General features: G+C 70.2%; 42 protein-coding genes, 1 tRNA gene and 2 pseudogenes (1 of these 45 running past the window's edge). 26 read left to right on the top strand and 19 right to left on the bottom strand.

The window, feature by feature from the left end; genetic code table 11:
- A protein-coding gene (locus QCN29_RS23440) for an EamA family transporter (protein WP_279930591.1) crosses the window boundary here: on the bottom strand, positions 1 to 135 show its 5' end (the start). It extends 825 nt beyond the left edge of the window; 135 of the gene's 960 nt are visible here — the first part of the coding sequence; its start codon is at positions 133 to 135; its stop codon lies off the left edge, out of view.
- A 117-nt stretch (positions 136 to 252) separates the two neighbouring features.
- On the opposite strand from QCN29_RS23440, the gene QCN29_RS23435 reads away from it, so the two are divergent.
- From QCN29_RS23435 to QCN29_RS23425, 3 genes are all read left to right on the top strand, one after another.
- A complete protein-coding gene (locus tag QCN29_RS23435; protein WP_279930590.1) occupies positions 253 to 1,164 on the top strand; it encodes a LysR family transcriptional regulator in 912 nt (303 codons plus the stop codon).
- Positions 1,165 to 1,335: 171 nt separating this feature from the next.
- A complete protein-coding gene (locus QCN29_RS23430) occupies positions 1,336 to 3,162 on the top strand; it encodes a glycoside hydrolase family 3 protein (protein ID WP_279930588.1) in 1,827 nt (608 codons plus the stop codon).
- A gap of 337 nt (positions 3,163 to 3,499) precedes the next feature.
- Positions 3,500 to 4,159 (top strand): hypothetical protein, encoded by a 660-nt coding sequence (locus QCN29_RS23425; protein WP_398859775.1) that lies wholly within the window; start codon positions 3,500 to 3,502, stop codon positions 4,157 to 4,159.
- Positions 4,160 to 4,207: 48 nt separating this feature from the next.
- Here QCN29_RS23425 and QCN29_RS23420 read toward each other — a convergent pair whose 3' ends face one another.
- The 5 genes from QCN29_RS23420 to speB all read right to left on the bottom strand — a co-directional run bounded on the left by QCN29_RS23420 (position 4,208) and on the right by speB (position 13,538).
- Positions 4,208 to 5,707, bottom strand: a complete 1,500-nt coding sequence (locus QCN29_RS23420; protein ID WP_279930585.1) for a S28 family serine protease — start codon at positions 5,705 to 5,707, stop codon at positions 4,208 to 4,210.
- Between the two features lie 77 nt (positions 5,708 to 5,784).
- A complete protein-coding gene (locus QCN29_RS23415; RefSeq protein WP_240135631.1) occupies positions 5,785 to 6,138 on the bottom strand; it encodes a hypothetical protein in 354 nt (117 codons plus the stop codon).
- 432 nt (positions 6,139 to 6,570) lie between these two features.
- Positions 6,571 to 10,275 carry an ABC transporter ATP-binding protein gene (locus QCN29_RS23410; protein ID WP_279930583.1) on the bottom strand — a complete coding sequence of 1,235 codons (3,705 nt, stop codon included), beginning with the start codon at positions 10,273 to 10,275 and terminating at the stop codon, positions 6,571 to 6,573.
- A gap of 564 nt (positions 10,276 to 10,839) precedes the next feature.
- Positions 10,840 to 12,573 (bottom strand): thiamine pyrophosphate-binding protein, encoded by a 1,734-nt coding sequence (locus tag QCN29_RS23405; protein WP_279930582.1) that lies wholly within the window; start codon positions 12,571 to 12,573, stop codon positions 10,840 to 10,842.
- On the bottom strand, positions 12,570 to 13,538 hold the full coding sequence (gene speB / locus QCN29_RS23400) for an agmatinase (protein ID WP_279930581.1): 969 nt from the start codon (positions 13,536 to 13,538) through the stop codon (positions 12,570 to 12,572). The genes QCN29_RS23405 and speB overlap by 4 nt, the downstream gene beginning before the upstream one ends.
- A 164-nt stretch (positions 13,539 to 13,702) precedes the next feature.
- Here speB and QCN29_RS23395 point away from each other — a divergent pair, with 164 nt between their 5' ends.
- Positions 13,703 to 15,379, top strand: a complete 1,677-nt coding sequence (locus tag QCN29_RS23395) for a PucR family transcriptional regulator (RefSeq protein ID WP_279930580.1) — start codon at positions 13,703 to 13,705, stop codon at positions 15,377 to 15,379.
- Positions 15,380 to 15,440: 61 nt separating this feature from the next.
- On the opposite strand, the gene QCN29_RS23390 is transcribed toward QCN29_RS23395, so the two are convergent.
- From QCN29_RS23390 to QCN29_RS23375, 4 genes are all read right to left on the bottom strand, one after another.
- Positions 15,441 to 16,859, bottom strand: a complete 1,419-nt coding sequence (locus QCN29_RS23390; protein ID WP_279930579.1) for a GH1 family beta-glucosidase — start codon at positions 16,857 to 16,859, stop codon at positions 15,441 to 15,443.
- A gap of 54 nt (positions 16,860 to 16,913) precedes the next feature.
- On the bottom strand, positions 16,914 to 17,819 hold the full coding sequence (locus QCN29_RS23385; protein WP_279930578.1) for a carbohydrate ABC transporter permease: 906 nt from the start codon (positions 17,817 to 17,819) through the stop codon (positions 16,914 to 16,916).
- Entirely contained in the window at positions 17,816 to 18,763 is a 948-nt protein-coding gene (locus QCN29_RS23380; RefSeq protein ID WP_279930576.1) for a carbohydrate ABC transporter permease, read from the bottom strand. Before QCN29_RS23380 ends, QCN29_RS23385 begins: the two co-directional genes overlap by 4 nt.
- 100 nt (positions 18,764 to 18,863) lie before the next feature.
- Entirely contained in the window at positions 18,864 to 20,165 is a 1,302-nt protein-coding gene (locus QCN29_RS23375; RefSeq protein ID WP_279930574.1) for an ABC transporter substrate-binding protein, read from the bottom strand.
- A gap of 372 nt (positions 20,166 to 20,537) precedes the next feature.
- Here QCN29_RS23375 and QCN29_RS23370 point away from each other — a divergent pair, with 372 nt between their 5' ends.
- A complete protein-coding gene (locus tag QCN29_RS23370; protein WP_279930573.1) occupies positions 20,538 to 23,306 on the top strand; it encodes a glycosyl hydrolase in 2,769 nt (922 codons plus the stop codon).
- 81 nt (positions 23,307 to 23,387) lie between these two features.
- On the opposite strand, the gene QCN29_RS23365 is transcribed toward QCN29_RS23370, so the two are convergent.
- Positions 23,388 to 24,416, bottom strand: a complete 1,029-nt coding sequence (locus QCN29_RS23365) for a LacI family DNA-binding transcriptional regulator (RefSeq protein ID WP_240135538.1) — start codon at positions 24,414 to 24,416, stop codon at positions 23,388 to 23,390.
- 295 nt (positions 24,417 to 24,711) lie between these two features.
- Here QCN29_RS23365 and QCN29_RS23360 point away from each other — a divergent pair, with 295 nt between their 5' ends.
- Together QCN29_RS23360 and tesB are read left to right on the top strand one after the other, a co-directional pair.
- Entirely contained in the window at positions 24,712 to 25,869 is a 1,158-nt protein-coding gene (locus tag QCN29_RS23360; RefSeq protein ID WP_279930571.1) for an acyl-CoA dehydrogenase family protein, read from the top strand.
- A gap of 6 nt (positions 25,870 to 25,875) precedes the next feature.
- Entirely contained in the window at positions 25,876 to 26,751 is an 876-nt protein-coding gene (gene tesB, locus QCN29_RS23355) for an acyl-CoA thioesterase II (RefSeq protein WP_279930570.1), read from the top strand.
- Positions 26,752 to 26,794: 43 nt separating this feature from the next.
- On the opposite strand, the gene QCN29_RS23350 is transcribed toward tesB, so the two are convergent.
- Together QCN29_RS23350 and QCN29_RS23345 are read right to left on the bottom strand one after the other, a co-directional pair.
- On the bottom strand, positions 26,795 to 27,574 hold the full coding sequence (locus QCN29_RS23350) for a phosphatase (RefSeq protein ID WP_279930568.1): 780 nt from the start codon (positions 27,572 to 27,574) through the stop codon (positions 26,795 to 26,797).
- A gap of 16 nt (positions 27,575 to 27,590) precedes the next feature.
- Positions 27,591 to 28,268, bottom strand: a complete 678-nt coding sequence (locus tag QCN29_RS23345) for an SACE_7040 family transcriptional regulator (protein ID WP_279930566.1) — start codon at positions 28,266 to 28,268, stop codon at positions 27,591 to 27,593.
- 101 nt (positions 28,269 to 28,369) lie between these two features.
- Between QCN29_RS23345 and QCN29_RS23340 the strand changes: the two genes are divergently transcribed.
- From QCN29_RS23340 to QCN29_RS23320, 5 genes are all read left to right on the top strand, one after another.
- Positions 28,370 to 29,986: a carboxyl transferase domain-containing protein gene (locus QCN29_RS23340; protein ID WP_279930565.1), complete on the top strand. Its 1,617-nt coding sequence runs from the start codon at positions 28,370 to 28,372 to the stop codon at positions 29,984 to 29,986.
- Positions 29,987 to 30,004: 18 nt separating this feature from the next.
- Positions 30,005 to 32,179 (top strand): ATP-binding protein, encoded by a 2,175-nt coding sequence (locus tag QCN29_RS23335; RefSeq protein ID WP_279930618.1) that lies wholly within the window; start codon positions 30,005 to 30,007, stop codon positions 32,177 to 32,179.
- A complete protein-coding gene (locus QCN29_RS23330) occupies positions 32,179 to 33,111 on the top strand; it encodes a hydroxymethylglutaryl-CoA lyase (protein WP_279930563.1) in 933 nt (310 codons plus the stop codon). The genes QCN29_RS23335 and QCN29_RS23330 overlap by 1 nt, the downstream gene beginning before the upstream one ends.
- A gap of 8 nt (positions 33,112 to 33,119) precedes the next feature.
- Entirely contained in the window at positions 33,120 to 34,283 is a 1,164-nt protein-coding gene (locus QCN29_RS23325) for an acyl-CoA dehydrogenase family protein (RefSeq protein ID WP_279930562.1), read from the top strand.
- A gap of 154 nt (positions 34,284 to 34,437) precedes the next feature.
- A complete protein-coding gene (locus QCN29_RS23320) occupies positions 34,438 to 35,454 on the top strand; it encodes an ABC transporter substrate-binding protein (RefSeq protein ID WP_279930561.1) in 1,017 nt (338 codons plus the stop codon).
- Between the two features lie 112 nt (positions 35,455 to 35,566).
- Here the strand turns inward: QCN29_RS23320 and QCN29_RS23315 are convergent, their stop codons facing one another.
- Entirely contained in the window at positions 35,567 to 37,210 is a 1,644-nt protein-coding gene (locus tag QCN29_RS23315; RefSeq protein ID WP_279930560.1) for a beta-N-acetylhexosaminidase, read from the bottom strand.
- A gap of 131 nt (positions 37,211 to 37,341) precedes the next feature.
- Here QCN29_RS23315 and QCN29_RS23310 point away from each other — a divergent pair, with 131 nt between their 5' ends.
- The 3 genes from QCN29_RS23310 (at position 37,342) to glmS (ending at position 40,504) form a co-directional block, all read left to right on the top strand.
- Positions 37,342 to 38,268: a DUF4429 domain-containing protein gene (locus QCN29_RS23310; protein ID WP_279930559.1), complete on the top strand. Its 927-nt coding sequence runs from the start codon at positions 37,342 to 37,344 to the stop codon at positions 38,266 to 38,268.
- Between the two features lie 77 nt (positions 38,269 to 38,345).
- Entirely contained in the window at positions 38,346 to 38,624 is a 279-nt protein-coding gene (locus QCN29_RS23305; RefSeq protein WP_279930558.1) for a hypothetical protein, read from the top strand.
- 62 nt (positions 38,625 to 38,686) lie between these two features.
- Positions 38,687 to 40,504 carry a glutamine--fructose-6-phosphate transaminase (isomerizing) gene (gene glmS, locus QCN29_RS23300; RefSeq protein ID WP_279930556.1) on the top strand — a complete coding sequence of 606 codons (1,818 nt, stop codon included), beginning with the start codon at positions 38,687 to 38,689 and terminating at the stop codon, positions 40,502 to 40,504.
- A gap of 112 nt (positions 40,505 to 40,616) precedes the next feature.
- On the opposite strand, the gene QCN29_RS23295 is transcribed toward glmS, so the two are convergent.
- Together QCN29_RS23295 and QCN29_RS23290 are read right to left on the bottom strand one after the other, a co-directional pair.
- On the bottom strand, positions 40,617 to 41,186 hold the full coding sequence (locus QCN29_RS23295; protein WP_279930555.1) for a GPR1/FUN34/YaaH family transporter: 570 nt from the start codon (positions 41,184 to 41,186) through the stop codon (positions 40,617 to 40,619).
- A gap of 384 nt (positions 41,187 to 41,570) precedes the next feature.
- Positions 41,571 to 42,092, bottom strand: a complete 522-nt coding sequence (locus tag QCN29_RS23290) for a universal stress protein (RefSeq protein WP_240135553.1) — start codon at positions 42,090 to 42,092, stop codon at positions 41,571 to 41,573.
- 1,237 nt (positions 42,093 to 43,329) lie between these two features.
- Between QCN29_RS23290 and QCN29_RS23285 the strand changes: the two genes are divergently transcribed.
- The 5 genes from QCN29_RS23285 to QCN29_RS23265 all read left to right on the top strand — a co-directional run bounded on the left by QCN29_RS23285 (position 43,330) and on the right by QCN29_RS23265 (position 47,585).
- Entirely contained in the window at positions 43,330 to 44,538 is a 1,209-nt protein-coding gene (locus QCN29_RS23285; RefSeq protein WP_279930553.1) for a helix-turn-helix domain-containing protein, read from the top strand.
- Between the two features lie 10 nt (positions 44,539 to 44,548).
- Positions 44,549 to 45,160, top strand: a complete 612-nt coding sequence (gene orn, locus QCN29_RS23280) for an oligoribonuclease (protein WP_279930551.1) — start codon at positions 44,549 to 44,551, stop codon at positions 45,158 to 45,160.
- Positions 45,161 to 45,265: 105 nt separating this feature from the next.
- A tRNA-His gene (locus tag QCN29_RS23275) sits at positions 45,266 to 45,338 on the top strand.
- Between the two features lie 602 nt (positions 45,339 to 45,940).
- Positions 45,941 to 46,516, top strand: a complete 576-nt coding sequence (locus tag QCN29_RS23270; RefSeq protein WP_279930550.1) for a DUF4352 domain-containing protein — start codon at positions 45,941 to 45,943, stop codon at positions 46,514 to 46,516.
- A 439-nt stretch (positions 46,517 to 46,955) separates the two neighbouring features.
- Positions 46,956 to 47,585, top strand: coding sequence for a class I SAM-dependent methyltransferase (locus tag QCN29_RS23265; protein WP_240135556.1), 630 nt, complete (start codon positions 46,956 to 46,958; stop codon positions 47,583 to 47,585).
- 240 nt (positions 47,586 to 47,825) lie between these two features.
- On the opposite strand, the pseudogene QCN29_RS23260 reads toward QCN29_RS23265, so the two are convergent.
- Positions 47,826 to 48,038 (bottom strand): annotated as a pseudogene (locus QCN29_RS23260) (transferase); the annotation flags it as partial.
- A 223-nt stretch (positions 48,039 to 48,261) separates the two neighbouring features.
- On the opposite strand from QCN29_RS23260, the gene QCN29_RS23255 reads away from it, so the two are divergent.
- From QCN29_RS23255 to QCN29_RS23245, 3 genes are all read left to right on the top strand, one after another.
- Positions 48,262 to 48,831, top strand: a complete 570-nt coding sequence (locus QCN29_RS23255) for a hypothetical protein (RefSeq protein ID WP_279930549.1) — start codon at positions 48,262 to 48,264, stop codon at positions 48,829 to 48,831.
- A gap of 190 nt (positions 48,832 to 49,021) precedes the next feature.
- Positions 49,022 to 49,420, top strand: a complete 399-nt coding sequence (locus QCN29_RS23250; protein WP_279930548.1) for a hypothetical protein — start codon at positions 49,022 to 49,024, stop codon at positions 49,418 to 49,420.
- Between the two features lie 140 nt (positions 49,421 to 49,560).
- Positions 49,561 to 53,886 (top strand): golvesin C-terminal-like domain-containing protein, encoded by a 4,326-nt coding sequence (locus QCN29_RS23245; RefSeq protein WP_279930547.1) that lies wholly within the window; start codon positions 49,561 to 49,563, stop codon positions 53,884 to 53,886.
- A gap of 109 nt (positions 53,887 to 53,995) precedes the next feature.
- Here the strand turns inward: QCN29_RS23245 and QCN29_RS23240 are convergent, their stop codons facing one another.
- Positions 53,996 to 54,601, bottom strand: a complete 606-nt coding sequence (locus QCN29_RS23240) for an SMI1/KNR4 family protein (RefSeq protein ID WP_279930546.1) — start codon at positions 54,599 to 54,601, stop codon at positions 53,996 to 53,998.
- A 163-nt stretch (positions 54,602 to 54,764) separates the two neighbouring features.
- Positions 54,765 to 55,211 (bottom strand): winged helix-turn-helix transcriptional regulator, encoded by a 447-nt coding sequence (locus QCN29_RS23235; protein WP_279930545.1) that lies wholly within the window; start codon positions 55,209 to 55,211, stop codon positions 54,765 to 54,767.
- Positions 55,212 to 55,342: 131 nt separating this feature from the next.
- On the opposite strand from QCN29_RS23235, the gene QCN29_RS23230 reads away from it, so the two are divergent.
- The 3 genes and pseudogenes from QCN29_RS23230 to QCN29_RS23220 form a co-directional block, all read left to right on the top strand.
- Positions 55,343 to 55,717 carry an aldo/keto reductase gene (locus tag QCN29_RS23230; RefSeq protein WP_318036736.1) on the top strand — a complete coding sequence of 125 codons (375 nt, stop codon included), beginning with the start codon at positions 55,343 to 55,345 and terminating at the stop codon, positions 55,715 to 55,717.
- A pseudogene (locus tag QCN29_RS23225) lies at positions 55,696 to 56,367 on the top strand (oxidoreductase); the annotation flags it as partial. The gene QCN29_RS23230 and the pseudogene QCN29_RS23225, both read left to right, overlap by 22 nt.
- 997 nt (positions 56,368 to 57,364) lie before the next feature.
- A partial coding sequence (locus tag QCN29_RS23220) for a pyridoxal-phosphate dependent enzyme (protein WP_279930543.1) occupies positions 57,365 to 57,671 on the top strand: 307 nt, incomplete at its 3' end.

The raw sequence follows: 57,671 nt of genomic DNA, 5'->3' as shown, positions 1-57,671 counted from the left end.
CAGCGCCGCCGCCAGAAAGCGCAGCGCGGAGAAGAGCAGCGGCGGAAAGTGGTCGAGACCCAGCTCGATGACGACGAAGTTCACTCCCCAGACCGCGGTGACGGCCACGGCGAGTGCCATATGTGCAGGGCGCATGGACCGAGGATCGCCTCCGCGCACTGTTTAGCACCAGCACGGATTGCTTCATGATTGGATGAAGCAGACGTCAGCAATCGGGCGGCAGCCGGCGGTTGCACCGGAGCAGGAGGCACGATGCTGGACCTCGGACGGCTCAGGGCGCTGCACGCCGTCTCCGTGTACGGAACGGTCGGCGCGGCCGCCGCCGCGCTCGGCTACACCCCGTCCGCCGTGTCCCAGCAGATCGCCAAGCTGGAGCGGGAGACCCGCACCACGCTGCTGGAACGGCAGGGGCGGGGCGTCCGCCTCACCGACGAGGCGCGCATGCTGGCCGGCACCGCCCGGCAACTGCTCGCCCTGGTGGAGGAGGCGGAGGTCCGGCTCGAAGAGCAGCGCGGCGTGCCGGCGGGGCGGTTGGCAGTCGGCTGCTTCGCCAGCGCCGCATGCGGGCTGATGCCGCAGGTCCTCGCCGAGCTGGCGCGCCGTCACCCGGCGCTGGACGCCCGGCTGACCGAGGTCGATCCGCATCTGTCGATCGGCCTGGTGGAGCGCGGGGCGCTCGATCTGGCCGTCGCACACGACTGGGACGTCGCGCCGATTCCCGCCCCGCCGGGGGTGGAGCAGGCCGTGATCGGCGACGACCGGTGCGATGTGCTGGTGCCGGCCGGCCATCGGTTGGCCGGGCGCGCCGCCGTGCGGCGCGCCGACCTCGGGGAGGAGCGGTGGATCTGCCAGCCGCCGGGGACGGTCTGTCACGACTGGCTGGTGCGGACGCTGCGTGAGGCGGGCTGTGAGCCGCTCCTCGTCCACCAGGCGGAGGAGTACCACACCCAGGTGGCCCTGGTCGCCGCGGGGCTCGGCATCGCACTGGTGCCCCGGCTGGGCCGGGGCTCGCTGCCGCCCGGAGTGGCGGCGGTGCGGCTGGAGCCGGTGCCGACGCGCCGGCTGTACGCCCTGTGGCGCACGGGCGCGGCCCGCCGCCCCGCGATCACTCAGGCGGTCCGCACGCTCCGGTCGGTCTGGCCGGCGGTCGCGTCGGCGGCGTAGGGCGGGCGGCGCCGGGGACGGGATGCGGCGCACAGCCAGGGCGGTGATGTTTCCGCGTGGCGCGTGCGGCGGCCCTTGCCACGGCATTGACCCGGCAGTAATTTCCGGTCACCCGTGAGGCTTGGAAGTTTCCTTCAACTACCTTGTCGCGCAAGGCCGGAAGGAGCACCCGTGCAGAGCCGGAACCTCTCCCGACGCACCCTTCTCACCGCCACCGCCGGAGCGGCCTCCGTCGCCGCCGTGCCCGCGCCGCACGCCGCGGCCGAGGAGCACACCGGGCGGCGCGGACGGCTGGAGCGGCTCATCGCCAGGATGAGCCTGGAGGAGAAGGTCGGCCAGCTCTTCGTGATGAGGGTGTACGGGCACTCCGCCACCGACCCGGATCCCGCCGACGCCGAGCAGAACCTGAAGGAGATCGGCGTGCGCACCGCGGCCGAGCTGGTCGCCACGTACCACGTCGGCGGGATCATCTACTTCACCTGGGCGCACAACACCCGCGATCCGCACCAGATCGCCGATCTGTCCAACGGGATCCAGCGTGCCGGGCTCGCCCAGTCGGCCCCCGTGCCGCTGCTCGTCTCCACCGACCAGGAACACGGCATCGTCGCCCGTGTGGGCAAGCCGGCCACGCTGCTGCCGGGCGCGATGGCACTGGGGGCGGGCGGTTCCGCAGCCGACGCCCGGCGAGCCGCGCAGATCGCGGGGGCGGAGCTGGCCGCCATGGGCATCCGGCAGAACTACGCCCCCGTCGCCGACGTCAACGTCAACCCCGCCAACCCCGTCATCGGCGTACGGTCCTTCGGCGCCGCCCCCCAGCGGGTGGCCGGCATGGTCGCCGCCCAGGTCCGCGGATACGAGAGCGGCGGGGTCGCCGCCACGGCCAAGCACTTCCCCGGCCACGGCGACACGACCGTCGACTCGCACACCGGCATCCCGGTCATCACCCACACCCGCGAGGAATGGGAGGAGCTCGACGCCCCGCCGTTCCGGGCCGCGATCGCCGCCGGGGCCGACGCCGTCATGACGGCGCACATCCAGTTCCCCGCCCTCGATCCGAGCGGCGACCCGGCGACGCTGTCCCGTCCCATCCTCACCGGCATCCTCCGCGAGGAACTCTGCTACGACGGAGTGATCGTCACGGACTCGCTGGGCATGCAGGGCGTACGGGAGAAGTACGGGGACGACCGGGTGCCGGTGCTGGCCCTCCACGCGGGCGCGGACCAACTGCTCAACCCGCCCGACCTGGCCCTCGCCCGGAACGCCGTGCTGGACGCCGTCGAGAGCGGCGAGCTCGCCGTCGAGCGCGTCGAGCAGTCCGTGCTGCGGATTCTGCGGCTCAAGGAGCGCCTCGGCCTGCTGCGCGACCCGTTTGTCTCCCACCGGGACGTCGAGCGGACCGTCGGCGCGCGGTCGCATCTCGCCGCCGCCGACCGGATCGCCGAGGAGACCACGACCCTGCTGGTGAACGAGGACCGGCTGCTTCCGCTGGGCCGCCGCGGGACGCGCACGCACCGCAGGCTGCTGGTCGTCGGCGCCGACCCCGCCTCCCCTTCCGGCACCACGGGACCCCCGACGTCCGTCATGGCCGGCGCGCTCAACGAGCTGGGCTTTGACGCCGTCTCCCTGCCCACCGGCACGTCCCCGGGCCCTGCGCGGATCGAGGAGGCGGCAGCGGCGGCGTACGGCCGGGACACGGTCATCGTGCTCACCTACAACGTCACCGCCGGCAGCTCCCAGCGCACCCTGGTGCAACGGCTGCTGGACACCGGGGTGCCGGTCGTGGCCCTCGCCGTGCGCAATCCGTACGACGTCGCCCAGCTGGCGGGGGTGCCCGCGGCACTCGCCTCGTACGGCTGGACCGATGTCGAAGTGCGGGCCGCGGCACGGGTGATCGCGGGCCGTGCGCAGCCCCGCGGACGGCTGCCGGCGCCCGTGCAGCGCGCCGACGACCCGGCGCAGGTGCTCTATCCGATCGGCCACGGACTCTCGTACGCCTAGGCCCTGTCGTTTGGATCAGGCCGGATCAGGGAGCGGGGTCTGGTGCCGTGCATCGCAAGGCGGAAGAAGGAGTCCATGCGGAGCATCGGCGACTGATGACAACGCAGCGAGGTGCGGTGCCAGGGCACGCGAGCCCGGCAAGATCCGAACGCCAGGGCCTAGCGTAGGCGGGCGTATCCCGCGCCCGGGGCGCACGACCCCCATTCGTGCCCACTCGCGCGAAAACCGTCCGCGTCGCTGGCGTGCGCCCGTGGTGGCGCGCCACGCTGGAGACAGTGATCGGCGACGGCGGTGAGCGTCGGCCGGCGTTCGGGCCGGGGTTGCAGGGGGCGGCGGGATGGGTGGACGGAGCTGGGGGGTGCCGGCGTCGGTTGCGGTCCTGCTGACCGCGGTGGTGACGGCGGTGCTGTGCACCGGCTGCCAGGAGGCCGCGGGCGGCCGTGCGGCCCCCGGTCCCCGAGGCTCCGGCGGCTCGGCGTCCGGGGCGTCGTCCGCCCCGGCGACGCCCGGGTACGGTGCGGTCTTCCTGGGGCGGGGCGAATGCGTCTCGCGCGGGCGGGAGTTCCACGAGGCGCCGTGCAGCAGCGAGAAGGCGACGGCCCTGGTCCTCGCCCGGTACGACGGACTCGCCTCGACGGGCCGCGGTGCGTGCCCCCAGACGACGGACTTCGTCCTGCACATCTCGGAGAGCCTGTCGGCCGCGGACGAGGACGGCGACGGCGAGGTCTCCCGCGGCTACGCCTGCATGCGGAATCTGGAGCCTCCGCATCCGGGCGATCCGGGCGGGGGCGGCGGCCCCCACACCGTCGTCGGCGACTGCGTCTACACCGCGCGCAAGGGGCAAGTGAAGGAGACCGCCTGCGACGGGTCGGGCGAGCACGCCCCGCAGTACGAGGTGGCCTCGGCGGTGGCGCGGCGCGCCCAGTGCCCGCCGTCCACCGAGTTGTTCGTCACGCTCGGCGGGGAGCGGCCGGTGGGCTGCGCCCGCCGTGTCTGACGGGCGGACGCAGCCCCTCCGGGCTCACGGGCCTACGGGCCTGCGGGCCTACGGCAGGAAGGCCGGCATACGGCGGGCCTCCTGCTTGTCCAGCCCGGCGTCGAAGCCGGTCAGCCGCTTCGCCCCGGCGGGATTCTCCCGGACGGCGCGCGGTGCGACGCCCGCCCACTCCAGGATCGAGGCGGTGGCGCGCGCCCGCTCCTCCTTCTTCAGATCGGCGACGCCGGCTCCGTGGTTGGCGCCCGGCGCGGTGTAGACGTAGCTGTCCCGGGAACCCCGGCCGAGACGGAAGGGCTCCGCGCCCCAGGGGTCGTTCTCGCCGTACACGAACATCATCCGCTGGGCGCGGTGCCGCACCCAGCGGTCGACGTCGTACATCGCCCACGGCTTGAAGCGCATCGGGATCTCCCGAGGCACGAAGCTCCGCGGCGGCTGGTAGCCGTAGCGCACCAGACCGTCCAGATGCGGCTGGGCGATGTCGGGCGAACCCAGCTCGGTGCCCGCCTGGTAGTAGTACGGCGTGTACGGGGCGAGGCCCTGGTCCGTGTAGAAGGCAAGACCGGCTACCGCGTCGAGGGCGTCGTAGATCTCCTGGTCGGAGGCGGTGGCGGCGGTGGGGAGCGCCTCGCAGTCCGAGAGGTGGCTGTACTGCCAGAACGCCCAGGCGAAGTCGAGGACCACGGCCTCGTAGGCCCGGGAGAGGCTGCCGACGGTGGTGAAGGTGTAGCCCTCCTCCTCGGCGAACCGACGGTACTTCGCCTCCAGCGCCTCGCGGCGCACCAGGGCCTGGCGCTGCACCGCGCCCAGCCTGTCGCGGCACTCCCGGGTGCCGACGCGCGCGAGGAAGCGGTCATAGGCCGAGTCCTCCCGGTTCACCACGTCGTTGGGGGCGACGTAGGCGACGACGCCGTCCATGTCGCGGGGGTAGAAGCGCTCGTAGTACGTGGCGGTCATCCCGCCCTTTGAGCCGCCTGTGGCGATCCAGTTCTTGCGGTAGATCTTCTTCAGCGCCTTGAACACCCGGTGCTGGTCGCCGGCGGCCTGCCGGATGTCGAGCTTGGACCAGTCGGCGGGGCTCGGCCGGGACGGTGAGAAGAAGCGGTACTCCAGCGACACCTGGTTGCCGTCGACGATGGCCGTGGGCTCGGCGCGGCGGGGCGTGGTGCTCACGTGGTAGCCGGAGGTGTAGAAGACGGTGGGGCGGGCGGTGTCCTTGTGCAGCACGGTGATCCGCTGCTGGAAGGTGCCGCGATAGGGCCACCGGTGATCGACCGGCTGTGTGTAGTCGAGCACGAAGAAGCGGTAGCCGGGATACGGCTTCTCCTCGATGAGGCTCATGCCCGGGATCGCCAGGATGCGGTCCTTGATGTCCCGGCCTCCGTACGGGTCGGCGGAGGCCGGTTCGCCGGCGTACGGGTCAGCGGGCTGCGGTTCGGCGGCGTACGGTTCGGCGGCGGTGGCCGCGTGTGCCGTGGCCGGGCCGCCCGCCACGCCCATGGCGCCTATGAGCACCACGAGCGAGAGCAGCCATCTGAGCGCGTTGCGCATTCACCCTCCCCTGTTTCAAAGCGGTCGCGGTGAACCTAGCGGCGCAACACACCTCCCGCCAGACCCAGTTGAATCGCTCAGCAGAGGATCCACCCGGTGGACCGGGTGACACCGGAGACAGAACCGCTGGCCCGGACGCAGCGGTTGAGCGCGTGCACGGTGATGGGCCCGGCGTACCGGGTGAACCATCCGGCGTCGACGACGGCCCGGCCGCCGCGCGGCTGGAGCGACACCCGCATGGACCGCCGCTTGCCGGGCTTCTTGGCGAGCGTCATGGCGCAGGCGTAGTGCCGCCCCTTGTAGATCCGCAGCTCTCCGGTGGAGAAGGTCACGGTCTTGGCCAGCCGTCCCGTACAGGTGGCGGCAGCGCGGGCCTGGGCGGGGTGGGCGCCGGAGTTCACCAGCGTCAGCACGGCGACGGCGACGACCACCGCGCCCAGGCGCAGGCCGGTCCGCCGCCGTGCCGTGGCCCTGCCGGCGCTTATCGTGCCCGTCACTGCGGCTCCCCGTGTCGCTTCGGTCCCGTACGTACATGCGTACGACGCGGGTGCGGTGTGCTTCGGTTGCGGGGTTTCCCCCACCCACCCGCCCTTTCCTGCGGGGCTCCGTCCCCGCGCCCCGTGCGGCGCAGTGGCGTGCCGTGGGCCCCGGGGGCCGACCGCCTCCCGCGGAACGCCGGCTCTTCCCCATCCACCGGCCCTGTTCCGGCGCAGGGGCTTCGCCCCCGCCCCTCTGCGGCGCGAAGCGCCGTCTCCGCACGCGGCGAAGTGCCGGAAACGGGGGGAGGGCGGTGGGAGGACGTCCGCCCGCGCCAAGGGCCACCCGCACGCACGGGCGGCCGTGCCGTGCCGTGCCCCGCAGGGCTACACCGTCGCCCGCGCGTCCGCGCCGAGAAACGTGCGCCAGAGGGCCGCGTACCGTCCCTCCCCTGCTGCGAGCTCCTCGTGCGTGCCGTCCTCCACCACCCGGCCGTGGTCCATCACCACGACCCGATCCGCGCGTGCCGCCGTGGTCAGCCGATGAGCCACCACCAGGGTGGTGCGGCGGCCGGTCAGCCGGTCGGTGGCCCGGTTGACCTGGGCCTCCGCGGCCAGATCGAGCGCGGCCGTGGCCTCGTCGAGGAGCAGCACATCGGGGTCCACCAGCTCCGCCCGCGCCAGCGCGATCAGCTGCCGCTGGCCGGCCGAGAGATTGCGGCCCCGCTCGGTGACCTCGTGCAGATAGCCGCCGTCCAGTGTGGCGATCATGTCGTGCGCACCGACGGCCCGCGCCGCCGCCTCCACCTCCGCGTCGGTCGCGTCCGGCCGCCCGTAGGCGATCGCGTCCCGGACGGTGCCCTCGAAGAGATACGCCTCCTGAGGCACGACGCCGAGCCTGCGCCGGTAGGCGGTCAGATCGAGGTCCCGCAGATCGACGCCGTCCGCCGTGACCCGGCCGCCCGTCGGGTCGTAGAACCGGGCGACCAGCTTGACGAGGGTCGACTTGCCCGCGCCGGTCTCGCCGACGAAGGCGACCGTCTGCCCGGCCGGGATGCGCAGATCGACCCCGCGGAGCGCCTCCTCGTCGTCCCCGTAGGCGAAGGAGACGTTCTCGAAGGCGATGTCGCCGCGCAGTGCGGACACGCCTCGCGGCCGGTCCTGCTCCGCGGTGGAGGTGGTCTCCGCGAGCAGCTGCTGGATGCGCCCGACCGACACCGATGCCTGCTGGTAGCCGTCGAAGACCTGCGACAGCTGCTGCACGGGCGCGAAGAACAGCTCGATGTAGAGCAGATAGGCCACCAGCGCGCCCGTCGAGAGGGTGCCCGCCTCCACCCGGCCCGCGCCGACGATCAGCACCGCCGCGGCCGCCGCGGCCGCCAGCAGCTGTACGAACGGGAAGTACACGGAGATCAGCCACTGGCCGCGCACCCGCGCCTGCCGGTAGGAGTCGCTGCCGGCCGTGTAGTGCGCATCGCCGTCCCGCTCGCGCCGGAAGGCCTGCACGATCCGCAGCCCGGAGACCGACTCCTGGAGGTCGGCGTTGACGACGCTGATGCGCTCTCGGGCCAGCTCGTACGCCTTGACGCTCTGCCGCCGGAAGAAGACGGTGCCGACGATCAGGACGGGCAGCGTCGCGAACACCGTCAGCGCCAGCTGCACGTCGATGACGACGAGCGCGACCATGATGCCGAAGAACGTGACGACCGAGACGAACGCGGTGACGAGCCCCGTCTGCAGGAAGGTGGACAACGCGTCCACATCCGTCGTCATCCGGGTCATGATGCGGCCGGCCAGCTCACGCTCGTAGAAGTCGAGACCGAGGCGCTGGAGCTGCGAGAAGATCTTCAGCCGGAGGGAGTAGAGGATGCGCTCCCCGGTGCGGCCGGTCTTGCGGGTCTCGCCGACCTGGGCGACCCACTGCACGGCCACGGTCGCCAGTCCGAGCGCGGCCGCCGTCCACACCGCGCCGAGCGCCAGCTCGGTGACGCCCTCGTCGATGCCGTACCGGATGAGCACCGGCAGCAGCAGACCCATGCCCGCGTCCACGGCCACCAGCGCCAGGCTGATCAGCAACGGCAGCCCGAAGCCGCGCAGCAGTCCGCGCAGCCCGCGGCCCTGCGCCGGGCGCACGGCCCGCTCCTCGTCGACGTCCGGGGTGTCGGCGGCGGGCGGCAGGGCCTCGACCTGGGCGAGCAGTTCGGGCGTCGCGCCGGGCGCGGCGGGCTCGGTGCGCGGGGCGTCCTCCCGCACCCACAGGCCGGGGGTGATGCCGCGTTCGGCGTCGTACTCGGCCTGCATCTCCTCCCGTACGGTGCGGTCCTCGGGGATCTCGACGGCGACGGCGTGCCCGGGCGAGACGCCGCCCAGCTCGTCGGGGTCGGTGAGCAGCCGCCGGTAGAGCGCGGAGCGCCGCTGGAGCTCCTCGTGGGTGCCGATGTCGGCGAGGCGGCCGCCGTCGAGGACGGCGATGCGGTCGGCGAGGCCGAGCGTGGAGCGCCGGTGGGCGATCAGCAGGGTGGTGCGTCCCGCCATGACCGAGCGCAGGGCTTCATGGATCTCGTGCTCGATGCGTGCGTCGACGGCGGAGGTGGCGTCGTCGAGGAGCAGCAGCCTGGGGTCGGTGAGGATGGCCCGGGCGAGGGCGATGCGCTGGCGCTGGCCGCCGGAGAGGGTCAGCCCGTGTTCGCCGACCTTGGTGGCGTAGCCGTGCGGCAGTTCGTCGATGAAGCGGTCCGCCTGGGCGGCGCGGGCGGCGGCCGCGATCTCGGCGTCGGTCGCGCCGGGCCTGCCGTAGGCGATGTTGGCGCGGACGGTGTCGGAGAACAGGAAGCTGTCCTCGGGAACGAGGCCGATGGCGGCGCGCAGCGAGTCGAGGGTCAGCTCGCGGACGTCGCGGCCGCCGACGAGGACCGCGCCTCGGCTGACGTCGTAGAAGCGGGGCAGCAGCAGGGAGACGGTGGACTTGCCGCTGCCGGAGGAGCCGACGACGGCGACGGTCTCGCCGGGTTCGATCCGCAGCGAGAAGCCGTCGAGGACGGGCCGGCCCTCTTCGTATCCGAAGGTGACGTCGTCGAACTCGACGCTCGCGGGCGCGTCGGCGGGCAGTTCCCTGACGCCGTCCATCAGGGTCGGCTCGGTGTCGATCAACTCCAGTACGCGCTCCACGCCCGCACGTGCCTGCTGGCCGACGGTGAGGACCACAGCGAGCATCCGGACGGGGCCGACGAGCTGCGCCAGATAGGCGGAGAAGGCGACGAAGGTGCCCAGGGTGATCTGTCCGCGGACGGCGAGCCAGCCGCCGAGGGCGAGCATGGCGACCTGGCCGAGGGCGGGGACGGCCTGCAGGGCCGGGGTGTAGCGGGAGTTCAGCCGGATGGTGCGCAGCCGTCCGGCGAACAGCCTGCGGCCGGCTTCGCGGAGCTTGGCGGTCTCCTGCTCCTCCTGGCCGAAGCCCTTGACGACGCGCACCCCGAGGACCGCGCCGTCGACGACGCCCGCGACGGCCGCCGCCTGGCTCTGCGCCCACCAGGTGGAGGGGTGCAGGCGGGTGCGGCTGTGCTTGGCGATGAACCACAGGGCGGGGCCGACGGCGAGGGCGACCAGGGTGAGCGGCACGGACAGCCACGCCATGATCACCAGGGAGACGAGGAAGAGGAGGATGTTCCCGACGGTCATCGGGAGCATGAAGAGCAGGCTCTGGATGAGCTGGAGGTCGGTGGTGGCGCGGCCGACGACCTGGCCGGTGGAGAGTTCGTCCTGCCGCCGTCCGTCGAGCCCGGTGATGGTCCGGTACATCTCGGTACGCAGATCGTGCTGCACGTCGAGGGCGAGACGGCCGCCGTAGTAGCGGCGTATGTACGTCAGGACGTACACCACGACTGCGGCGGCGAGGAGCAGCCCGGTCCAGACGGCGAGGGACCGGGTGCCGGCGCCGATCACATCGTCGATGACGACCTTGGTGATCAGCGGGACGAGGGCCATCACCGCCATGCCGACCAGGGAGGAACCGAGCGCGAGCACCACATTGCGCCGGTACCGCCAGGCGTAGCCGGTCAGTCGCCGTGCCCACCCTTGCTCTGCCGCCGCCACGTGATGCCTCCCCGGTTGTTCTGCTCTGCCGGAAGGCACCAACGCGGCGAGCTGCGTATTTCATCCCCGGACAGCGGCCGCAGTGCGAAGACCGGTCTCCGGACCTAGGCCGTCCGGCGGATCTTCCCCTCCCGCCCCTTCCCGTGACCGGGGGCACGCCCCGGGGCCCCTGTACGGCCCGGCCGTGTCCTCGGCCTCCCCTGGTTGCCGCCGGGGGCGGCCCCAGCCGGGTGGATTCGGCGCCGAATTCCGGCCGCGTCGGCGTTTGAGGCGCGGGGTCCGGGGGCGGAGCCCCCCCGCGTCGCGGGGTCCGGGGCGGAGCCCCCGGTTCGGGAAGGGGCGGGGAGGGAAAGGGCCGGCCGACACCGCCCAGGTCCGCCGGCCCGAGGAACCACGCTGTCAGTGTGGGCCGGCGGTGCGGCCGCCGCACGGTGAGCCGGTGCAGGCGGGTGATCCCCCTGCCCGGCCCCGCGGCGCGTCGGCTCAGAGGAGCCCCGCCCCCGTCGGCGCGTCGGCTCAGAGGCGCGTCGGCCCCGCGGCGCGTCGGCTCAGAGGCGCGTCGGCTCAGAGGTGCGTCGGCGCGAACATCCTCAGCGCCGCCGGGAGCACCACCACCGAAGGACCCGGCGTCCCCAGCGCCTTCGACAGGTCCTCCGTCAGCGACTCGGGCGTCGTCCGCAGCGCCGGGACCCCGAAGGACTCCGCGAGGGCGGCGAAGTCCGGGCGGGCCAGCTCCGTGGCCGTCGCCTCCCCGAAGGCGTCCGTCATGTACTCGCGCAGAATCCCGTATCCGCCGTCGTCCACGATCAGCCAGGTGACGTCGAAGCCGTACTGCCGGGCCGCGGCCAGTTCCGCGATCGAGTACATCGCGCCGCCGTCGCCGGAGACCGCGAGCACCGGCCGTGTGCGGTCCGCGGCCGCCGCGCCGAGGGCCGCCGGGAAGGCGTAGCCGAGGCCGCCCGCGCCCTGGGCGGAGTGCATGGTGTCAGGGCGGCGGGGGTCGAAGGCGGACCACGCCCAGTAGGCGAGGATCGTCATGTCCCAGAAGCTGGGTGACTCGTCCGGCAGCGCCTCCCGTACGGAGGACAGCACCTGCTGCTCCAGGGCGAGCTCCTGGGAGGCGATCCGTTCACGCACCCGTGCGAGGACGTCCCGCACTCGTTCCTCCGCGCCGGAGTCCGCCCGATCGCGCACCGCCTCCAGCAGGGCGGACAGCCCGAGCCGCGCGTCCGCGTGGATGCCGAGCGCGGGGTGGTTGGACTCCAGCTTGCCGAGGTCCGCCTCGATCTGAATCACCCGGCCGCGCGGGGCGAACGTGTGGTAGTTGGACGAGAGTTCGCCGAGTCCGGAGCCGACGACCAGCAGGACGTCCGCGTCTTCGAGGAAGTCGGTGGTGTGCCGGTCCTCCAGCCAGGACTGGAGGGACAGCGGGTGTTCCCAGGGGAACGCGCCCTTGCCGCCGAAGGTGGTGACGACCGGCGCGTTCAGCTTCTCGGCGAGCGCGCGCAGCTTGCCGGAGGCGTCGGCGCGTACGACTCCGCCACCCGCGATGACGGCGGGCCGCTCGGCCGTGGACAGCAGATCGGCGGCGACGGCGGTCAGTTCGGGCCGCGGCACGATGTCGTGCGGGGTGGCGTCCACGGCGGTGACGACCGGCAGGGCGGTGGGCGCGAGGAGCACGTCCTGCGGGATCTCCACCCACACCGGTCCGTGCGGCGCGGTCAGCGCCGACTCCCAGGCCGCGGCGATCGCGGACGGGATCTGCGAGGCGGTGCGCACGGTGTGCACGGACTTCACGATGTCGCGGAACGACGCCTGCTGGTCGCGCAGTTCGTGCAGATAGCCGTGGCGGCCGCCGCCGAGTCCGGCGGTCGGCACCTGGCTGCCGACGGCCAGGACGGGCGCGGACGCCGCGGACGCCTCCTGGAGCGCGGCCAGCGACATCAGCGCGCCGGGCCCGGTGGACAGCAGCAGCGGCGCGGCCTCGCCGGTGATGCGCCCGTACGCGTCCGCCGCGAAGCCGGCGTTGTTCTCCATGCGCAGGCCGACGTAGGTCAGGGCGGAGCGGCGCAGCGCGTCGAACATGCCGAGCGCGTGCTGCCCGGGCAGGCCGAAGACGGTGGTCGCGCCGAGCCCCTGGAGGGTCTCGACGACGAGGTCGCCGCCGTTGCGGACCATGGACGCGCGGCGCTCTGCGCCTACTTGAGGGGTGGTGGCCGGGCGACGGGTGGGCGGGTTCAGCGCGGCCTCGGTCTGCGCGGGGGTCGGCCGCAGTACGAGGTCGTGGTCGTGGGTCACTTGCCGCGCGCCTGCGCGATCTGACGGGACATGATCGTGGTCAGCTCGTAGGCGGTGTGGGACGCGGCGACCGAGGTGATCTCGGCGTGGTCGTAGGCGGGGGCGACCTCGACGACGTCGGCGGAGACCAGGTTGCAGGAGGCGAGGCCGCGCAGGATCTCCAGCAGCTCGCGCGAGGTCATGCCGCCGGCTTCGGGGGTTCCGGTGCCGGGGGCGTGCGCCGGGTCGAGGCAGTCGATGTCGATGGAGATGTACAGCGGGCGGTCGCCGATGCGCTGGCGCAGCTGGTCGGCGACCTCGTCAGCGCCACGGCGGTAGACGTCGGAGGAGGTGACGATGCCGAAGCCCATCTTCTCGTCGTCTGTCAGGTCCTGCTTGCCGTAGAGCGGGCCGCGGATACCGACGTGGGAGAGCGCCTCGGTGTCGAGGATGCCCTCCTCGACGGCCCGGCGGAACGGGGTGCCGTGGGTGTACTCGGCGCCGAAGTAGGTGTCCCAGGTGTCCAGATGGGCGTCGAAGTGGAGCAGCGCGACGGGGCCGTGCTTCTTGGCGACCGAGCGGAGCAACGGCAGCGCGATGGTGTGGTCGCCGCCGAGGGTCATCATGCGGGCGCCGGTGCCGAGGAGGTCGTCGGCGGCGGCCTCGATGGTCTCGACCGCCTCGTTGATGTTGAACGGGTTGGCGGCGATGTCACCCGCGTCCGCGACCTGGGCGAGTGCGAAGGGCGAGGCGTCCTGCGCCGGGTTGTACGGCCGCAGCAGCCTCGACGCCTCACGGATGGCGTTGCCGCCGAAGCGCGCGCCGGGACGGTACGAGACCCCGGCGTCGAAGGGCACGCCGACGACGGCGACATCGGTGGCGCCGACCTCGTCGAGCCGTGGCAGCCGGGCGAACGTCGCGGGTCCTGCGTACCGCGGGATGCGGGACGAGTCGATGGGGCCGCGCGGCGTCTCGTTGCTGCTCATGACCATGCCTTCTTCCTGCGCTTCTATGGACGCGGCGGCTCTGTGCGGGGACATCCGCCCGTACCCGCGGCCGTCGGTTCGCCTCGACGATAGGTAGCCAAAAAGCGACTATGAAGTGTACGTTTCCTCCATCTCTGAAGACGATTATGGATAGAACGTCCACCATGCCGGATCCCATCGCTCACTCCACGGCACCAGCCACCCCACCGACCCCACCCGTCCCACTGACCGCGCTGCTGACCCGTGAGGACCTCGGTCTGCGGCTGGTCGCGGGCGCCCCCCACCCCGAGGACGTGGTCATCCAGTGGGTGCACACCTCGGAGATGGCCGATCCGTACCCGTATCTGCTCGGCGGCGAGCTGCTCCTGACGGCCGGCGTCCTGCTGAGGGACCCCGAGACGTACGCCGCCCGGGTCGTCGAGGCGGGCGGCGCGGCGATCGGCTTCGGGGTGACGCCGGTGCACGACACCGTCCCGGAGACCCTCGTCGCGGCGTGCGAACGGCACGGGCTGCCGCTGATCGAGGTGGAGCCGCGGACCCCGTTCACGGCGATCGCCCGCGCGGTATGGCGGCTCATGGCCCAGGCCCGCCTGCACGAGGTGCGCCGGGTGAGCGAGGCCCAGCAGGGCCTTGCCGGCGCGGCGGCCCGCCCGGACCCGGTTCCCGCGGTACTCAACCAGCTGGCCTCCCGCCTCACCGGCTGGGCGGTCCTGCTGGCACCCGACGGCACGGCCGTCCGGATGGCCGGATGGGCGCCCTCACAGGAGGCCCGCGAGGCCCTCGGGCGACTGGCGCGGATTGTGAGCCCTCAGGCGGCGGACGAGGAGGGGGAGGACGGCGTGTCCGCGGTGACGGCCGCGGGGCCGGCTGCCCGAACGCCGAGGGCCGGGGCGGAACACCGGACACCGGCCCCCGCAAAGGACACGAGGACCGCACGCCAGGGCGGCAACGCAGGACGGCTGCCCGCCCACGCCGGAGCACAGTCGCCGAAGGCCGTCCGTCAGGCCGCCCCCGCTGAGGGCGCCGGAGCCGCGCGACGCGCGCCTGCCTCAGCCACCGACTTCGTCGGCGACACTCAGCTCTCGGCACACGCCCTCGGCGGCGAGGGCCTCGTCCTGGGGATCGCCACAGAGGGCCGGGAACCCGGCAACCACACGATCACGGGCGTCGCCGTCGTCCTGCTGTCCCTGCTCACGGCCCCGCACCGGGGAGCCGACGCGACCGGGCGGACCGCCGCGCTGGTGCGGCTGCTGCTCGGAGCCGACCCCGCCGATGTGGCGCCGGCAGTGGGTCCGGGGCCCTGGACCGTGGTGCACGCCGGCCGGCCGGGTGGGCCCGACCGGCTCGCCGCGTCGGCCCTGGGCGCGGCACTGGGCAGCGCGCTGGTGGACGCGGACGGCGAGACCGTACGAATCCTGCTCTCCGGCGACCGGCAGGTCGAGCCGCAGCCGGGCTGGGTCCTGGGCGTGAGTGCCCCGGTCGAACCGGCGGGGATGGCCGCCGCAGACACCGCTGCCCGGCGGGCCCTGCGCCGGGCCGAGGCGATCCGGGTCCCGCTCGCCCGCCAGCGCGACGCGGGCCTCAGCGAGCTGATCGCGCCCGACGAGGCCACGGTCCACGCCCGCACCCTGCTCGCCCCGATCGCGGACTCCCCCGCCCTCACCGAGACCCTGCGCGTCTGGCTCTCCCTGCACGGCAGCTGGGACCGCACGGCGGTGGCCCTGGGCGTCCACCGCAACACCGTCCGCCAGCGGATGGCGCGCTGCGCGACGCTCCTGGGCGTGGACCTGGACGACGCGGACCAGCGGATGGAGCTGTGGTTCGCGCTGCGGCACCTGTGACGCCGCCACCCCCGCCTCCATGTTGCCGGGCCGGCGCACGACACCTCAGACCCCGCGACGGTCAGGCGGGCAGCCCGCCGCGCGCGATGATGTCCGCGTACCAGCGGGCGCTGTCCTTGAGGGTGCGCCGCTGTGTCGCGAAGTCCACGTGGACGATGCCGAAGCGCTTGCTGTAGCCGTACGCCCACTCGAAGTTGTCGAGCAGGGACCACAGGAAGTAGCCCCGCACATCGGCCCCGTCCGCGAGCGCCCGGTGCACCGCCGTCAGATGCGCGTGCAGGTACTCCACCCGCTCGGGGTCCTTCACCGCGCCTGACGGGTCGGCGTAGTCGTCGTAGGCCGCGCCGTTCTCCGTGATCAGCAGCGGCACTCCGGGCAGGTCGTCGCGAAGCCGCACCAGCAGCTCGTACAGTCCGCCGGCGTCCACCGGCCAGTTCATCGCCGTGCGCGGGCCGGGGGCCGGCAGGAAGCTCACGTGTCCCTCGGCGCCCGCCCACGGCGACGACGGGGACGAGGACGAGGACGGGGACGAGGACGGGGAAGCGGCGGCGACCACGGTGGGCGAGTAGTAGTTGATCCCGAGCGAGTCGATCGGGGCCGCCGTGACGTCCAGATCCCCGTCGAGGACGAACGACCAGTCCGTGACCGGGGCCGTGTCATGGATCAGGTCCTCGGGCAGTCGGCCGCGGAAGACCGGGTCGAGGAAGATCCGGTTGCCGACGGCGTCGATCCTGCGCGCCGCGTCCAGGTCCTCGGGAGCGTTTGAACGGGGGCGCACGGCATGGAGGTTGAGGGTAAGCGAGATCTCGGCAGCGGGCGCCGTGCCGCGCAGTTGCCCGACCGCCAGCCCGTGCGCCAGGTTGAAGTGGTGCGCAGCGCGCAGAGAGGCGATTGCGCTCGTGCGGCCGGGGGCGTGCTCCCCGTTGCCGTAGCCGAGGAAAGCGGCGCACCACGGCTCGTTCAGTGTGGTCCAGGTCGCCACCCGGTCGCCCAGCGCCTCGGCCATGATGGCCGCGTACTCGCCGAACCGGTACGCCGTGTCGCGCTCCGGCCAGCCGCCCGCGTCCTCCAGTTCCTGCGGCAGGTCCCAGTGGTAGAGCGTGGCCACCGGCCGGATGCCGGCCTCGAGCAGTTCGTCGACCAGCCGCCGGTAGAAGTCCAGGCCCTTCTGCACGGCGGGTCCGCGTCCGGTGGGCTGCACCCGGGGCCAGGCGATCGAGAAGCGGTAGTCGGTGACGCCGAGCCGCCGCATCAGGCCGATGTCCTCGCTCACCCGGTGGTAGTGGTCGGCGGCGACGTCCCCGGTGTCGCCGTTGCGGACCCTGCCCGGGGTGCGGCTGAAGGTGTCCCAGATCGACGGGGTGCGGCCGTCCTCGGAGGCGGCTCCCTCGATCTGGTACGCCGCGGTGGCCGTGCCCCAGCGGAAGCCTGTCGGGAACCGGAGCGTGGTCGTGGCGGGGCGTGCGTCGAGCGCGGTCATGAGGATGGGACTCCCAGGAGTGAGACGTTGCTGCGGGGAACGGGTGGGTGAGGGTCAGCCCTTGACCGCGCCCTGCATGATGCCGCCGACGATCTGCCGGCCCAGAAGGCCGAAAACCAGCAGCACCGGCAGGGTGCCGAGCAGGGTGCCCGCCATGATCACGGATTGGTCGTGGACGTAGCCGCCGCCGAGCTGGCGCAGTGCGACCTGGACGGTCGGCTCGGACGAGGTGAGGGCGACGATCGGCCAGAAGAAGTCGTTCCAGGCCGTCATGAAGGTCAGCAGGCCCAGCACGGCCATCCCGGGCCGGGCGACGGGCACCACGATCGACCAGAAGATCCGGGCCGTCGAGGCGCCGTCGACACGGGCCGCCTCGATCAGTTCGTCCGGGAGTGACTGCACGAGGTACTGCCGCATGAAGAACACCCCGAACGCGGAGACCAGGCCCGGCAGGATCACCGCCTGCAGCTGGTTCACCCACTGCAGCTCCGCGATCAGCATGAACAGCGGGATCACGCCCAGCTGCGGCGGGATCATCATCGTCCCGACTGTGATGCCCAGCAGCGCGCCCCGGCCCCGGAAGCGGAGCTTGGCGAAGGCGAAGCCGGCGAGCGTGCAGCACAGCACGGTGCCGACGGTGATCGAGCCGGACACGATGAACGAGTTCACCAGGGCTTTGCCGATGTCGGCCTCCTCCATCACCGCCTCGAAGTTGCGGATCAGATCGGAGCCGGGCAGCAGCGCCGGCGGCACCTGCGCCAGATCGGCGTTGGAACGGCTGGCCGCGACGACCGTCCAGTAGAACGGGAAGGCGGAGACCAGCACAGCTGCGGTCAGAATGGCGTAGGCGAGTTTTCCGCCCCGCATCGTGCGTCCCGCCCGGGAGCGGCCGCGACGCTTCCGGGCGGCGGGCCGGTCGGCGGCCGGGCGCTTGACCGGGGGTTCGGCGAGTACGGTCATCGGCCGGCCTCCTTGTGGGAACGGCGGCGCGCGACCAGGGCGTTGACTCCGACGAGCACCAGGATCAGCAGGAACATCAACCAGGCGATGGCGGCGGCCCGGCCCAGGTGGAAGAAGCCCCAGCCCTGCTCGTACATGTAGAGCCCGAGGGTCTGGTACTGGTGCGAGATGCCGCCGGACACCGACCCCTCGTAGAGCAGCGGCTCGCCGAACAGCTGGGTCGCGCCGATCGTCGACACGATGACCGTGAAGACGATCGTGGGCCGCAGACCGGGCAGCGTGACATGGAAGAACTGCCGCCACCTCGACGCACCGTCCATCTCGGCCGCCTCGTACAGCTCGCTCGGGATGGACTGCATACCCGCCAGATAGATCAGGGCGTTGTATCCGGTCCAGCGCCAGATGACGATGGAGGACACCGCGATCTGAGAGGCCACCGTGCCGGTCTGCCAGTCGACGGGACCGACGCCGACGAGCCCGAGGCAGAAGTTGACCAGGCCGAAGTCGCGGCCGAAGAGCTGGGCGAAGACCAGGGTGGCTGCGGCGACCGAGGTCGCATAGGGCAGCAGCATCGCGGTGCGCAGGAAGGTGCGGCCGCGCAGACGGTAGTTGAGCAGGTGCGCAAGCCCGAGGGCCATCACCAGCTGCGGCACGGTGGAGAGCACTCCGATGGTGAACGTGTTGCGCAGCGAGGTCCAGAAGAACTCGTCGCTCAGCAGCGCGGTGTAGTTGTCCAGGCCCCGCCACTCCATGTCACCGGGGGTCTGGAGCTCGACCCGGTACAGCGACACGAACGCCGTGTAGATCAACGGGAAGAGCCCGAAGGCGGCGAACAGAGTGAAGAACGGGGCGATGTAGGCGTACGGGGAGACCTTCTGCCACGCCCGCCGGAGAGTCGGTGCGCGGGGTGGCGAGATCTGCTTCGCGGATGCGGCCAGGGTCACGGTGCGGCCCTTCGGGGTGAGTCGGTACCGGGGCGGGGCGAGCCTTGGGGCCGGTCCGGGCGGGACCGCCCGGACCGCGGACCGGCCCCAAGGCGCCGGGTCAGCCGATGGTGTTGGCGACGCCCTTCCGGGCGTTCGACCACGCCTTGTCGGGCGCCGTGCCCTTGCGCTCGACCTCGCTCAGGGCGTTGGTGATCTGCTGGGCGACGTTCTGATCGTGGACGCCGAGCACCTGGACGGGGGCCGCCTTGGCCGCCTCGCCGAAGATCCTGCCGATCGGCGCGCCGTTGAAGTAGAGGTCCGTCGCGTCGGCGACCTGCTCGATCGCGCCCGTCGAGGACGGGAAGTTGCCCTGCTTCTGGAAGAGCTTGGCCTGTTGCTCGGGGGCGGTGAGCCACTTGACCAGCTCGTAGGCCTCCTTCTTGTTCTTCGCCGCCTTGGGCACCGCGAGGTACGAGCCTCCCCAGTTGCCTGCGCCGCCGGGCAGCGCGGCGATGTCCCACTTGCCCTTGCCCGCGTCACCGGCCTGGCCCTTGATGTAGCCGAGCATCCAGGCGGGGCAGGGGATGGTGGCGAAGGAACCGGCTGCGAACGCCTGGTTCCACTGCGGGGACCACTGGTCCAGCTTGGCGCTCAGTCCGCTCCGCGCCGCCTCGACCGAGGTGTCCCAGGCGGTCTTCAGTGCCGGGTTGGTCTCCCAGATGAGCTTGCCGGAGGCGTCGTAGTAACGTTCCTTCTCCTGCCCGATCATGATCGAGTAGAGGCTGCCGACGCTGTCGATCCAGGCGCTCTTGGCCGGGGCCTTCTCCTTGTACTTCTTGCCGAGCTCCAGGTAGCCGTCCCAGGTCGACCACTTCGTCGCGAGTTCCTCGCGGTCGGTGGGCAGCCCCGCCTGCCGGAGGAGGTCGCTGCGATAGCACATGGCCTCGGGGCCGACGTCCGTGCCGAGGCCGAGGACCGCGCCGTTGCCTGCTGTGGCGGCCGCCCACTTGGCCTCGGCGAACTGGCTCTTGAGCTCGTCGGCGCCGTACTTCCTCAGATCCTCGAACCTGTCGGCCTGCTGCTGGGTGACGGACGCGATCCGGCCGACCTCGATGCCCTGGACGTCGGCGAGGCCGCCGCCGCCGGCGAGCCGGGTCTGGAGCGACTTCCAGTAGTCGGCCTCGTCCTCGGTGTCGGTCTGCTTGATCGTGACACCCGGGTTGAGCTTCTCGTACTCCGCGTAGAGTCCGGCCTCCTTGTAGCCGAAGGAGCCGAACAGGTCGACGGTGATGGTGACTTTTCCGCCTGCGCTGTCGGACGCCTCGTCCGACGGGCCTCCGCAGGCGGCAAGCAGGGTCCCGGCGAGCACGACCGCACCCAATCGGACGGTTGCCCTCCTAGCGGCTCGGGCGATGGGCATGGAAGCCTCCCTTGGCTTCGGGGTGGAGCGAGAGCCGTGAGAGCGCTCTCAAGCTGCGGATGGAGCGTGCCCGCCCGGCGCACCCTCCGTCAAGACTCGAAGACATAACGGGTTGGACTCATCCCCAAGTCCCCGCCTGTGTCCCAGCTATTGACACCAGGTTTCAGGAGTCTTACGTTTCCAGCCAATCTGAGAGCGCTCTCGGACATGTCCGACCGTGATGAGTCACCCCCCTCCCGTGATGAGTCACCCCTCCCCTGACGAGTCACCCCTCCCCTGACGAGTCGCTCCCATCCCGACCGTTCGGTCTTCCTGCCGCATCGACCGTGACGAGTCGCCCCCTGTCCGTCGTGAAGCCACGAGGTGCCATTCATGCCAGCCCCCCGCAGACGACCGGCCGCCGTGCTGGTCCTGGCCACCGCCCTGGCCGCAGCCGGCCTCGTTCCGGCCGCGTCCCCGGCCGCCGCCGCCACTGTTCCTGTAGGTTCCGGCAGTTACTCCGACTCCCGCCCCGCCGGCACGTCCGGCCCCACCACCAACACCGGTACGCCGGTCACCCCCAAGGTCACCGCAGCCGCGCAGGGCAAGCCCGTGCCCACCAACGACTGGTGGTCCTCCCTCGCCTTCCAGCGCTACGGCGACAACCCGTACTCGACCCCGATGTACGGCCATCCACTCACCTACCAGGCCGTCTCCGGCGGACTGGAGATCGGCTACCCGACGACCCCCGCGATCGTCGGCGACGGCCGCCAGTACGAGTACGCCCACAAGGGCGACCTCACCCTCGGCCTCACCGGGCTCAACTCTCCCGACACCAAGGCCGACGCATGGTCCGACTGGACCGTCACGCCGTACTGGTCCGACGGCGCCCGCACCCTGCGCACCACGATCGGCCACGGCATGCCGTTCGTGTACGCCACGGGCACCGGCGGCGACGCCCAGATCACCACGACCGCCGCCCCCACCGTCTTCGCCGACCAGGGCAACGTCCTCGGCATCACGGTCTCCGGCCACCACTACGCGCTGTTCGCGCCGAGCGGCAGCGACTGGAACGTCTCCGGCAAGACGATCAGCGCCGGCCTCGGCGGCAAGGACTACTTCTCACTCGCCGTGCTCCCCTCTGCCGACGCCCTCGCGACGTACCGGAAGTACGCGTACAGCTTTGTCACCGGCTCCACCGTGGACTGGAGCTACACCGGCGGCACGGTACGGGCCACGTACACGCTCTCCACCGAGGCCAAGGAGGGCGCCGAACGCGCCACGCTCCAGGCGCTCTACCGCCACCAGTGGCTCAACACGACGGACGCCCTCACCCCGTACACCTATGTCTCACCGCGCGGCACCATGAAGGTCCGCGAGTCGGCCTCCTTCACCACCGCGCAGAAGGCGTCCGCCGTACTGCCGGGGCTCCCGCGGTCCGGCGGCGTCGACACCGCCCGGCTGCGCACCTACCTGAGCGAGGTCGCCGACTCCCCCGACCCGTTCTCCGGCGCCGTCGACACCTACTGGACGGGCAAGGCGCTCGGCAGGCTCGCGCAGCTGGTGCCGCTGGCCGACCAGATCGGCGAGGGCGCGATCCGCGACAAGCTCCTCGGGCTGATCAAGGGGCGCCTCCAGGAGTGGTTCACCGCCGGCGGCGCCAACGAGTTCTCCTACGACCCGGCCTGGAAGGCCCTCACCGGCTACCCCGCGTCCTACGGCAGCGACACCGAGCTCAACGACCACCACTTCCACTACGGCTACTACGTCTACGCAGCCGCGATCGTCGCCCAGTACGACCAGACCTGGGCCGCGGACTCCGCCTGGGGCGGCATGGTGAAGACCCTGATCCGCGACACCGCCAACCCGAGCCGCACCGACAGCGCGTTCCCCTTCCTGCGCGGCTTCGACGTCTACGCCGGCCACAGCTGGGCCTCCGGACACCAGGGCTTCGCCGCGGGCAACAACCAGGAGTCGTCGTCGGAGTCGACCAACCTCAGCGCGGCACTCGTGCTGTGGGGCTCGGCCACCGGTGACAACACCCTGCGTGACCTCGGCGCCTATCTGCTCACCACGGAGGCGGAGTCGATCGCCCAGTACTGGTTCGACGCCGACGAGCAGGTCTTCCCCTCCTCCTTCGGACACGACACGGCCGGCATGGTCTGGGGCAGCGGCGCCGCCTACGCCACCTGGTGGACCGCCAACCCCGAGGAGATCCACGGCATCAACGTCCTGCCCGTGACCGGCGGCTCGCTTCACCTTGGCGGTGAGAAGGCGGCGATCCGGCGCAACATCGCCGAGATGGAACGCGAGAACGGCGGTCCGGCCGTCGAATGGCGCGACATCCTCTGGGAGTTCCAGTCCTTCGCCGATCCCCATCTCGCCAAGTCCAAGTGGGACGCGGGCAACGCCTCCTACACACCCGAGCGGGGGGAGTCCAAGGCCCACACGTACCACTGGATCAGCACCCTCGACACACTCGGCGCCCCCGACACCGGCGTCACCGGCTCCATCCCCACCTCCGCCGTCTTCACCAAGGGCACGGTGCGGACCTACGCCGCGCACAACCACGGCCCCGCCGCACGCACCGTGACGTTCTCCGACGGCAAGACCCTGACCGTGCCCGCCCGTTCGACGGCCACGGGCACCGGAACCAGCGGCGACCCGGACCCCGGTCCGCCGACCGGGAACACCTTCCAGCTGCGCTCCGACGGCACCCTGACCACGGCGACGGGCGGCGCCGCGGGAAGCGACACGATCGCCTCGGCCGACGGCGCCAACCATGACGGCACCCCGTACCAGCCGCTCGTCTACGAGATCCGCGGCGTCAACGGCGCCTACACCCCCGGTGGGTCCACGGCGTTCCGTCTCCAGCTGGACGCGGGCGCCGCGGTCGGCCTCGGCCAGCAGGCCAGGATCAGCTACGACCTCACCGGGGACGGCAGCTTCGACCGCGTCGAGACCTACAACTACTTCGCGACCGACCCGGTCAACGGGTGGGAGGAGTACGCCCAGTCACGCGGCCTGAAGTCGGCCACCGGCAGCCTCGACAACATGACCGGCGGAACCGTCCGGCTGGAGGTGTGGAGCGCCATCGGCAGCCAGGAGTCCGAGCTCCAGACGGGTACGGACAAGTCCGTGCTGGTCATCCCCTACAGCTGAGCGGGCCCCTGTCCGGGCCGGCTGTCCGGGCCGGCGGCGTACCGCACGACCTCCCACAGGAAACACGGCGGGCATCGGAGATCAGGCCGATGCCCGCCGTACCAGTGCCGTAGGGGTGATCACCGACGCGGGCACCGGACCGCCGGTCCCGTCCAGCAGCCGCATCAGCAGCTTCACCATCAGCCGGCCCGTGCCCTCGATGTCCTGGTGCACGGTGGTCAGCGCCGGATCCGTCGACCGGACCACCGACGCCAGGTCGTCGAAACCGACCACCGCCACGTCCTCGGGAACGCGCACGCCCCGCTCCCGCAGGGTCCGCAGCGCGCCGGACGCCATCAGGTCGTTGGCGACGAATACGGCGTCGAGGTCCGGGCGCCGGTCCAGCAGTTCGGCCATCGCCCGGGCGCCGCTCTCCTCGGTGAAGTCGCCCTGGGACATCAGAGCCGGGTCGGCGTCCATCATTACGTCGTGGTAGCCGTCGACACGGTCCAGCGCGGCCATCAGATCCCGCGGGCCCGCGATGTGCGCGATGTGGCGGCGCCCCAGCGAGACAAGATGCCGTACGGCCTCACGGGCGCCGCCGCGGTTGTCGGAGTCGACATAGGGCACGGCGAGTCTCTGCCCCGCCTCCGACCGGCCGCCGAACACGGTCGGGATCCGGGCGCGCGCGATCAGGGCGGGCAGCTCGTCGTCGTTGTGCAGGGAGAAGGCGAGCGTGCCGTCGACGTGCCCGCCGCCGAGATAGCGTGCGATCCGGTCGTGGTCGCCCGGGCCCTCGACCCACAGCAGGACGAGCTGCGAGTCGTGTGCGGTCAGCTCGCGGCTGATGCCTCGCACCTGCTGCTCGAAGAACGGGTCGGAGAAGATCCGGAACTCCGGCTCCGCGATGATCACGGCGACCGCGCCGCTGCGCCGGGTCACCAGCGTGCGCGCGGCGTGGTTGGGCACATAGCCCAGCTCCTCGACCGCCTGGCGCACCTTGTCGACCAGCGGGGCCCGCACGCCCACGCCGCCGTTCACCACCCGGGAGGCCGTGGCGCGGGAGACGCCGGCTCGGGCGGCGACGGCTTCCAGCGTGGGGCGGGACGCCCCCGTGGTCTGCTCGGGCAAGGCGAACACTCCTCGTCTTCATCCGCGGCCTGATCCGCGCCGCTGGTCCGACGCGGACCAGGATAGACGCTGCGCCCCCTGCACTGAGAGCGCTCCCATGAATACCAGACGAGGAGGCGCCGCTGATTGCGGGGCCCTTCACAGCCCGCAGTGTGCGCGCGCCCGGATCTTGCCGCGCGTGCTCTTCCTCACTCCGCACCCCGACTCTGGACAGACGTGCGAACCGCCCGGTAACTTGTGCTGAGCAAGCGCTTAGACATAGTGAAGCTCCAGGGACCACCACGAGGAGGCGTCCGTGCGCCGGACCGTATTCAACGAGGACCACGAAGCGTTCCGGGAGACCATCCGCGCCTTCATCGAGGCCGAGGTCGCGCCCGTCTACGACGAGTGGTACGCGGCGGGACAGGCCCCCCGCGACTTCTACTACAAGCTCGGCGAGCTGGGGATCTTCGGCATCAACGTCCCCGAGGAGTTCGGCGGCGCGGGTCTGGACACCCACAAGTTCGAGGCCGTGCTGTACGAGGAGACCGCCCGCGCGGGCGTCAACTTCGGCGGCTCCGGCGTGCATGTGCTGCTCGCCCTGCCGTACATCAAGATGCTGGCCTCCGACGAGCAGAAGAAGCGCTACCTGCCGAAGTTCGTCACCGGCGAGGAGATGTGGGCGCTGGCGATGACCGAGCCGGGCACCGGCTCCGACGTCGCGGGCATGAAGACCACCGCCAAGCTGAGCGAGGACGGCTCGCACTACGTCCTCAACGGCGCCAAGACCTTCATCACCGGCGGCGTGCACGCCGACCGCGTCATCGTCTGCGCCCGCACGGCCGCCCCCACGGCCGAGGACCGCCGCTTTGGCATCTCCCTCTTCTCCGTGGACACCAAGTCCGAGGGCTACTCCATCGGCCGCAAGCTGGACAAGCTCGGGCTGCGCACCTCCGACACCGCAGAGCTGGCCTTCGTCGACGTCAAGGTCCCCGTCGAGGACCTGCTCGGCGAGGAGAACAAGGGCTTCTACTACCTCGGCCAGAACCTGCCCTCCGAGCGCTGGGGCATCGCCTTCGGCGCGTACGCCCAGGCCAAGGCGGCCATCCGGTTCGCGCAGCAGTACGTGCAGGAGCGCACCGTCTTCGGCAAGCCGGTCGCGTCCTTCCAGAACACCAAGTTCGAGCTGGCCGCCTGCCAGGCGGAGGTGGACGCCGCCGAGGCGGTCGCCGACCGCGCCCTGGAGGCGCTGGACGAGGGTGAGCTGACCCCGGCCGAGGCCGCGTCCGCCAAGCTGTTCTGCACCGAGGTCGCGCACCGCGTGATCGACCGCTGCCTCCAGCTGCACGGCGGCTACGGCTATATGAACGAGTACCCGATCGCCCGTCTGTACGCGGACAACCGCGTCAACCGCATCTACGGCGGCACGAGCGAGGTCATGAAGTCCATCATCGCCAAGTCGATGGGCCTGTAAGCACAGGTGAGCGAAGCACTCGAGAGGCTCCTCGACCTGCTCGACCTGGAGCGGGTCGAGGAGAACATCTTCCGGGGCAGATCCCGTTCGGCGATCGTGCCCCGCGTGTTCGGCGGCCAGGTGGCGGCCCAGGCCCTGGTGGCCGCGGGCCGCACCGTCCCCGAGGACCGTACGGCGCACTCCCTCCACTCGTACTTCCTGCGCATGGGCGACCCGGGCGCGCCGATCGTCTACACCGTCGACCGCATCCGCGACGGCCGCTCCTTCACCACCCGCCGGGTCGTCGCCGTCCAGCACGGGCAGCCGATCTTCCATCTCTCCGCGTCCTTCCAGACGTACGAGGAGGGCCTGGAGCACCAGGCCCCGATGCCGTACGCACCGGACCCGGACACGCTGCCCGCGGCCGAGGAGGCGCTGCCGCGGTACGCGGACCGCTTCGTGGACCCGAGCGTCGCGGACCGGATGCTCAAGGCGCGGGCGGCGGTCGATCTGCGCTATGTGGACGAGCCGCCCTACGGCTCGGTGGGGCAGCCGCGCGAACCGCGCTCCCAGGTGTGGTTCCGCGCGAACGGAAAGCTCGCCGACGATCCGCTGCTGCACGTCTGCCTCGCCACGTACGTCTCCGACATGACGCTGCTCGACTCGGTCCTGCTGGCCCATGGTCGCGGCGGCTGGGCGGTCGGCGATGTGGTGGGCGCCTCGCTGGACCACGCGATGTGGTTCCACCGGCCCTTCCGGGCGGACGAGTGGCTGCTGTACGACCAGGAGTCCCCGTCCGCCTCGGGCGGCCGCGGCCTGGGCCAGGCCCGCATCTACACCCAGGACGGCCGGCTGGCGATCTCCGTCATCCAGGAGGGCGTGGTCCGCGTCCCGCGCGGCTGACCGCCTGAGGGGCCTGGCGCCTGGTGCGCGGCGTCCGCAGACGTCAGAGCAGGCCCGCCGCGTCCAGCAGATAGTCCGTCATCGGATCGTACGCCTGCGGGTCGAGGATGTGGTCGTCCAGCGGGACCGTCACCTGGAGGGCCCCCTCCGCCTCGCCGATGAAGAGCGCGGGGTCGTTGCAGTCCGCGTAGCCGACCGCGTCGATGCCGCGCTGCCCCGCGCAGCCCGCCCAGCCGTGGTCGGCGACCACGAGGTCGGGCAGCGGGCGGCCCGCGTGCTCCAGCCCGTCGAGGATCGCTGCCATGGGAGCCGGCGAGTGGGTGTGCCACAGGGTCGCGCCGCGCTCCAGCATCGCCACGTCCGCGAACTGGAAGACCATGCCCTCGTCCGCCGTCAGACCGCCCGGGATGCGCACGATCTCGCAGCCCGCGGCCCGCAGGGCGGCGGCCGTGCGCCGGTGGACGTCGAGCAGTCCGCCGGGGTGGCCGGTCGCGAACAGCACCCGTTCCCGCCCCGCGGCCGCCTTACGCAGCCGGGCGGCCAGCCGGTCCAGCGCGGCCGCGGTCAGCTCGGGATCGATGGTGTCCTGTCCGGCGCGGTGCCCGGGGTCGTCGTTGACCCCGCACCGCTCGGCCATCACGGCCAGCACGTCCTGCTCGTCGCTCCAGCGGTCGCCGAGTTCCAGACCCAGCCAGTAGTGCCGGTCGCCGTTGGCGAGCTGGCGGTAGTGGGAGAGGTTGTTCTCGCGGGGGGTGGCCACATCGCCGGCGATCCGGTGCTGGACGAGGTGGCCGACGAGGGCGGCGCGGCTGGGTATCGGCATGACTGCCATTGTGCCGTCACACGGACCGTGCGGAGGGCTCGTCCCGAACGCTGGACGGACTGTCCGGGCCGCTTCCGGAAGGACCGTTCGGGTGAACCGTCCGCGGGGCCAGTGCTCCGAACGCGCCGTGCGCCAGCCGCCGCAGCAGCGCCTCGGTGGCCGCGCGGCCCGGCTGCCCGCTGCCGTAGGAACCGAGGTGCGGGGTGGAGTTCAGCAGGCCGAACACCGCGTGCACGGCGGCCCTGGCCTGTGCTTCGGGCACCTCGGGGCAGATGTCGCGCACGGCGGCGACCCACAGCTCGACGTACTGCCGCTGGAGCTGGCGCACCTTCCTGCGGTCGGCGTCGCGGAGGCGGTCCAGCTCTCGGTCGTGCAGGGTGATGAGGGGGCGGTCGTCGAGCGCGAAGTCGATATGCCCGTCGATGAGCGAGGCGAGGACCGCCGCCGGATCGCCGTCGGCCTCGGCGACCCGGCGCCGCCCGCCGGTGAGCAGCCGTTCGCTGATGCCCACCAGCAGCTCCGCGAGCATCGCGTCCTTGCCCGCGAAGTGGCGGTAGAGGCCGGGGCCGCTGATGCCGACGGCCGCCCCTATCTCGTCGACGCCGACGCCGTGGAAGCCGCGCTCGGCGAAGAGCCGGGCGGCCTCCCTGAGGATCTGCTCGCGGCGGGTGGGGGCGGCGGTCCTGGTGCTCATGGGAATTCATTCTAGACAGGGCGGTTAGCGGTCGTTAACCTATGGGAAACAGGTTAACGCTCACTAACACAGAGCGCAGGTCGAGCAAGGGAGCTCGAGCGATGCAGCAGGCACCAGTGCTGGCGAGCGCCGCTGACCCGGCGTCTGAGGCCTGGCGGGCCAATGAGGCGGCGCACCGGGAGCTGGCCGAGGAGCTGCGCGGCAGACTGGCCGCCGCCCGTCTCGGCGGCGGCGAGAAGGCCCGCGCCCGGCACACCGCGCGCGGCAAGCTGCTGCCGCGCGACAGGGTCGACACCCTGCTGGACCCCGGCTCGCCGTTTCTGGAGCTCGCCCCGCTGGCGGCCGACGGCATGTACGGGGGCCAGGCGCCGGCCGCGGGGGTGGTCGCGGGGATCGGGCGGGTCAGCGGCCGGGAGGTCGTGGTCGTCGCCAATGACGCCACGGTCAAGGGCGGCACGTACTACCCGATGACGGTGAAGAAGCATCTGCGCGCCCAGGAGGTGGCGCTGGAGAACCGTCTGCCGTGCGTCTATCTGGTGGACTCCGGAGGCGCGTTCCTGCCCATGCAGGACGAGGTCTTCCCGGACCGCGAGCACTTCGGGCGGATCTTCTACAACCAGGCCCGGCTGTCCGGGGCCCGCATTCCGCAGATCGCCGCGGTGCTCGGATCCTGCACGGCGGGCGGCGCGTATGTCCCGGCGATGAGCGACGAGGCGGTGATCGTGCGCAATCAGGGCACGATCTTCCTCGGCGGCCCGCCGCTGGTGAAGGCCGCGACGGGCGAGGTCGTCACCGCCGAGGAGCTGGGCGGCGGCGAGGTCCACTCCCGTGTCTCCGGCGTCACGGACCATCTCGCGGAGGACGACGCGCACGCCCTGCGGATCGTGCGGAACATCGTGTCGACGCTCCCGGAGCGCGGCCCGCTGCCGTGGTCCGTCGAGCCCGTCGAGGAGCCGAAGGCCGATCCGCACGGGCTGTACGGCGCGGTGCCCGTGGACTCCCGCACCCCGTACGACGTGCGGGAGGCAGTCGCCCGGATCGTGGACGGCTCCCGGTTCGCCGAGTTCAAGGCGGAGTTCGGGACGACGCTGGTCACCGGCTTCGCCCGGATCCACGGCCACCCCGTCGGCGTCGTCGCCAACAACGGCATCCTGTTCGCCGAATCCGCCCAGAAGGGCGCGCACTTCATCGAGCTGTGCGACCAGCGCGGCATCCCCCTGCTGTTCCTGCAGAACATCTCCGGCTTCATGGTCGGCCGCGACTACGAGGCGGGCGGCATCGCCAAGCACGGCGCGAAGATGGTCACGGCCGTGGCGTGCACACGGGTGCCCAAGCTGACGGTCGTCATCGGCGGTTCATACGGCGCGGGGAACTACTCGATGTGCGGCCGGGCGTACTCACCGCGCTTTCTGTGGATGTGGCCCAACGCCAAGATCTCGGTCATGGGCGGTGAACAGGCCGCCTCCGTGCTGGCGACCGTCAAGCGCGACCAGCTCGAGGGCCGCGGCGAGGAGTGGTCCGCCGAGGAGGAGGACGCCTTCAAGGCCCCGATCCGGGAGCAGTACGAAACCCAGGGCAACGCCTACTACGCGACGGCGCGGCTCTGGGACGACGGAGTGATCGACCCCCTGGAGACCCGGCAGGTACTGGGTCTGGCCCTGACGGCCTGCGCCAACGCCCCCTTGGGCGAGCCGGGCTTCGGCGTCTTCCGGATGTGAAGCGGAGCGACCATGACGATGTTCGACACAGTCCTCGTCGCCAACCGGGGCGAGATCGCGGTGCGGGTCATCCGCACCCTGCGGACGCTGGGCGTGCGCTCCGTCGCCGTGTTCAGCGACGCCGACGCAGACGCACGCCATGTCCGGGAGGCGGACACGGCGGTGCGGATCGGGCCCGCGCCCGCGGCGGAGAGCTATCTGCGCATCGACCGGCTGCTGGACGCGGCCGCCCGCACGGGCGCGCAGGCGATCCACCCGGGCTATGGCTTCCTCGCGGAGAACGCGGCCTTCGCGCAGGCGTGCACGGACGCGGGGGTGGTGTTCATCGGCCCGCCCGCGTCGGCGATCTCCCTGATGGGTGACAAGATCCGCGCCAAGGAGACGGTGCGGGCGGCGGGCGTGCCCGTGGTGCCCGGCTCCTCCGGCAGCGGGCTCAGCGACGCCGAACTGGCCGCGGCGGCGCGGGAGATCGGCATGCCCGTGCTGCTGAAGCCCTCGGCGGGCGGCGGCGGCAAGGGCATGCGCCTGCTGCGTATTCCCGGGGGACAACCCCCGGACCCCCGGCACATCGAGTCCGCCATGCTGGACGAGATCGCGGCGGCGCGGCGCGAGGCGCGGGCGTCCTTCGGGGATGACACCCTCCTGGTGGAGCGGTGGATCGACCGGCCGCGGCATATCGAGATCCAGGTGCTGGCCGACGGCGTGGGGAACGTGGTCCACCTCGGCGAGCGCGAGTGCTCGCTGCAGCGCCGCCACCAGAAGATCATCGAGGAGGCCCCGTCCGTCCTGCTGGACGAGGAGACCCGTGCGGCGATGGGCGAGGCCGCGGTCTCGGCGGCCCGCTCCTGCGGGTATGTGGGCGCGGGGACGGTGGAGTTCATCGTCCCGGGCGGCGACCCGTCCTCGTACTACTTCATGGAGATGAACACCCGTCTCCAGGTCGAGCACCCGGTCACCGAGCTGATCACGGGCGTGGACCTGGTCGAGCAGCAGCTCCGCATCGCCGCGGGCGAGCCGCTCCCCTTCGCCCAGGAGGACATCGCCTTCACGGGCCACGCGATCGAGGCCCGCCTCTGCGCGGAGGACCCGGCCCGCGGCTTCCTGCCCTCCGGGGGCACGGTCCTCGCCCTCCACGAGCCCCAGGGCTGGGGGTCCCCCCTGCTCGAAGAGGTCGGGGGAGGCATCCGCACCGACTCGGGCCTTGCCCTGTCCACCGAGGTCTCCAGCCTCTACGACCCGATGTTGTCCAAGGTCATCGCCCACGCCCCCGACCGGCCCTCGGCCCTCCGCCGCCTCCGCGCGGCCCTGGCCGCCACGGTCACCCTCGGCGTCCCGACGAACGCCGGCTTCCTCCGCCGCCTTCTGGCCCACCCCTCCGTGGCCTCCGGCGACCTGGACACGGGCCTGGTGGAGCGCGAGGTGGACGGCCTGATCCCGGCCGGCGTTCCGGAGGAGGTCTACGCCGCCGCGGCCCTCCTCCACCATGCCGCCGCCCCCTCGGCGACGGGCGTCTGGGCGGACCCCTTCTCCGTCGCCACGGGCTGGCGCCTCGGCGGCGACCCCGCCTGGATCCCCCACTGGTTCCGCGTCCCGGGCCACGACCCGGTGCAGATCCGCACCCGCCGCCTCTCCGCGTCGACGACAGAGATCACCCGCCCCGTCGCCGGCGACGGCCCGGGACATCCGTCCCCCTCGCCCCGCGGAGCAGGCGCGGGCCCCGCCGCAGGGGTGTCCGGGGGCCTGCCCCCGGTTCGGGAGAGGGATGGGGAGGGGCACAGCTCCACCGCCCGGCTGGTGGAGGCCGCCCACGACGCCGTGACCCTCGAACTCGACGGCGTCACACACACGTTCACCCATGCCGTCTCCCCCGACGGCCGCTGGCTCGGCAGGGACGGCGACTCCTGGCATGTGCAGGATCACGACCCCGTCGAGGCGGCGCTCTCCGGCGCCGCGCGCGCCGGGGTGGACACGCTCGCCGCGCCGATGCCCGGCACGGTCACCGTCGTGAAGGTGGCCGTGGGCGACGAGGTCGAGGCCGGGCAGAGTCTGCTCGTCGTGGAGGCGATGAAGATGGAGCACGTCATCTCCGCCCCGCACGCCGGCACCGTCACCGAGCTGGACGTGACGCCCGGCACGACCGTCGCCATGGACCAGGTGCTGGCCGTGGTCGCTCCGAGTGAGGAGGACGCCTGATGACCACGCTGCCCATGACCGTCCCGGCCCCCGGCCTCCCCGCGCGCGTGCGCGTCCACGAGGTCGGGCCGCGCGACGGTCTGCAGAACGAGCAGACTGTCGTCCCGACCGAGGTCAAGGCGGAGTTCATCCGCCGGCTCGCGGCCGCCGGCCTGACCACCGTCGAGGCGACCAGCTTCGTCCATCCCAAGTGGGTGCCCCAGCTGGCCGACGCCGAGCAGCTCTACCCCCTCGTGTCCGGCCTGGACGCACGGCTCCCGGTCCTCGTGCCGAACGAGCGGGGCCTGGACCGGGCCCTCTCCCTGGGCGCCCGCCATGTCGCCGTGTTCGCCAGCGCCACCGAGTCCTTCGCCAAGGCCAACCTCAACCGCACCGTGGACGAGGCGCTCGCCATGTTCACCCCGGTCGTCGCCCGGGCCAGGGACGAGGGCCTGACCGTCCGCGGGTATCTGTCGATGTGCTTCGGCGACCCCTGGGAGGGCCCCGTCCCCCTGGAACAGGTCGTCCGCGTCTGCCGCGCCCTCGCCGGCATGGGCTGCGACGAGCTGAGCCTGGGCGACACCATCGGCGTGGCCACGCCGGGCCATGTCCAGGCGCTCATCGCCGCGCTGGGCGAAGCCGGGGTCCCGGCGAGCACCCTCGCCGTGCACTTCCACGACACCTACGGCCAGGCGCTCGCCAACACCCTCGCCGCGCTCCAGCAGGGGGTCACCACGGTGGACGCCTCCGCGGGCGGCCTCGGCGGCTGCCCCTACGCCAAGAGCGCCACCGGCAATCTCGCCACCGAAGACCTCGTGTGGATGCTCGACGGCCTCGGCGTCGAGACCGGGGTCGACCTCGGCCTACTCACCGCCACAAGCACCTGGATGGCCGACCGGCTGGGGCGGCCCAGCCCCTCCCGCACCGTCCGCGCCCTCTCCCACAAGGAGTGACCCCGATCATGACGCTTGACCACCGGCTGTCGCCGGAACACGAGGAACTGCGCCGCACCGTCGAGGAGTTCGCGCACGAAGTCGTCGCCCCGAAGATCGGCGACTACTACGAACGCCATGAGTTCCCCTATGAGATCGTCCGCGAGATGGGCCGCATGGGCCTGTTCGGGCTGCCCTTCCCCGAGGAGTACGGAGGCATGGGCGGCGACTATCTCGCGCTGGGCATCGCCCTGGAGGAGCTGGCCCGCGTGGACTCCTCTGTGGCGATCACCCTGGAGGCGGGCGTCTCCCTCGGGGCTATGCCGGTCTACCGCTTCGGCACAGAGGAGCAGAAGCAGCAGTGGCTGCCGCGGCTCTGCTCCGGCGAGATCCTGGGAGCGTTCGGGCTGACCGAGCCGGACTGCGGCTCGGATGCGGGCGGCACCAGGACGACGGCCGTCCGCGACGGCGACGAGTGGGTCGTCAACGGCTCCAAGTCCTTCATCACCAACTCGGGCACGGACATCACCGGGCTGGTCACCGTCACCGCGGTCACCGGCAGGACGGAGGACGGCCGCCCCCTGATCTCCTCGATCATCGTCCCGTCCGGCACCCCGGGCTTCACCGTCGCGGCCCCCTACTCCAAGGTCGGCTGGAACGCATCGGACACCCGCGAGCTGTCCTTCTCCGACGTCCGCGTCCCGGCGTCGAACCTGCTGGGCGAAGAGGGCCGGGGCTATGCCCAGTTCCTGCGCATCCTCGACGAGGGCCGGATCGCCATCGCGGCGCTGGCCACGGGCCTGGCCCAGGGCTGCGTCGACGAGTCGGTCGCCTACGCGAAGGAGCGTCACGCCTTCGGCCGCCCGATCGGCGCGAACCAGTCCATCCAGTTCAAGATCGCCGATATGGAGATGCGCGCCCATATGGCCCGCATCGGCTGGCGCGACGCCGCCTCGCGGCTGGTCCTGGGCGAACCGTTCAAGAAGGAGGCCGCCCTGGCGAAGCTGTACTCCTCCACGGTCGCCGTCGACAACGCGCGTGAGGCCACCCAGATCCACGGCGGCTACGGCTTCATGAACGAGTACCCGGTCGCCCGCATGTGGCGCGATTCGAAGATCCTGGAGATCGGCGAGGGCACCAGCGAGGTCCAGCGCATGCTGATCGCCCGCGAGCTGGACCTCCCTGCGGCCTAGACTCCGGGCCCGGACACCCGTGGTGCGTGCGTCCGCCCCCTCAGGGGGCGGACCGCCTGGGCCCGTGATGACGTCGGGATGAGGTTAGGCTAACCTGCCCCCCACGCATCATCAGTCACAGCCGACTCCAGCGCGCACGAAAGCAGACCCCGTCATGTCCAACGCCCGCGTTTCCTCTCTCTCCCGCCGCAGACTGCTCACCGCGGGCAGCGCCCTCGGGCTCGGGGCCGCGCTCGCCGCCTGCACTTCGGGGGACGGCAAGGGCGGCGCGGACGGCGACTCCAAGCCCTGGAAGTTCCGCGACGACCGGGGCGAGACGGCCGAGACCAAGGGCGCGCCGAAGAACATCGTCGCCTTCACCGGCACCGCCGCCGCACTCCACGACTACGGCGTCGAGGTCAAGGGCGTGTTCGGGCCGACGAAGACCGCCGACGGCAGGCCCGACGTCCAGGCCGGGGACCTCGACGTCAAGAAGGTCGAGATCATCGGCAATGTCTGGGGCGAGTTCAGCGTCGAGAAGTACGCGGCGCTCCAGCCCGACCTCCTGGTCACCGCCATGTGGGAGAAGGACGCCCTGTGGTACGTGCCGGACCAGTCCAAGGACAAGATCCTCAAGCTCGCTCCGAGCGTCGCGCTGTGGGCGTCCCAGACCACCATCCCCAAGGCTCTCCAGCGCCATGCGGAGCTGGCCGAGGCACTGGGCGCCGATCTCAGGGCCAAGAAGGTCACCGACGCCAGGACACGCTTCGAGAAGGCCGCCGAGCGGCTGCGCCAGGCGGCCAGGGCCAAGCCGGAGCTCCGCGTGCTGATCGGCTCGGCGAGCCAGGAGATCTTCTATGTCTCCCTCGCGAAGATGTCCGCGGACACGCTCTACTTCCAGGAGCTGGGTGTGAGGTTCGTCGAGCCCAAGGTCAACGCCCAGGGCTTCTTCGAGGAGCTGAGCTGGGAGAACGTCGGCAAGTACGAGGCCGACGTCATCATCATGGACAACCGTTCCGGCACCCTCCAGCCGGCGGACCTGAAGTCCAAGCCGACCTGGGGTCAGCTTCCCGCCGTCAGGGCCGGCCAGGTCTACCCCCGAGTGACGGAGCCGATCTTCTCGTATGACAAGTGCGCGGTGATCCTGGAGGACCTCGCGGCCGCCATCGAGAAGGCCGAGAAGGTCGCCTGACGCGCCGCCTGCCGTCTCCGGCCGGCACGGACCGGAGACGGCAGGCGCACCGGGGCAGGACCGGAGACGGCGGGCGCCCCGGGGCAGTGGCCCCCGGGGGCGCCCGCCTCTGTTACGGCGACGACTGCGACTGCGACTGCGGCCAGTCCACCTGCGGCGAGCGGTAGAAGTCGATCCCCATCGCCTCCAGCCGCGGTCCCTGCGCCGCCAGCCGCTCCCGGTACGCCTCCCAGTCGTGCGCGGACGCGGGCGACCAGCCGAGTTCGGCGATTCCCGGCAGCCGCGGGAAGGCCATGAACCCGATGTGGTCGTCGGTCGAGATGGTCTCCGACCACAGCGGGGCCTCGACTCCGGCGATCGCGGACGGCGGCGCCCCCGGCAGCAGCGTCTCCGGGTCCCAGTCGTAGGACCGCCGCACCTCCACATAACCGGCCCAGTCCAGGCCCAGCGGCGTGTCCTTGTTGTACTTCATGTCGAGGTAGGAGCGGTCGGCCGGCGAGAGGATCAGCCGGGTGCCGTTCCGCGCGGCAGCCGCCACCCGCTCCTTCTCCGCGGCGCTGGTCTTGTCCCTGCCCCACCACTGCACGACCGCGCCCTCCGCGGGCACGGCGGTGGTCAGCTGATGCCAGCCGACGACCGTCTTGCCGTATGTCGCGACGGTCTTCTGCGCCCGCTCCATGAAGGCCACATAGTCCTGATGGCTGGTGGAGTGGGCCTCGTCGCCGCCGATGTGGAGGTATCGGCCGGGGGTGAGGGCTGCCACCTCGCGGATCACATCGTCGATGAAGTCGTACGTCACCTCCTTGGGCACGCACAGCGAGCTGAAGCCGACGTCGGTTCCGGTGTAGAGCGGCGGGGCGACGCCGTCGCAGTTCAACTCGGCGTACGAGGCGAGGGCCGCGTTGGTGTGGCCCGGCATGTCGATCTCCGGGATCACCTCCATATGGCGGGCGGCCGCATGGTGCAGGATCTCCCGGTACTGGTCCTTGGTGTAGTAGCCTCCCGGTCCGCCGCCGACCTGCGTGGAGCCGCCGTAGCTCGCCAGTCGGGGCCAGGAGTCGATCACGATGCGCCAGCCCTGGTCGTCGGACAGGTGCAGATGCAGTTTGTTGATCTTGTACAGGGCGAGCTGGTCGATATAGCGCTTGACCTGCCCGACGGTGAAGAAGTGCCGGGAGACGTCGAGCATCGCGCCGCGGTGGGCATAGCGCGGGGTGTCGGTGATCACGCCGCCCGCGATGAGCCAGGGGCCGGGCTGCCGGGTGTCCTTCTCGATCGCGGCGGGCAGCAGCTGACGGAGCGTCTGCACCGCGTGGAAGAGCCCTGCGGGCTTGTGCGCGGTGAGCGTGACGGATCTGCGCGAGGACTCCAGGCGGTAGCCCTCGTCGCCCAGCGAGCTCGCGCCGTCGTCGAGCCGCAGCCGGATGGCGTCGGCCGTCCCGGCCCCATCGGTGACCGGCAGGGAGTAGCCGGTAGCGGGCCGCAGCAGCCCGGCGAGGTAGTCGCCGACGGCCCGGCCTTCCCGGGAGCCCTTGTCGACGCGGATGCGGGTTTGGGCGGACAGTGCGTACGGGGGCCCCTTGGGCTGCACGGAGGCCGGTACGGGAATGATCTGGCCGAGCGGCCGCGCGGCGGGGGCGGACTCTCCCACGGCGGCCCCCGCACCGGTGATGCCGCCGGCCGCCACGAGCAGCAGCGCGCCGAGCAGACGGGGAAGTCGGGGAAGTCCGGGGAGGAGTGATCCGGGCTGACTCACAGGCGGGTCCCTTCGACGGGCGTCACATCCGTGTGCAGAGCAACCGAACGCTTGGCATGCGTACCGCGCGCCCCCAACGGCGGTCAAGGTGTAGACCACTTGCTCGTTCGGCGGATGGAAGAATCCTTCCCATGGCGGAAATCATCCAGAAGGACGGGACTTGGGCGTTCGACGGCGAGACGGTGCGCATCGTGCCCGGCAGGGACCGGGGCGTGAGCCTGCTGCGCAGGGCGCTTGGCGAGGTCGCCGTTCCGCTGCACGCCCTGGCCGGCATCTCGTTCGAGCCCGGGAAGCGGTCGGGCAGGCTGCGGCTGCGACTGCGGAACGGCGCGGACCCGCTGCTCCAGATAACCCAGGGCAAGCTGGATGACGCCTCCGACCCCTACCGCCTCGTCGTGGAGGGCGACCGCAGCGGCGTCGCGGAGTACTTCGTGGACGAGGTCCGCAACGCGCTGCTGCTCGACCAGGTGGACGACGGGCCGACCGGGCGCTATCTGCTGCCCGGCCCCGCACTGCCGATCGCGGCGAGCGCGGGCGACGGCACGGTCGCCTTCGACGGCGACCGGATACGGCTGTCGTGGAACTGGAAGACCGAGGAGTCCAAGTCCTCGGGCGGTGAGCGGAGTCTGGAGCTGGCCGACGTGGAGGCGGTCGAGTGGCTGCCCGCGGCCGGGCTGGAGAACGGCTTTCTGCGTTTTGTGTCGGCCAGGAGCGCGAACCGGACCCCGCCCAAGTACGACCCGCACGCAATCGATCTGTGGGGCTTCCGCAAGGACCCGCTGATGGCCCTGGTGGCGGCGGCCGTGGCGGCCCGTCTGCCGCATCCGTACGCCACCGCAGCCCCCGACGCGCCTCCCGCCTCCGCCTCCCCGCTGGACGCCGCCCTTCCGACGGCGGTCGCCCCTCCTGCCACCGGGAGCGAGGCGGCCCCCCAGAGCAGCGACGATCATGACGCGCTGCTGAGGCGACTGCGCGAACTGGGCGAGCTACATCAGGCCGGGATACTGACGGACGAGGAGTTCAGCCTCGCCAAAAAGGCCGTTCTCCGACGTATGTAACCTTGATCACGCAGGATTCTGCCCGGAATCGGGCAGGAATCTTGCGCACGCACGGGTGCTGCCCTCAGTATCTACGGGTGCTCGAACGCCGTCCCCCGTCCCATGAGGACCTCGTCGACCACCTGGTGCGCAGCACCGCGCTGGCGCGCGGCGAGGCCGCCCGGGTGGTGCTCGACGTGCTGGCGTACTTCGACGAGACGACCGAGGAGTTCGTCCGCCGCCGCCACCGCGAGCTCAAGGCGGGCGGCGCGGTCAACGCGGACATCTTCGAACGGATCGCCGCCGAGCTGCCACACCGTGCGGTGGCGCCGCCGGAGCTCTCGCTCCGCCAGCTGCGGCGCATCGTCTACGGCTGAGCGGCCTTCCCGGCGGACGGCCGGGCACACACCTGAACACTTCTCGGAGGGGCAGAAACTCTATGTGCGGAATTGTCGGTTACATCGGCAAGCGTGACGTTGCTCCGCTGCTGCTCGAAGGTCTGCAGCGACTGGAGTACCGGGGCTATGACTCCGCGGGTCTGGTGATCACCGGGCCCAAGGCCGCCGGCCTGAAGATGGTCAAGGCCAAGGGTCGGGTCCGGGACCTGGAAGCCCGCGTCCCCAAGCGCTTCGCCGGCACGACTGGCATCGCCCACACCCGCTGGGCCACGCACGGCGCCCCCAGCGACGAGAACGCCCACCCTCACCTCGACCCCGAGAACAAGGTCGCGGTGGTCCACAACGGCATCATCGACAACGCCGCCGAGCTGCGCGCCAAGCTCGGGGCCGACGGCGTCGTCTTCGCCTCCGAGACCGACACCGAGGTGCTCACCCATCTGATCGCCCGTTCCGAGGCGGACACGCTGGAGGAGAAGGTCCGCCAGACGCTGAAGCTGATCGAGGGCACGTACGGCATCGCCGTCATGCACGCCGACTTCGCCGACCGCATCGTGGTGGCCCGCAACGGCTCCCCGGTGGTGCTCGGCATCGGCGAGAAGGAGATGTTCGTCGCCTCGGACGTCGCCGCGCTGGTCACCCACACCCGGCAGGTCGTCACCCTCGACGACGGCGAGATGGCCACCCTCAAGGCCGATGACTTCCGCACGTACACCACCGAGGGCTCGCGTACGACGGCCACGCCGACCACCGTGGAGTGGGAGGCCGAGTCGTACGACATGGGCGGCCACGACACGTATATGCACAAGGAGATCTGCGAGCAGCCCGACGCCGTGGACCGGGTGCTGCGGGGCCGTATCGACGACCGGTTCTCCACCGTCCACCTGGGCGGGCTGAACCTGGACGCGCGCGAGGCCCGCTCCATCCGCCGGGTGAAGATCCTCGGCTGCGGCACCTCCTACCACGCCGGGCTCATCGGCGCGGGGCTGATCGAGTCCCTGGCCCGCATCCCGGCCGACGCCGAGCCCGCCTCCGAGTTCCGCTACCGCAACCCCGTCGTGGACCCGGACACCCTCTACGTCGCGGTCTCCCAGTCGGGAGAGACGTATGACGTGCTGGCCGCCGTCCAGGAGCTCAAGCGCAAGGGCGCACGGGTGCTGGGCGTGGTGAACGTCGTCGGCTCGGCGATCGCCCGCGAGGCCGACGGCGGCACCTATGTGCACGCCGGGCCCGAGGTCTGCGTGGTGTCCACCAAGTGCTTCACCAACACGGTCGTCGCCTTCGCGCTGCTCGCCCTGCACCTGGGCCGCATCCGCGATCTGTCGGTCTCCGACGGCAAGCGGATCATCGAGGGCCTGCGCCGGCTGCCTGCCCAGATCTCAGAGATCCTCACCATGGAGGACGAGATCAAGAAGCTGGCCAAGGAGTACGCGGACGCCAAGTCGATGATGTTCATCGGCCGGGTGCGCGGCTACCCGGTGGCGCTGGAGGCCTCCCTGAAGCTGAAGGAGATCTCCTACATCCACGCCGAGGCCTACCCGGCCTCCGAGCTGAAGCACGGCCCGCTTGCGCTGATCGAGCCGGCGCTGCCGACGGTCGCGATCGTGCCGGACGACGACCTGCTGGAGAAGAACCGCGCCGCCCTGGAGGAGATCAAGGCCCGGAGCGGCCGGATCCTGGCGGTGGCGCACCAGGAGCAGGAGAAGGCCGACCACACGATCGTGGTGCCGAAGAACGAGGACGAGCTGGACGCGATCCTGATGGGCATCCCGCTGCAACTCCTCGCGTACCACACGGCGCTGGAGCTGGGCCGGGACATCGACAAGCCGCGGAACCTGGCGAAGTCGGTCACCGTCGAGTGACGACCGCCTGCGCGGTCCGTGTATGAGGCGGTCCCCCAGTGCGCTGCCACCAGGCGCACAGGGGGACCGCTCGGGTTCGCCGGCGTAGCCCTCAGCGCCGGCGGACAGCTGCTCAGCCAGTGGCCGTCACTCCCCGGCCGGCAGCTCGCCCTGAGAAGGCAGGCCACTTGGCGAGGGCCGCCGTCGCGCCGTACCAGGCCGCGAGACCGGCCACCGCGCCGACCCAGCCGCCCGCCTTCGCCAGCCCCTCACTCCCGGCGAACGATGCCACGCCGATGAGCAGCAACGACAGGAACAGCAGCCCGTAGACGCCCTGGCCGAACAGACCGCTCCCCGCGGACGCGGCCGTCAGGGTCAGCGCCAGCAGCGCGAACAGCAGCAGGAACAGGCCGGCCGCCTCCGCCGAGACCTCGGCGCCCGCGGAGGTGCCCCAGGTGAACCAGAAGGCGCCGAGCCCGGCGAAGGCCGTGCCCGCGCTGCCGTGGCCTGCACGGAACTCCAGCAGTCCGACGACGAACAGGGCGACACCGCCGATCCAGGTCGCGAGGACGGCCGCGTCCCCCGGGACCACGTTGTCGATGACGCCGGTGTGACCGACCCCGAACGCCAGCAGGGTCAGACCCAGCGCGAGGTGGCCGAGAGTCGAAGTAGTAGCTCTTCCCGCAGAGACGTCGCTGTCCACGGCGGGCTCCTTCCCGTTCTGTGCAGTGGTGCTGCAACCCAGCGACCCTTATGTACCCTTCACAACCTCACAATCCACCTGTACGCGCCGGTAGATTTATCTGCGTCGGGAGGAAGTTGACGCCGCCTCACCAGGGTGGACGCGGGGGAGACGGCACGGCGACACCCGGCCGCTCGGGGAGGGAAGCGAGGGTGCTGCACGCCGGGTCGCACGGGGGCGCACGCGGTGGGCGTCGAGCAGCGAGCAGACGCATCAGGGAATCAGGGAATCAGGGACCGCGGTCACGGGTCACGAGGTCACGACCAGAACCAGACCAGGGTCAGGTCAGGTCAGGTCAGGTCAGGTCAGGTCAGGTCAGGTCAGGTCAGGTCAGGTCAGGTCAGGTCAGGGAATCACGATCACGGGGCGCTGGGCGCGGCGCGCCAGACGGCCGGCGACGGAGCCGAAGATTCGGCCCACGATGCCGTGCGTGGAGCCGACGACGATCGCGTCGGCGGAGTACTCGCGGCCGACCTCTTCCAGTTCATGACAGATGTCGCCGCCGCGCTCGACGAGGATCCACGGCACTTCGGAGAGATAGTCGGCGCAGGCCAGTTCAAGCCCGAGCACCTCCGTGCGATGGTCGGGGACGTCCACGAAGACCGGCGGCTCACAGCCCGCCCAGACGGTCGTCGGCAGCCGGTTGGCGACATGGACGATGATCAGGCCGGAGCCGGAACGTATCGCCATGCCGATGGCGTAGGCGAGCGCGCGCTCACTGGAGGTCGATCCGTCGAAGCCGACGACGACGCCGTGCCGGAACGCGGGGTCGCAGGACGGGCGCACCTCTTCCGCCGCCTGCAGGTCCGACATCGGATCGGCGACCTGCTTGCGGTCCGCGGGTTCGGAGTATTCGTGACCGGCCATCGGTGTCTCGACGAAGAGGGTCCTCTGTAGATCTACGGAAGCGGAGCTGTGTCCGGGAATCACCTTCCCAACCCCGTACCGCCAAGGGTACGGGGACACTCCTCTCCTGCCCAGAGCCTGCAGGCTCATGCACGCCGTTCCCGGCGTTCCAGGGAGCATGCCCGAGCCGGCCCCGTATGGCAATGCCACGGCCGCCGCACGGGACCACGGTCCGCGCCGCCCGTGGCTCCGGGCCGGGCGGGATCCACGGGCGGCCGCCGCCGCGGCGGTCGGCGCCGCCTCACCACCGTCGGCGACGCACGACGCCCTCCGCGACCGTCAGCACCCACGGCGGTCAGTGACCGGGAGGCTCCGCTCTTCGTTGGGCACTGCGCCACCCCGTCGCCCCCTGGGAGCATCCGTGTCTGCTGCACCGTCCGCCCCACGCTCGCGGCGGGCCAGGCGCCGCGCACCCTCCTTCGCCGCCCCTGGAGCCGCCCGGCACACTCTGCGCAGTCTCCGGACGCCGGGCACACCGAGCACACCCGGGGCCGCCTCCGGAGCCGACGACCCCGCGGGCGATGTGGTGCGCTGGGCCGCCTTCAGCTGTCTGCTCGTACCGCTCGTGCTGGTCGTGTACGGAAGCTCGGTCGGCGGAGCGGCCGCGACCGCACTGGGACTCGCGGCCATCACGACGGCCTGCCGCGTGCTGCTGCGCCACTCGGAGCGGACAGCCGCGCGTACGGCCTCTCGGGCGGCACGGCCGCCCGTCGCGGGAACGCCCGGGGAGTCGGCGCCCCGGGCCCACCGCGGCGGACGACGCCACGGTGCGACGCGCCTTCGACGACCCCTGCCACACCCCCCGAAAGGGTGACGGGTTCACACACACGCACCCGTAGGTTTTCAGCCAACTTCCCACCCCTGGCGGTTCCCTGGAGAAATGGCCTGCCAACCCCCTTGCCACCTGGGAAGAAAGGACCATTCGCGGCTCTGGCACCCTACGGGGACGGGCCATGCATGAGACGCGCACTTCCCTGTGGGCCCCGCGAGTGGAACGCTTCGTGATCGAATGCTTCGCGCCAAGTTGCCATGTCGACATACCGGTGCATGCCGAACTTGTCACACCGGCACGACGGGACGCAGTAGATTCGATCATGAGATCGCCGGCTGGGACTCGTGCAAAAACGAGGGGAAAAGTGCAGGAGCGAAAGGCCCGAAAAGAACGGGGAGACGCGAACACCGAGGGGGGCTTAGCGTCATGAGTCAGGACTCCGCCGTACCGGAGGCGGCACGGAAGCTCTCCGGGCGCCGACGCCGGGAGGTCGTCGCGGTGCTGCTGTTCAGCGGCGGCCCTATATTCGAAAGTTCCATTCCACTCTCGGTGTTCGGGATTGACCGCCAGGACGCCGGAGTGCCTCGCTACCGCCTGCTCGTCTGCGGTGGCGAAGACGGCCCGCTGCGGACCACCGGCGGGCTCGAACTGTCCGCGCCCTACGGGCTGGAGGCGATCGGCAGGGCCGGCACCGTGGTGGTGCCCGCCTGGCGTTCGATCACCTCCCCGCCGCCGCTTGAGGCGCTGGAGGCACTGCGCCGGGCGCATGAGGAGGGCGCGCGGATCGTGGGGCTGTGCACCGGAGCGTTCGTGCTGGCCGCGGCAGGGCTGCTGGACGGCCGTCCGGCGACCACACACTGGATGTACGCGCCGACGCTGGCCAAGCGCTATCCGTCGGTCCATGTCGACCCGCGGGAGCTGTTCGTCGACGACGGCGATGTGCTCACCTCCGCGGGCACGGCGGCCGGAATCGATCTGTGCCTCCACATCGTGCGGACCGACCACGGCACGGAGGCCGCCGGGGCGCTCGCCCGCAGGCTGGTCGTGCCGCCGCGGCGCAGTGGCGGGCAGGAGCGCTACCTGGACAGGTCTTTACCCGAGGAGATCGGCTCGGACCCGCTCGCCGAAGTGGTGTCCTGGGCCCTGGAGCACCTACACGAGCAGTTCGACGTGGAGACGCTGGCAGCACGTGCGTATATGAGCCGGCGCACCTTCGACCGGAGGTTCCGCTCCCTCACCGGAAGCGCGCCGCTGCAGTGGCTGATCACCCAGCGGGTGCTGCAGGCACAGCGGCTGCTCGAGACCTCCGACTACTCGGTCGACGAGGTCGCGGGACGCTGCGGCTTCCGGTCCCCGGTGGCGCTGCGCGGCCATTTCCGCCGGCAGCTCGGCTCGTCCCCGGCGGCGTACCGGGCCGCCTACCGGGCGCGACGCCCCCAGGGCGGAGAGTCAGGAAACCCTCCGGCAGTGGACGCGGTAGTGCCGGCCCAGGCGAGACGGGCCGGAGCGGCGGCAGGGCCCCTCGGCTCCGGCGCCACCGCGGCCATACCGCCTGAGCTGGGGAAACCGCCGTCCGACAGTTATATGTCAGGTCCCGGTCGTCCGAGCCTGCCCGGCCAGCGGAGTGCGCCATAAGGTAGGACGCATGAACGATCGCATGGTGTGGATCGACTGCGAGATGACCGGGCTCTCGCTGGCCGACGACGCACTCATCGAGGTGGCCGCACTGGTCACCGACTCAGAACTGAACGTGCTCGGTGAAGGGGTGGACATCGTCGTCCGCCCGCCGGACGCGGCGCTCGAGACGATGCCCGAGGTGGTGCGCGAGATGCACACCGCCTCGGGCCTCCTCTCCGAGCTCCCGAACGGCACCACGCTCGCCGACGCCGAGGCCCAGGTCCTCGCCTACGTACGCGAGCATGTCAAGGAGCCCGGCAAGGCCCCGCTCTGCGGAAACTCGGTCGGCACCGACCGGGGCTTCCTGGCGCGCGACATGCCCACGCTGGAAAAGCATCTCCACTACCGGATCGTCGATGTCTCCTCGGTCAAGGAGCTGGCACGCCGCTGGTACCCGAGGGCGTACTTCAACAGTCCGGAGAAGAACGGCAACCACCGCGCCCTCGCGGACATCCGCGAGTCCATCGCGGAGCTGCGCTACTACCGGGAGGCGATCTTCGTCCCGCAGCCGGGCCCCGACTCGGACACCGCGAAATCCATCGCGGCCAAGCACGTCCTCCCCGCCGCCCCAACCCCCTGACCCGGGTTCCCGCTCCCCGGACCACCCGATCCGAAACCCGGGCGCGAGCACCCTCCCGGACCCTGTACACTTTTTCTCGGCCGGTCGGGAGAAGGACCGGTCGCGGTGGGTATAGCTCAGCTGGTAGAGCACCTGGTTGTGGTCCAGGATGTCGCGGGTTCGAGTCCCGTTACTCACCCTTATGGATCAGCCGCTGACCTGCGGAAAAAGGTCAGCGGCTGATCTTTTTCGTTCCTGGCCAAACCGTGGCCAAACCCGCCGAACGCGCGGACGGCCCCCGCCATGGCCACCGTCAGGAAACGCAAGCGCAAGGACGGTCCGCGACCCACCAAGTCCGTTGACTCCAGGGCGGACGAGGGAGACGCGGGAGTCCGACAAGTTCGGCGACGAGGACAGCGTTCAGTTCAGCGCAGGCGGATGCATCACCATCATGCTCGCCGCGGGCGCGGTCGGCGGACTATCAGCAGCCTCCCCAGAAGCCGGCGTACTCACGGCCTGGACTACAGGCTGCGCCGCCCTGTGGTGGGCCACCCAACGCGGCGGTCCGATTCTTCCGCCACTCCCCCACCGAAAGAGACCTTCACTCGACGACGAAGCCGCGGGTCAGGACTACACCATCGTGCAGGACCTCGCCCCCCCCATGCCGCCACCATGCCCTGAAACAGAGACCACGAGAGCCCTGCCACCCAGCGGGGCTCTCGCCGTTCCAGGGCCGAACATGGTGTCACAGAACGATCACACGCACCACACAGCCTGTAACCGCACTGAGAACCTGAGCCGATGCGAATCCATCACGCAGCCGCCGCAGTCACCTCTGCCGCCATGCTCGCCGCACTGACCGGCTGCTTCGGCCCCAGCGAGGTCACCACCGAGCCCAACAAGCCCGCCGCCAAAGCAGCCGACGAGGCCAAGGCACCCGCCGAGAAGAAAGCCGCCAAAGTCGCCGCCGTAGGCGACACCATCACCCTCACCGGCCACGACGAAGGCCTCAAGGTCGACGCCACCCTCAAGCAGTGGCTCGACCCCGCCAAGAGCGCCGACCAGTACATTCAGCCGCAGGACGGAAAGCGCTGGGTCGCCGCCCAGTTCGAGCTCGTCAACACCGGAACCGCCGTATACGACGACAGCCCCAGCAACGGCACTCAGGTCGCCGACGCAGACGGCCAGCGGTTCCACTCCGGATACGGCGAGATCAGCGCCGGGCCGCTGATGACGTCAGCCGCGAAGGTGCCGCCCGGCGACAAGGTGCTCGGCTGGATCGTGTACGAAGTCCCGAAGGACTCGAAGATCACAAAGGTGCAGTTCGGCCTCGACTCCGGCTTCGCCAACCAGACCGGACAGTGGGCCGTGAAGTAGCCCGGCTCGCAGCACCCGATCCGGCCCGGCCGGCCCCCTCGTTGCGGCCCGGGCCTGCCATGCCCGGGAGATCCCCCTAAGGGCGGACAGGACGCCCGCGTCACCCAGGCCGACTACGACGCCGTACGCCATCTCCACGCGGCTGCAACTGGAGTGATCGGTGTCAGGCACCGCCTGCCCTGGACCAGTTCGGGGTGCGATAGGGGTGTGACACCGGTGTGATCGCCTAAACAACAGTCGCCGGTTCCCCGAGGAACCGAGCCAGCCGGTGACCGACTATGGTCCGCCAGCGGCGTATCGGCTCAAGATCCCGCCGGTCTCGTTGCGGAGCTGGGTGGTGGTCTTGCCGTAGTAGCCGCGAGCGTCCGCGCCGACGGGGTGCGGGATTCGGCACGGGGCGGGAGAACAGCTGCGAACGGCGGGTGTTAGCTTCCTTCCCGTGGTGACGCACCAGGACGAGACCAGGGCGGCCTACGACGGGGTCGTCGAACTGTATGCGTCGATGTTCGCTGATCGGCTGGAGACGCAGCCGTTCTCGCGGAACATGATCGGCATCTTTGCCGAGCTGGTGCGCGGGACGGGGAACCTGCGGGCAGCCGATGTCGGCTGCGGACCCGGACATCTGACGGCCATGCTGCATGACCTGGGGCTGGACGCCTTCGGACTCGACCTCTCCCCAGCCATGGTCGACCACGCCCGGCGGGCCCATCCGGTGCTGCAGTTCGACGAGGCGCGGATGGAGGCCCTGCCAGTCGAGGACGGCGCGCTCGGCGGCGTGCTCGCCCACTACTCGATGATCCACACCCCTCCCGGGGAACTGCCCGCGCTGCTCGCCGAGCAGGCGCGTGTCCTGGGCCCAGGGGGCCTGCTCCTGGCCTCGTTCTTCGCGACCGACGGGCCCGAGCCGGTCCGCTTTGACCACAAGGTGACGCCCGCCTATAGCTGGCCGGCGGACCGGTTCGCCGAGCTGCTGACCCGGGCCGGGCTCGTCACGTTCGCCCGGCTGCTCCACGACCCGGCCTCTGAGCGGGGCTTCCTCGACGCCCACTTGCTGGCCCGCGTCCGCTAGAGCATGGCCTTCTACTGGTGTACTCGCGTACTCAAGTGTCGCCAGGTGCCCGACGAGGACATGGCGCGGGACGGTGCAGACCAGGCCGCTCCACGCTTATCTGTGCTGGCGCAACGCCAAGCCCGCCACCCCGACGTCCTCGCCGCACAACGCAAGGAACGCTCTCGCATTCGCACGAGAAGGGCATCCGCTGGGGCGGCAGACCAGCTCTCACGGCGTGATCAAGAACCCTCAAGCCTTTCGGCTGGAGGCAGCGGGCCCACTGTGCAGCCAGGCGGTACCAACTCCCGAACCGGTGCCGCTCTCCGCAGTGACGCCGTGGGGTTTCGCAGCAGCGGCCGGCCTAGGCAACCTGCCCGCATCAGGGATGCAACTCCTCTCGAAACCCGCCTCGGAGTCGACATGCTCCGCGGCCACCACCCGAGGCGGAACCACACACTCTGCCGTGATCACGAATCCCCCTTCACGGTGAGGCACACCTGAAGGTCATGATCAGGTCAAGATGCGGGGCGGAATCAGCCCCACCAGACATCGCAAGGCTCACACGCCTCATACGCCATGGTCTTGTGGATGGATGCGCGGACCAGTGTCCGCCGCGCTGACCAGATGCAGTTCCGTTACCACGTAGAGGGGGAACATCGTGATCGGAAGACTGGCTCGCTCCCATCCTAGCCGTGTGGCCGTCGGTGTCGCCGCCGCAGGTCTGCTGGCTGCTGGATACCCATCCTCCGCCGCAGGACAGGAAACCGACAGGATCTCTACCGCCACGACTGCCAGCCTGCCGGTCGAGACTTCAAAGGAACCAGCCGATTCCTTAAACGCCGTCGCGGGTGTGCCTATCTCCGCCACAGCGACCACGGAAACGCGCAAGATAGCCGCGGACTCTCCCCAGGCGGTGAAGGCCACGTCCAACCTGTGTGGGTCTGGATTCAACCTCCAGTATGCCGAGCGGCTTCCGGACGAACGCCGGTTTGGAACCCTGTACACGTATCAGCGGAACTACAGTCCCTTTGAGAGCTGCGCAGTGTTCGACAACAACCTGGGGACGCGCAAGTACATGAAGCTGAAGCTTTGCCCCAGCAGCCTCCTCAAGCCTTGCAACGTAGATGAGGGCAACTTTACCCAGTACGCCGGTCCGGTGCGCCTGAAGGACGGCTGGTGCTCTCGCGTTACGGCGATCATGAAGGACTACAAGTCCTCCGGCGCGGCTCTGATCGACCGCCAGTTCACCATTCGCTGCAACTGAAAGGCGTGAGGGCATGCCGTCTTCCACAATCGACCGCGCAGCCGCCGTGCTTGTCTCGGCTGTGGTGCTTGGTGCTCTGACCACCGGTTGCGGGGCGCCTCCAAGCGATCCAGTGGCCAGTTCCGCGCAGGAGCCTGCAGCGCTCGCCGGGACCACACCCTCGGCCCCGTCGCCGTCTCCGTCGCCGGATGTGGAACAGGACGAGGTGAGTAGGGAGCGGGCAGAACGCGAAGCGGTGCCGGGCGCCGTTCCCGTCACGCCGGGCGTGGCGCAGGACAGTGAGGACCCCGGCGACCCTGTCGCGAAGCAAGGAGACGTGGCCGTGTTCGCTCCGGTGCGGAGCGGCGACGAGATCACAGTTCCGGTGAACATCACGAATACAAGCGGAAAGCGGACGGTGTACCGCGTTGAGGTACGGGCGACCGGTCCAGGCGGCTTCGACGTCACGCAGTCCATGGAGACCGGAACGGTAGGCGTCTATCCGGGCGCGTCATGGCCGACTGAGCTGACGTTCACCGATCCCGGCAAGCCGGTTCCTGACAATCCTCGCATCACCATTGTCAGGGCCAGTACCGAAGTCATCGACTGACCGCCATTCAGGGCCAGAGCACGCACTGTTGTGCGCGCTCTGGCCCTGGCCGTCTTGGAAGACCATACGAACGGGAGACTTCTTTGAGAGTCCGCACACGGCGGGTGCACATACCCATCGCTCTCGCCCTGGCGACTGTGATGTCCGTTCCGCTCACCCTGCCGGCACAGGCACAGGATCCGACTGCTCCTCCCAAGAGCGCGGCGAACGGACCCGCCGAGGCCAAAAGGCCGGACAAGAAGTACCCGTCGGCGATACCCAGCCACAAGCGCAAGGAAATTACTGGCGCGGCAAGTGATCGGGCACTGACCACGTCCGGTGACGGAACCGGGTTCCACCTCTTGACCGCTGAGGGAGGAGCCGGTTACGAGTGGAAGACCGCGGCGACCTTATCCGAGCCCGGTTTTGAGGCCGGGACGTGGATCGGCAACGCGTGTGTGACGGGTTCGGGGAAGCGGGCGGCTGTGGCTTACGCCCCGCGTACGTTCACCAACAAGCCCGAGCTGATGGTGCGGGGCGCGTTCGCCGCTGTTGTGGACCTTGAGTCCGGGAGCGTGACGAAGTTGCCGTTCCAGGCGTCGCTGGCCTTCTTCAGTCCGGGCTGCGGCGCCGGCGAAGAGGTCGTGTTCACGCAGCTGTCGCACGACGGCGATGCCGAGCAGCAGACCCGGTTGATCAGTGTGGACGCGGCCACGGGTAGGGCGGCGGAGCCGGTCGCCTATCCGGGGCAGGTCACGTCGGCCGTGCCGGTGAAGGACGGCATCGTGGCCGCGCACGGCAGCCGTGTCGTCAAGGCCGGGGAGAACGGGAAGCTGACGCAGGTTGCCCGCACCACGTCTGTGCCGTTTCAGCTCACTGTGGACGCCGATGGCGGGGTCACGTACATCGATCGCACCAGGGCCGACAGCAGCGGCCGGAAGTCGATCAGTTTTGCCCGGCATCTGGCGTCGGGTCAGCTCCGTGAACGCAACGCCGTGCCGGTCACTGTGGCGTCCGGCCCCCTCACCGACTGGGACCTGGCCTCCACCGCCGGGGGCACCGTGTTCATCACGGGCAAGGCCAAGACCAACGGCAGGCTGCCCAAGCGGGTGAAGAACCCCGGCGGCATCGCCAAGGGAGCCCGGCTGTCCACACGCGGGCAGGCGGCCGTCACCACCGCGTGGGCCGACGGCAAGGACACCCGTATCCGGCCCGACGAGGCGCTGATGGAGCGTACGGCCCGCACCAGCCTGCGCATCCTCACCACCGGCAAGACCGTGACCCTCGATGCGTTACCGGGAAGCAAGCGGATCGGCGGGACCAAGGCCGAGCAGCAGGGGCGGTCAGCATCCCCGGCGCTCCCCCAGCCCGCCAGCGGTCTGTCGGCCCAGACGGCCCGCACGCGCGCCGTGGCGGCCTCGCCGTCCGATCCGGGTGAGGGCGAGTCCGAGCGGACCTGCTCGGTGGGCCGTAATGATGTGCGCAAGCAGGCGTTCCAGCCCACGCCGCGTCAGGTGCAGTGGGCAGTGGACCAGGCCGTGGTCGGCAGGCTGGACTTCTACCGGTCGCCGAACTGGAAGAACACCGGCACCGGCGGCTACACCCCGCAGAACCTCTTCCCGCCGATCCTCCTGGAAGGCGACCCCAACGGGGCGCTGGACACCGAGGACGGCGACAACGACCGCTGGCACATCCCTGCCCAGATCCTCCTCGGCGTCACCGCCCAGGAATCCAACATGTGGCAGGCAACGAGGTTTGCTGTTCCCGGCGTCACCGCCAACTCCCTGATCGGCAACTACTACGGCGTCGACTACGCCGCTTCCGGCGAACAGCTCGACCCCTGGCGGATCAACTGGGAGGACGCCGACTGCGGCTACGGCATCACCCAGGCCACCGACGGCATGCGCCTGCCCGGCCATGGCCAGCCCACGCTCAGCCGGCTGAAGCAAGAAGCCATCGCCCTGGACTACACCGCGAACATCGCCGCCGGCGCGCAGATCCTGTCCGAGAAGTGGAACCAGACCCGCAACGCCGGGATGAGCGTCAACGACGGCCACCCCAAGTGGATCGAGAACTGGTTCTTCGCCCTGTGGGCCTACAACTCCGGCTTCTACCCCACCCCCGACTCCGCAGGACACTGGGGCGTGGGGTTCACCAACAACCCCGCCAACCCGCTGTGGAAGGCCAACCGCACCCCCTTCCTGGAAAACCACTCCGGCGGGGACGACTACAGCCACGCCGCGCACCCGCAGGACTGGCCGTATCAGGAGAAGGTCATCGGCTGGGCAGCCCGCCCCATCGCCGCACTCTTCGGCCCCGGCGACATCAAGGCCGGATACCGCCCCGCCTGGTGGAACACCGCAGCCGACCGCACAGCCGCCAAACCGCCGATCGACCTGTTCTGCAATGAATCCAACTTCTGCGACCCGGGCAGGATCGGCGAGGGCGACTCCAACGACCCCGGCCAAGGCGCCTGCCTCATCGACGGCGACAAAACCAACCCGCACTGGCTGCACTGCTGGTGGAACCAACCCGTCGAATGGAAAAGCTGCGACCGCGGAGCACAATGCGGCTACCAAGTCCACCGCTTCAACACCAGCTACCCCGAACAACCCGACGCCAACTCCTACCCACCCCGCTGCTCCACCGGCCTCCCGGCCAACGCGCTGATCGTCGATGACGTGACGGCAGGCGTGACCCCAGCCGGATCTGATGCCAGAAGCTGCGGGCCCGTGAAGTCCCACGGCACCTTCACCTTCGATTTCACTGAGTGGCAGGGCACCTACCCGGGGAAGATCGACACCCACCAGATCGGCGCCGGCTACCAGAACCACTTCTGGTTCACCCACACCCGCCAGCCCGAAGCCTTCCCCGGCAACGCCAACCGCATGAAGATCACCGGCACCTGGAAACTCGGGCAGCAAATCACCTCCCACGGCGGCCAGGCCAAGGTCTACGCACACATACCCGACCACGGCGCACAAACCAAGGAAGCCATCTACACAATCAAGCACGCCAACGGCACCGCCACCAAGAAGATCTCGCAAACGGATAACGAGGCCAACAAATGGGTCGACCTCGGGGCATACTTCTTCGCCGGGATGGTGCCGGAGGTGTCGCTGTCCAACTTCAACAGCAGCGGCAACGGCGACAAGGACGTCGCATGGGACGCGATCGCGTTCGTCCCCGGCGACTACTCCAATATCCCGGCCGACCTCACCTTCGGCGACCCTGACGTGAACGCACCGGAGCCGGCCCCAGTAACGGACCCGACCGACATGACGCCAAGGGTCCCGTCACACGTGACGGACTCCAACACGATCAAGGAGTTCTACAACGCGAGGCCGCGGTTCGTCGACTGGTGCAGCGACAAACCATTCGGAGGCGTGCACACTCCCCGCAAAATATGGACGAACCGAACCGAAGCCTGCGTCAAGGGTGAAATTCTGCTCACCAAGACAGTCGACGGCCAGATAACCGGATCGATGACCTTCAAAATGCAGGCCGAAGTCAAGACGCACTACGATGCGAAAGGATTTAACGCCACTTATAAACTGAAGCCGATCAAAGCAACCGGTGAGGCGATCGCCGGTCCGGTAAGCCTGAAGATCACTGACGCGTGTTCAGGCGGGTGTACAAGGAACGGCAATCGCATCTCCCACGGCAGCAACCTGTGGACATGGGCAAGCGGAGACCGGCACATCTACTCCATCCAGCAGACTTGGGAATGGGGCGCCTCCAGCGAACCTGGATATCTATCCCTTGGATGGAGCACAAAGCTTGGAGTCGGCGGAACCTGGGCAGAAAACGAAACTGTCACCTCAACGGCGGTAGACGCGGAAATCCGCTGCGACAACAGCTTCAAGAACAGCACTGGAAACTTTCCAGGCTGCGTATTCTACCGCTACACGCCGACATACTCCATGAACCATAAGAAATACCCAGCCGCCGCCGCACACGCCTGGCTGGTCCAGAACAAACTTCCAGGCCACTACGGCCTCAAAGGCAAGGGCGGGCCGCTCAAATACCTCGGAGACGAGGTTAAGGTTCCAGAGGCTAGCGACACACTGATGTCTACAAGAAATCGAGACGTCATCTGCCCGAAGAACTGGGAACGTAACCAAAACGCTACATTGTCGCCCGAGTTGTCCAGCAAGAACACCGATGGCGTACAGTGCGACGAAGCCCCCTTCGCCAAGACCTACCAGAGTGCCGGCATGCCGAAGAAGTGGAAGGGGGAAAACCTCAATCCGGTCAAGGTGGACGGCGCAGAGTGCTTCACCACCTACGCCAAACGTGGCACGGACGGACTCTGGCGGCTGTTGCCGGATCCACGTAGCCATGTGCCTACATGGACGGAATCATGTGGAAGGTCCAGCATGTCCGGGAATCAAAATGGTGGGTCGATGAGCTTCTTCCCTGAATGGCGCAGGAAAAATCGCGTCATGCACAAGGACCACTACTGGCTCGACGTGGAGAAGCCGTGAGCCAGCAGGCGTGACAAAGTAGTCAACGTATATTTTAGGACGCGCGCCTGCCTTCGGGATCAATAGATCTCGCAGGCAGGCACGTCACCATCTCATATTATTTCAATGGCTAGGGTATAGGCCATTCGATGCGGCCGCGTTCCACCGTAACCACCCTTCCACCCAAAAAGGACATGGGCGGAGCGTGACCTTCTTCTATAGTGTCCGCTATTACGGTCAAAAGCTCGCTGAGCGTTGATGAACGCAGGGTGGGGTAGTCAGAGTCGCTGTAGCGCAGTACGTTCATGTCGGCGGTATTAATAATCCACCCATCGTGCTCCTCGTACCGTGCAGCGAAAGGCACCCATTCCGTCGACCACCAATCCTCACTATTCATTTGTCTGGCTATGTGAAGATACTCATGGTATTCGGATGCGATCTCCTCGGAGCCAAGGAACACCAAGCCGTCAGGGAATATAACCGAGTCAACGTTCCTGATCTTTTGAATGCCACCGCCCGGGATCGGTTTAGTCACGTCCTTGGCGGTACTCCCATTGTTCAGGCGCAGCCAGACCTCTAGGCTCTCGGGAAGCGAGGAACCCAGCGCCTCGTTCAACTGCCGGATCTCTTGGTCGGTGGCGGGCGGGTTGAGCGAACGCGCACTTTCAGGCGCATTCAATCCCAACCAGCGGACAATGCGGCTCCATGCTGAAACAACCTGGTCAACTTCAGTCATTGCGAACCTCCTTGAGTTGAGGCGGCATCGCTGAACGATAGTAGCCACCGGACGGCGCTTCCGTTCGGGCCCCAAGCGATTTGACATGCCGTGAAACCGGCTCTTCGCAGTTGAGGGTGTAGCACCGAGAGCATAGAGCTGTTGGGCGGTTGGAGGTGCGTCGTCAGGAGGTGCGAGCGTCGTAGTTCTCGCGGTTCGCGAGGACCTCGGCCATGTGTGACTGCGCCCAGTTTCTGAGCCCGCGCGTCATGTGGTGGAGCGAGAGGCCGAGGTCGGTCAGCTCGTAGGAGACGGTGACAGGGACGGTTGGCGTCACGGTACGGGTGAGCAGGCCATCACGCTCCAGCGACCGTAGCGTCTGGGTCAGCATCTTCTGGCTGACCCCGGCCAGAAGACGAGAGATCTCGGAGTAACGCATCGCCTTCGGAGCGTCTGCGTGTGCCGCACCGGGCTGGCCAGGGCTGTTGTCGCCGCCCAGCGCACACAGGATCAGGGCGACCCACTTGTCCGAGATTCGGTCGAGCAGTTGTCGACTGGGGCACCCCGCCAGGAACGCGTTGTACTCCACCTTGGCCTGAGCCCTCTTCTGGGCCGCCCTCGTCGTTCCCACTGATCGCACCTCTCACCGATGGGTGGGTTACGCACTCCAAAGTGCCTACTTCCCGACAGGAAGTTTCTCTCCAATCCTGATGCAGGAAGGCGGCAGGCGCCACCCCAAGCGCATTGACGAAAGGCAACAGGATGAGCACCCCCTCCCCCTCTCTCCCCGGCGGCACCTGGACTCTTGGTGACCTGGCCGTCACGCGGTTCGGCTACGGCGCGATGCAACTGGCCGGCCCGTGGGTCATGGGGCCACCCGCCGATCGCGAGGGCGCCCTGGCCGTTCTGCGTGAAGCGGTCGACTACGGCATCACCCACATCGACACCAGCGACGCCTACGGGCCGCGCGTCACCAACGAGTTGATCCGCGAGGCACTGCACCCCTATCCCGAGTCGCTGCACATCGTGACCAAGGTGGGCGCGACCCGCGACGCACAGGGCGGCTGGCCCACGGCCCGGCGACCCGAAGATCTGCGCCGCCAGGTCCACGACAACCTCANGTCACCAACGAGTTGATCCGCGAGGCACTGCACCCCTATCCCGAGTCGCTGCACATCGTGACCAAGGTGGGCGCGACCCGCGACGCACAGGGCGGCTGGCCCACGGCCCGGCGACCCGAAGATCTGCGCCGCCAGGTCCACGACAACCTCAAATCCCTCAGGCTCGACGTACTCGACCTGGTCAACCTCCGACTCGGCAACGCCGAAGGCCCCCAGCCCGGCTCGCTCGCCGAGGCGTTCGAGACGCTCGCAGAACTCCAGCAGCAAGGCCTGATCCGCCACCTCGGGGTCAGCAACGCCACCGAGGAGCAGGTCACCGAGGCACAGAGCATCGCGCCGATCGTGTGCGTGCAGAACATGTACAACCTCGCCCACCGCCACGACGACAAGCTCATCGACCGGCTCGCCACCGAAGGCGTCGCGTACGTGCCCTTCTTCCCCCTCGGGGGCTTTACCCCGCTTCAGTCCTCGGCGCTCTCGGCGGTCGCCGCTCGATTGAAGGAGACACAGATGTCCGTCGCACTGGCCTGGCTGCTGCAGCGATCAGCGAACATCCTGCTCATCCCCGGCACGTCATCGACAGCGCACCTGCGCGAGAACATCGCCGGCGCGGGACTCTCCCTCTCTCATGAGGACTTGACCGAGCTGGACGACATCAGCCGCTGAACGCCCAAGAGCCAAGCGGCCCACAAGGCACGACCGAAGCCACGATTCAGGTTCCGGCCCCGGTCACCATCGCGCGACCGGAGCCTCAGCAGCACGATTCGCCCTCATCTGGACGACCTCAGATCATCAACCGTCAAGAGCTTGTGTCACCCGGCGGTGCAAGCTCACCCCGCGGCGGTGGCCACAGTAGCCCCGTCAGGCATCTGGCGCGGGCTGTGGTCGACAGCGGACTTCGCTTCCTTCCCGGCACCGGCTCCGGCTTGCTGCCGCAGGCTGAGTCAGCAGGCCGCCCAGGGGACGCGGCACGCGCGGCATGCGTTCCCTTCGGGGCACAGGGCCAAGAGGACGCCCTGGCGGAGGGGGCGCCAGGTGCGCAGGAAGCAGATGACACTCATTCGCAGCTCGACCGGCCTGCGGGCGCCGGGGTCCTGGCCGGGGTGCTCGTAGGCCCACTGCTCGACGAGGTAGTCGCAGCTGTCGTCGTCCGGCGGGACGGGCGTCTCGGACCAGCGGACGGTGCCTGGAGGCTGCTACCGGACCCACGTGCCCATGTTCCGACATGGACGGAATCATGCGGAAAAGCCAGTATGCCGGGGAACCAGAACAGTGGATCGATGAGCCTCTTTCCTCACTGGCCAAACAGAATCGCCTCATGAATGAGGATAGATATTGGCTCGACGTGCCGAAGCCGTGAACTACAGGTAGCGGCATGGGCGCAATAGCAGAACGGCGAGCCCATCACGGGCACCGCCCAGCGGATCGACATGTCCGCCTCCATGAGCGGCGCCCGCGAAGACCTGTACGCGCACCCGCCGTGCGGGCCGCGGATCGGTACATCAGCCGCGCCACACCACGCCGCCCCCGCGGGCGATGCGCCCCTGCCTGCTGCCGTGGCTGCGGCGGCCGGCCGAGGGCAGGATCGAATGTCTGTATCGTTGCTTGGCCTGCGCGAGCAGGCCGGGCCTTCGTCGTACCCGTCTCGACATGGGAGCACCTCGTGCACCAGCTCAGCTACGCCGACGTCAAGACCGCCGGTGACCGGGTCGCCGGACGAGTGCGCCCGGTGGCCGTCGTCCGCGACGAGCCCCCGGCGGTTGGGGGCGAACCGTACGATCTCTGGCTGGCGCTGGAGTTCATGCAGCACACCGGGTCCTTCAAGGCCCGCGGGGCGCAGAACTTCCTTCAGGCTCACCGTGAGGCGGGCACCCTGCCGGAGGCCGGGGTGACGATCGCGTCCGGGGGGAACGCCGGGCTGGCGTGTGCGTGGGCCGCGCGGCAGCAGGGGGTGCGGGCCACCGTGTTCC

The sequence above is a fragment of the Streptomyces chengmaiensis genome (genome assembly GCF_029846775.1).
Classification (GTDB): domain Bacteria; phylum Actinomycetota; class Actinomycetes; order Streptomycetales; family Streptomycetaceae; genus Streptomyces; species Streptomyces chengmaiensis.
The sequence above is the reverse complement of the archived record's forward strand: the minus strand, read 5'-3'. Positions and strand labels throughout refer to the sequence as shown.

Excerpts from the sequence above, each read along its gene's own strand:
- QCN29_RS23435 (WP_279930590.1), top strand. The coding sequence starts at position 253 with ATGCTGGACCTCGGACGGCTCAGGGCGCTGCACGCCGTCTCCGTGTAC.
- QCN29_RS23425 (WP_398859775.1), top strand. The coding sequence starts at position 3,500 with ATGGGTGGACGGAGCTGGGGGGTGCCGGCGTCGGTTGCGGTCCTGCTG.
- QCN29_RS23420 (WP_279930585.1), bottom strand. The coding sequence starts at position 5,707 with ATGCGCAACGCGCTCAGATGGCTGCTCTCGCTCGTGGTGCTCATAGGC.
- speB (WP_279930581.1), bottom strand. The coding sequence starts at position 13,538 with ATGAGCAGCAACGAGACGCCGCGCGGCCCCATCGACTCGTCCCGCATC.
- QCN29_RS23395 (WP_279930580.1), top strand. The coding sequence starts at position 13,703 with ATGCCGGATCCCATCGCTCACTCCACGGCACCAGCCACCCCACCGACC.
- QCN29_RS23390 (WP_279930579.1), bottom strand. The coding sequence starts at position 16,859 with ATGACCGCGCTCGACGCACGCCCCGCCACGACCACGCTCCGGTTCCCG.
- QCN29_RS23385 (WP_279930578.1), bottom strand. The coding sequence starts at position 17,819 with ATGACCGTACTCGCCGAACCCCCGGTCAAGCGCCCGGCCGCCGACCGG.
- QCN29_RS23375 (WP_279930574.1), bottom strand. The coding sequence starts at position 20,165 with ATGCCCATCGCCCGAGCCGCTAGGAGGGCAACCGTCCGATTGGGTGCG.
- QCN29_RS23370 (WP_279930573.1), top strand. The coding sequence starts at position 20,538 with ATGCCAGCCCCCCGCAGACGACCGGCCGCCGTGCTGGTCCTGGCCACC.
- QCN29_RS23350 (WP_279930568.1), bottom strand. The coding sequence starts at position 27,574 with ATGCCGATACCCAGCCGCGCCGCCCTCGTCGGCCACCTCGTCCAGCAC.
- QCN29_RS23345 (WP_279930566.1), bottom strand. The coding sequence starts at position 28,268 with ATGAGCACCAGGACCGCCGCCCCCACCCGCCGCGAGCAGATCCTCAGG.
- QCN29_RS23340 (WP_279930565.1), top strand. The coding sequence starts at position 28,370 with ATGCAGCAGGCACCAGTGCTGGCGAGCGCCGCTGACCCGGCGTCTGAG.
- QCN29_RS23335 (WP_279930618.1), top strand. The coding sequence starts at position 30,005 with ATGTTCGACACAGTCCTCGTCGCCAACCGGGGCGAGATCGCGGTGCGG.
- QCN29_RS23330 (WP_279930563.1), top strand. The coding sequence starts at position 32,179 with ATGACCACGCTGCCCATGACCGTCCCGGCCCCCGGCCTCCCCGCGCGC.
- QCN29_RS23325 (WP_279930562.1), top strand. The coding sequence starts at position 33,120 with ATGACGCTTGACCACCGGCTGTCGCCGGAACACGAGGAACTGCGCCGC.
- QCN29_RS23320 (WP_279930561.1), top strand. The coding sequence starts at position 34,438 with ATGTCCAACGCCCGCGTTTCCTCTCTCTCCCGCCGCAGACTGCTCACC.
- QCN29_RS23310 (WP_279930559.1), top strand. The coding sequence starts at position 37,342 with ATGGCGGAAATCATCCAGAAGGACGGGACTTGGGCGTTCGACGGCGAG.
- glmS (WP_279930556.1), top strand. The coding sequence starts at position 38,687 with ATGTGCGGAATTGTCGGTTACATCGGCAAGCGTGACGTTGCTCCGCTG.
- QCN29_RS23290 (WP_240135553.1), bottom strand. The coding sequence starts at position 42,092 with ATGGCCGGTCACGAATACTCCGAACCCGCGGACCGCAAGCAGGTCGCC.
- QCN29_RS23285 (WP_279930553.1), top strand. The coding sequence starts at position 43,330 with ATGAGTCAGGACTCCGCCGTACCGGAGGCGGCACGGAAGCTCTCCGGG.
- orn (WP_279930551.1), top strand. The coding sequence starts at position 44,549 with ATGAACGATCGCATGGTGTGGATCGACTGCGAGATGACCGGGCTCTCG.
- QCN29_RS23270 (WP_279930550.1), top strand. The coding sequence starts at position 45,941 with ATGCGAATCCATCACGCAGCCGCCGCAGTCACCTCTGCCGCCATGCTC.
- QCN29_RS23245 (WP_279930547.1), top strand. The coding sequence starts at position 49,561 with ATGTCCGTTCCGCTCACCCTGCCGGCACAGGCACAGGATCCGACTGCT.
- QCN29_RS23240 (WP_279930546.1), bottom strand. The coding sequence starts at position 54,601 with ATGACTGAAGTTGACCAGGTTGTTTCAGCATGGAGCCGCATTGTCCGC.